Origin of the sequence: Massilia aurea, assembly GCF_040790145.1 — a bacterium.
Taxonomy (GTDB): Bacteria; Pseudomonadota; Gammaproteobacteria; order Burkholderiales; family Burkholderiaceae_D; genus Telluria; species Telluria aurea_C.
Window position 1 is genome coordinate 1 of sequence record NZ_JBFMMP010000018.1, and the last position, 56,957, is coordinate 56,957.

General features: G+C 64.4%; 52 protein-coding genes, 1 other RNA gene and 1 riboswitch (1 of these 54 running past the window's edge). Of the genes, 28 read left to right on the forward strand and 25 right to left on the reverse strand.

What is annotated here, in order from left to right:
- The first annotated feature begins 250 nt into the window (after positions 1–250).
- A complete protein-coding gene (locus AB2N08_RS19555; RefSeq protein WP_367612576.1) occupies positions 251–2,053 on the forward strand; it encodes an acyl-CoA dehydrogenase in 1,803 nt (600 codons plus the stop codon).
- 223 nt (positions 2,054–2,276) lie between these two features.
- Here AB2N08_RS19555 and AB2N08_RS19560 read toward each other — a convergent pair whose 3' ends face one another.
- Positions 2,277–2,690, reverse strand: coding sequence for an NINE protein (locus tag AB2N08_RS19560; protein ID WP_367612577.1), 414 nt, complete (start codon positions 2,688–2,690; stop codon positions 2,277–2,279).
- A 249-nt stretch (positions 2,691–2,939) separates the two neighbouring features.
- Between AB2N08_RS19560 and rpsP the strand changes: the two genes are divergently transcribed.
- From rpsP to AB2N08_RS19605, 9 genes are all read left to right on the forward strand, one after another.
- Complete coding sequence (gene rpsP, locus AB2N08_RS19565; protein WP_258836218.1) at positions 2,940–3,188, forward strand: 30S ribosomal protein S16; 249 nt, start codon at positions 2,940–2,942, stop codon at positions 3,186–3,188.
- 49 nt (positions 3,189–3,237) lie between these two features.
- On the forward strand, positions 3,238–3,780 hold the full coding sequence (gene rimM / locus AB2N08_RS19570; RefSeq protein ID WP_367612578.1) for a ribosome maturation factor RimM: 543 nt from the start codon (positions 3,238–3,240) through the stop codon (positions 3,778–3,780).
- 26 nt (positions 3,781–3,806) lie between these two features.
- Positions 3,807–4,568 carry a tRNA (guanosine(37)-N1)-methyltransferase TrmD gene (gene trmD, locus AB2N08_RS19575; protein ID WP_367612579.1) on the forward strand — a complete coding sequence of 254 codons (762 nt, stop codon included), beginning with the start codon at positions 3,807–3,809 and terminating at the stop codon, positions 4,566–4,568.
- 111 nt (positions 4,569–4,679) lie between these two features.
- A complete protein-coding gene (gene rplS / locus AB2N08_RS19580) occupies positions 4,680–5,072 on the forward strand; it encodes a 50S ribosomal protein L19 (protein WP_367612643.1) in 393 nt (130 codons plus the stop codon).
- 92 nt (positions 5,073–5,164) lie between these two features.
- Positions 5,165–5,830 (forward strand): CoA pyrophosphatase, encoded by a 666-nt coding sequence (locus tag AB2N08_RS19585; RefSeq protein ID WP_367612580.1) that lies wholly within the window; start codon positions 5,165–5,167, stop codon positions 5,828–5,830.
- A 90-nt stretch (positions 5,831–5,920) separates the two neighbouring features.
- Positions 5,921–6,880: a CobD/CbiB family protein gene (locus AB2N08_RS19590; RefSeq protein WP_367612581.1), complete on the forward strand. Its 960-nt coding sequence runs from the start codon at positions 5,921–5,923 to the stop codon at positions 6,878–6,880.
- An 83-nt stretch (positions 6,881–6,963) separates the two neighbouring features.
- Entirely contained in the window at positions 6,964–7,314 is a 351-nt protein-coding gene (locus AB2N08_RS19595; RefSeq protein ID WP_367612582.1) for a DUF3579 domain-containing protein, read from the forward strand.
- 204 nt (positions 7,315–7,518) lie between these two features.
- On the forward strand, positions 7,519–10,314 hold the full coding sequence (locus AB2N08_RS19600; protein ID WP_367612583.1) for a M16 family metallopeptidase: 2,796 nt from the start codon (positions 7,519–7,521) through the stop codon (positions 10,312–10,314).
- A gap of 101 nt (positions 10,315–10,415) precedes the next feature.
- On the forward strand, positions 10,416–11,207 hold the full coding sequence (locus AB2N08_RS19605) for an SDR family oxidoreductase (protein WP_367612584.1): 792 nt from the start codon (positions 10,416–10,418) through the stop codon (positions 11,205–11,207).
- A 25-nt stretch (positions 11,208–11,232) separates the two neighbouring features.
- Here AB2N08_RS19605 and AB2N08_RS19610 read toward each other — a convergent pair whose 3' ends face one another.
- From AB2N08_RS19610 to AB2N08_RS19650, 9 genes are all read right to left on the reverse strand, one after another.
- A complete protein-coding gene (locus AB2N08_RS19610) occupies positions 11,233–12,303 on the reverse strand; it encodes a flavodoxin family protein (protein WP_367612585.1) in 1,071 nt (356 codons plus the stop codon).
- A 96-nt stretch (positions 12,304–12,399) separates the two neighbouring features.
- The gene (locus AB2N08_RS19615; protein WP_367612586.1) at positions 12,400–14,829 is read right to left on the reverse strand and encodes a TonB-dependent siderophore receptor; all 2,430 of its coding nucleotides are present in this window, start codon (positions 14,827–14,829) and stop codon (positions 12,400–12,402) included.
- Between the two features lie 94 nt (positions 14,830–14,923).
- Positions 14,924–15,916 carry a FecR domain-containing protein gene (locus tag AB2N08_RS19620; protein ID WP_367612587.1) on the reverse strand — a complete coding sequence of 331 codons (993 nt, stop codon included), beginning with the start codon at positions 15,914–15,916 and terminating at the stop codon, positions 14,924–14,926.
- Entirely contained in the window at positions 15,895–16,410 is a 516-nt protein-coding gene (locus AB2N08_RS19625; protein WP_367612588.1) for a sigma-70 family RNA polymerase sigma factor, read from the reverse strand. Before AB2N08_RS19625 ends, AB2N08_RS19620 begins: the two co-directional genes overlap by 22 nt.
- Positions 16,411–16,572: 162 nt before the next feature.
- A complete protein-coding gene (locus AB2N08_RS19630; protein ID WP_367612589.1) occupies positions 16,573–17,853 on the reverse strand; it encodes a tetratricopeptide repeat protein in 1,281 nt (426 codons plus the stop codon).
- A gap of 181 nt (positions 17,854–18,034) precedes the next feature.
- On the reverse strand, positions 18,035–19,531 hold the full coding sequence (locus AB2N08_RS19635; protein WP_367612590.1) for a glycoside hydrolase family 3 protein: 1,497 nt from the start codon (positions 19,529–19,531) through the stop codon (positions 18,035–18,037).
- A 17-nt stretch (positions 19,532–19,548) separates the two neighbouring features.
- Positions 19,549–20,571, reverse strand: coding sequence for an SIS domain-containing protein (locus AB2N08_RS19640; protein WP_367612644.1), 1,023 nt, complete (start codon positions 20,569–20,571; stop codon positions 19,549–19,551).
- A gap of 35 nt (positions 20,572–20,606) precedes the next feature.
- Complete coding sequence (nagA, locus tag AB2N08_RS19645; RefSeq protein WP_367612591.1) at positions 20,607–21,704, reverse strand: N-acetylglucosamine-6-phosphate deacetylase; 1,098 nt, start codon at positions 21,702–21,704, stop codon at positions 20,607–20,609.
- Positions 21,701–22,579, reverse strand: coding sequence for a BadF/BadG/BcrA/BcrD ATPase family protein (locus AB2N08_RS19650; RefSeq protein WP_367612592.1), 879 nt, complete (start codon positions 22,577–22,579; stop codon positions 21,701–21,703). Before AB2N08_RS19650 ends, nagA begins: the two co-directional genes overlap by 4 nt.
- 257 nt (positions 22,580–22,836) lie before the next feature.
- Here AB2N08_RS19650 and AB2N08_RS19655 point away from each other — a divergent pair, with 257 nt between their 5' ends.
- Positions 22,837–25,812 (forward strand): hybrid sensor histidine kinase/response regulator, encoded by a 2,976-nt coding sequence (locus AB2N08_RS19655; protein ID WP_367612593.1) that lies wholly within the window; start codon positions 22,837–22,839, stop codon positions 25,810–25,812.
- Here AB2N08_RS19655 and AB2N08_RS19660 read toward each other — a convergent pair.
- A complete protein-coding gene (locus AB2N08_RS19660; RefSeq protein WP_367612594.1) occupies positions 25,809–26,918 on the reverse strand; it encodes a GIN domain-containing protein in 1,110 nt (369 codons plus the stop codon). The genes AB2N08_RS19655 and AB2N08_RS19660 overlap by 4 nt on opposite strands.
- A 184-nt stretch (positions 26,919–27,102) precedes the next feature.
- On the opposite strand from AB2N08_RS19660, the gene AB2N08_RS19665 reads away from it, so the two are divergent.
- From AB2N08_RS19665 to AB2N08_RS19685, 5 genes are read left to right on the forward strand one after another with little or no spacing between them, the layout of a single operon-like run.
- The gene (locus AB2N08_RS19665; protein ID WP_367612595.1) at positions 27,103–27,597 is read left to right on the forward strand and encodes a hypothetical protein; all 495 of its coding nucleotides are present in this window, start codon (positions 27,103–27,105) and stop codon (positions 27,595–27,597) included.
- Positions 27,598–27,603: 6 nt separating this feature from the next.
- Positions 27,604–29,256: an AAA family ATPase gene (locus AB2N08_RS19670; RefSeq protein WP_367612596.1), complete on the forward strand. Its 1,653-nt coding sequence runs from the start codon at positions 27,604–27,606 to the stop codon at positions 29,254–29,256.
- A 1-nt stretch (position 29,257) separates the two neighbouring features.
- Positions 29,258–29,956 (forward strand): general secretion pathway protein GspB, encoded by a 699-nt coding sequence (locus tag AB2N08_RS19675; protein WP_367612597.1) that lies wholly within the window; start codon positions 29,258–29,260, stop codon positions 29,954–29,956.
- Entirely contained in the window at positions 29,943–30,518 is a 576-nt protein-coding gene (gene mobB / locus AB2N08_RS19680) for a molybdopterin-guanine dinucleotide biosynthesis protein B (protein ID WP_367612598.1), read from the forward strand. Before AB2N08_RS19675 ends, mobB begins: the two co-directional genes overlap by 14 nt.
- A gap of 24 nt (positions 30,519–30,542) precedes the next feature.
- A complete protein-coding gene (locus AB2N08_RS19685; RefSeq protein WP_332530710.1) occupies positions 30,543–30,734 on the forward strand; it encodes a YjfB family protein in 192 nt (63 codons plus the stop codon).
- A 112-nt stretch (positions 30,735–30,846) separates the two neighbouring features.
- Here the strand turns inward: AB2N08_RS19685 and AB2N08_RS19690 are convergent, their stop codons facing one another.
- The 3 genes from AB2N08_RS19690 to fumC form a co-directional block, all read right to left on the reverse strand.
- Positions 30,847–31,131, reverse strand: a complete 285-nt coding sequence (locus tag AB2N08_RS19690; protein WP_367612599.1) for a DUF883 family protein — start codon at positions 31,129–31,131, stop codon at positions 30,847–30,849.
- Between the two features lie 132 nt (positions 31,132–31,263).
- A complete protein-coding gene (locus AB2N08_RS19695; protein WP_367612600.1) occupies positions 31,264–31,476 on the reverse strand; it encodes an RNA-binding S4 domain-containing protein in 213 nt (70 codons plus the stop codon).
- An 85-nt stretch (positions 31,477–31,561) separates the two neighbouring features.
- Positions 31,562–32,959 (reverse strand): class II fumarate hydratase, encoded by a 1,398-nt coding sequence (gene fumC / locus AB2N08_RS19700; RefSeq protein ID WP_367612601.1) that lies wholly within the window; start codon positions 32,957–32,959, stop codon positions 31,562–31,564.
- Between the two features lie 124 nt (positions 32,960–33,083).
- Between fumC and AB2N08_RS19705 the strand changes: the two genes are divergently transcribed.
- Positions 33,084–34,166 (forward strand): hypothetical protein, encoded by a 1,083-nt coding sequence (locus AB2N08_RS19705; protein ID WP_367612602.1) that lies wholly within the window; start codon positions 33,084–33,086, stop codon positions 34,164–34,166.
- 347 nt (positions 34,167–34,513) lie between these two features.
- Here the strand turns inward: AB2N08_RS19705 and AB2N08_RS19710 are convergent, their stop codons facing one another.
- On the reverse strand, positions 34,514–34,795 hold the full coding sequence (locus AB2N08_RS19710; RefSeq protein ID WP_367612603.1) for a flagellar protein FliT: 282 nt from the start codon (positions 34,793–34,795) through the stop codon (positions 34,514–34,516).
- A 158-nt stretch (positions 34,796–34,953) separates the two neighbouring features.
- On the opposite strand from AB2N08_RS19710, the gene AB2N08_RS19715 reads away from it, so the two are divergent.
- A complete protein-coding gene (locus AB2N08_RS19715; RefSeq protein WP_367612604.1) occupies positions 34,954–35,571 on the forward strand; it encodes a class I SAM-dependent DNA methyltransferase in 618 nt (205 codons plus the stop codon).
- A gap of 72 nt (positions 35,572–35,643) precedes the next feature.
- Entirely contained in the window at positions 35,644–35,820 is a 177-nt protein-coding gene (locus tag AB2N08_RS19720) for a CsbD family protein (RefSeq protein WP_367612605.1), read from the forward strand.
- A gap of 58 nt (positions 35,821–35,878) precedes the next feature.
- On the opposite strand, the gene AB2N08_RS19725 is transcribed toward AB2N08_RS19720, so the two are convergent.
- Entirely contained in the window at positions 35,879–36,964 is a 1,086-nt protein-coding gene (locus AB2N08_RS19725; protein ID WP_367612606.1) for an AI-2E family transporter, read from the reverse strand.
- 192 nt (positions 36,965–37,156) lie between these two features.
- Between AB2N08_RS19725 and AB2N08_RS19730 the strand changes: the two genes are divergently transcribed.
- Positions 37,157–37,363, forward strand: coding sequence for a CsbD family protein (locus tag AB2N08_RS19730; RefSeq protein WP_367612607.1), 207 nt, complete (start codon positions 37,157–37,159; stop codon positions 37,361–37,363).
- 86 nt (positions 37,364–37,449) lie between these two features.
- Here the strand turns inward: AB2N08_RS19730 and AB2N08_RS19735 are convergent, their stop codons facing one another.
- Both AB2N08_RS19735 and AB2N08_RS19740 read right to left on the reverse strand, forming a co-directional pair.
- A complete protein-coding gene (locus AB2N08_RS19735; protein WP_367612608.1) occupies positions 37,450–39,669 on the reverse strand; it encodes a S9 family peptidase in 2,220 nt (739 codons plus the stop codon).
- Positions 39,670–39,756: 87 nt separating this feature from the next.
- A complete protein-coding gene (locus tag AB2N08_RS19740) occupies positions 39,757–41,154 on the reverse strand; it encodes an MATE family efflux transporter (protein WP_367612609.1) in 1,398 nt (465 codons plus the stop codon).
- 176 nt (positions 41,155–41,330) lie between these two features.
- Between AB2N08_RS19740 and tssF the strand changes: the two genes are divergently transcribed.
- The 3 genes from tssF (at position 41,331) to AB2N08_RS19755 (ending at position 44,862) form a co-directional block, all read left to right on the forward strand.
- The gene (gene tssF, locus AB2N08_RS19745) at positions 41,331–43,163 is read left to right on the forward strand and encodes a type VI secretion system baseplate subunit TssF (RefSeq protein ID WP_367612610.1); all 1,833 of its coding nucleotides are present in this window, start codon (positions 41,331–41,333) and stop codon (positions 43,161–43,163) included.
- The gene (gene tssG / locus AB2N08_RS19750; protein ID WP_367612611.1) at positions 43,141–44,136 is read left to right on the forward strand and encodes a type VI secretion system baseplate subunit TssG; all 996 of its coding nucleotides are present in this window, start codon (positions 43,141–43,143) and stop codon (positions 44,134–44,136) included. Before tssF ends, tssG begins: the two co-directional genes overlap by 23 nt.
- Before the next feature lie 96 nt (positions 44,137–44,232).
- Positions 44,233–44,862: a type 1 glutamine amidotransferase domain-containing protein gene (locus tag AB2N08_RS19755; RefSeq protein ID WP_367612612.1), complete on the forward strand. Its 630-nt coding sequence runs from the start codon at positions 44,233–44,235 to the stop codon at positions 44,860–44,862.
- 15 nt (positions 44,863–44,877) lie between these two features.
- On the opposite strand, the gene AB2N08_RS19760 is transcribed toward AB2N08_RS19755, so the two are convergent.
- From AB2N08_RS19760 to ssrA, 3 genes are all read right to left on the reverse strand, one after another.
- Positions 44,878–45,432: a manganese efflux pump MntP gene (locus AB2N08_RS19760; protein WP_367612613.1), complete on the reverse strand. Its 555-nt coding sequence runs from the start codon at positions 45,430–45,432 to the stop codon at positions 44,878–44,880.
- A gap of 3 nt (positions 45,433–45,435) precedes the next feature.
- A riboswitch (yybP-ykoY riboswitch) is annotated at positions 45,436–45,609 on the reverse strand.
- A 40-nt stretch (positions 45,610–45,649) separates the two neighbouring features.
- Positions 45,650–46,711 (reverse strand): acyltransferase family protein, encoded by a 1,062-nt coding sequence (locus tag AB2N08_RS19765; protein ID WP_367612614.1) that lies wholly within the window; start codon positions 46,709–46,711, stop codon positions 45,650–45,652.
- 599 nt (positions 46,712–47,310) lie between these two features.
- Positions 47,311–47,669, reverse strand: a transfer-messenger RNA (tmRNA) gene (ssrA, locus tag AB2N08_RS19770).
- A 114-nt stretch (positions 47,670–47,783) separates the two neighbouring features.
- Here ssrA and AB2N08_RS19775 point away from each other — a divergent pair.
- Positions 47,784–48,686 (forward strand): class I SAM-dependent methyltransferase, encoded by a 903-nt coding sequence (locus AB2N08_RS19775; RefSeq protein WP_367612615.1) that lies wholly within the window; start codon positions 47,784–47,786, stop codon positions 48,684–48,686.
- Positions 48,687–48,725: 39 nt separating this feature from the next.
- Here AB2N08_RS19775 and AB2N08_RS19780 read toward each other — a convergent pair whose 3' ends face one another.
- The 4 genes from AB2N08_RS19780 to ompA form a co-directional block, all read right to left on the reverse strand.
- Positions 48,726–49,331: a glycine zipper 2TM domain-containing protein gene (locus AB2N08_RS19780; RefSeq protein ID WP_367612616.1), complete on the reverse strand. Its 606-nt coding sequence runs from the start codon at positions 49,329–49,331 to the stop codon at positions 48,726–48,728.
- 203 nt (positions 49,332–49,534) lie between these two features.
- Entirely contained in the window at positions 49,535–50,254 is a 720-nt protein-coding gene (locus tag AB2N08_RS19785) for an HAD family hydrolase (protein ID WP_367612617.1), read from the reverse strand.
- Positions 50,255–50,259: 5 nt separating this feature from the next.
- On the reverse strand, positions 50,260–50,964 hold the full coding sequence (ubiG, locus tag AB2N08_RS19790; protein ID WP_367612618.1) for a bifunctional 2-polyprenyl-6-hydroxyphenol methylase/3-demethylubiquinol 3-O-methyltransferase UbiG: 705 nt from the start codon (positions 50,962–50,964) through the stop codon (positions 50,260–50,262).
- 151 nt (positions 50,965–51,115) lie between these two features.
- Complete coding sequence (gene ompA, locus AB2N08_RS19795; RefSeq protein WP_367612619.1) at positions 51,116–51,820, reverse strand: outer membrane protein OmpA; 705 nt, start codon at positions 51,818–51,820, stop codon at positions 51,116–51,118.
- A 373-nt stretch (positions 51,821–52,193) separates the two neighbouring features.
- Here ompA and gyrA point away from each other — a divergent pair, with 373 nt between their 5' ends.
- From gyrA to pheA, 4 genes are all read left to right on the forward strand, one after another.
- Positions 52,194–54,809 carry a DNA gyrase subunit A gene (gyrA, locus tag AB2N08_RS19800; RefSeq protein ID WP_367612620.1) on the forward strand — a complete coding sequence of 872 codons (2,616 nt, stop codon included), beginning with the start codon at positions 52,194–52,196 and terminating at the stop codon, positions 54,807–54,809.
- 86 nt (positions 54,810–54,895) lie between these two features.
- Positions 54,896–55,447 carry a DUF2059 domain-containing protein gene (locus tag AB2N08_RS19805; RefSeq protein WP_367612621.1) on the forward strand — a complete coding sequence of 184 codons (552 nt, stop codon included), beginning with the start codon at positions 54,896–54,898 and terminating at the stop codon, positions 55,445–55,447.
- Positions 55,448–55,466: 19 nt separating this feature from the next.
- On the forward strand, positions 55,467–56,564 hold the full coding sequence (serC, locus tag AB2N08_RS19810; RefSeq protein WP_367612622.1) for a 3-phosphoserine/phosphohydroxythreonine transaminase: 1,098 nt from the start codon (positions 55,467–55,469) through the stop codon (positions 56,562–56,564).
- Positions 56,565–56,669: 105 nt separating this feature from the next.
- On the forward strand, positions 56,670–56,957 hold the start of the coding sequence (gene pheA / locus AB2N08_RS19815; RefSeq protein WP_367612623.1) for a prephenate dehydratase. 783 nt of this gene lie beyond the right edge of the window; only the first 288 of its 1,071 coding nucleotides appear in the window; the start codon lies at positions 56,670–56,672; its stop codon lies beyond the right edge, outside the window.

The window sequence follows — 56,957 nt, forward strand, 5'->3', positions numbered from 1 at the left end:
CTCGTAAACCAATGCCTGCAACCCCTACTTCCTAAGTCAAGCAAATTATTCCGGACAGCAGTGCGCGCAGGCGGGAACCCAAGTTTTCACGCGTCGCCGCGAAGGCGTGCGCTTGTGGCTGCGCCATGTACTCAGGTCCCGCTTACGCGCGAACGACGTTCATGGTTGCGTAGCTGTCATTGAAGCTATGGGTTCTATCTGCATGGGAACGGCGTTTTTTTTCGCATAAGAATTTATTCAGGAGACAATGGTGAGCTACAACGCCCCGCTGAAAGACATGCAGTTCGTGCTGACCGAACTGGCGAATCTGGCCGAGATCAACGCGCTGCCCGGCTGTGAAGACGCCACGCCGGACACCGTCGAAGCCGTGCTGGAAGAGAACGCGAAGTTCTGCCGCGACGTGATCGCGCCGCTGAACCACGCGGGCGACAAGGATCCGAGCTACTGGAAAGACGGCGCCGTCACCACGACCAAGGGTTTCCGCGAAGCGTTCAAGGCCTACGCCGACGCCGGCTGGCAGGGCGTGCAGCACCCGCAAGACTTCGGCGGGCAGGGCTTGCCCAAGCTCGTGGCCACGCCGTGCATGGAAATGCTGCACGGCGCCAACCTGGCATTCGCCCTGGTAGCACTGCTGTCCGACGGCGCCATCGAGGCCTTGCTCACCGCCGGCTCGGACGCGCAAAAGGCGCGTTTCCTCGAGCCGCTCGTGTCGGGCAAGTGGACCGGCACCATGAACCTGACCGAGCCGCAAGCCGGCTCGGACCTGGCGGCAGTACGCACCCGCGCCGAGCCGCAGGGCGACGGCACCTATAAAATCTTCGGCACCAAGATCTTCATCACGTATGGCGATCACGACATGACCGAGAACATCGTGCACCTGGTGCTGGCCCGCACGCCGGACGCGCCGCCGGGCGTGAAAGGCATCTCGCTGTTCATCGTGCCCAAGTTCATGATCAATGACGATGGAACACTTGGCGCGCGCAATGACGTGGCCTGCGTTTCGATCGAGCACAAGCTGGGCATCAAGGCCAGCCCGACCGCGGTGCTGCAGTTCGGCGACAACGGCGGCGCCATCGGCACGCTGGTCGGCGAAGAAAACCGTGGCCTGGAATACATGTTCATCATGATGAACGCGGCGCGCTTCGGCGTGGGCATGCAGGGCGTCGGCCTGGCCGAGCACGCCTACCAGGGCGCGGTGGCGTTTGCCAAGGACCGCATCCAGTCGCGCGACGTGGCCGGCTCGAGCGGTCCGGTGGCGATCATCCATCACCCGGACGTGCGCCGCATGCTGATGTCGATGCGTTCGCAGACGGAAGCCGCACGCGCGCTGGCGTATGTCGGCGCGGCGCTGTCCGACCTGGCCCATCACCATCCGGATGAAGCGACGCGCACGACGAACCTGGCGGTGTACGAGTACCTGGTGCCGATCATCAAGGGCTGGTCGACCGAGATGAGCGAGCAGGTCGCGCGCGACGGCGTGCAAGTGCACGGCGGCATGGGCTTCATCGAAGAGACAGGCGCAGCGCAACATTACCGCGACGCCAAGATCCTGACCATTTATGAAGGCACGACGGCAATCCAGGCCAATGACCTGGTGGGCCGCAAGACGGTGCGCGATGGCGGCGCCGTGGCCAAGGCGCTGATCGCGCAGATTCGGGATGTCGAACGCCAGTTGGGCGACGTGCAGGGGGCCGCGCAGGGCAGCGATTTCGCGGCGATCGCGCAGCGCCTGCAAGAAGGCAGCGCGGCGCTGGAGCACGTGGTCGAGTATGTGGTGGCCAACGTCAAGACCGACGTGCGGGCAGTGTTTGCCGGCAGCGTTACGTACCTGAAGCTGGCTGGCATCGTGCTGGGCGGCTGGCAGATGGCGCGCGCGGCGCTGGCGGCGCAGAAACGGCTCGATGCAGGGGAGGGTGATGCCGCCTTCTACCGCGCCAAGATCGGCACGGCGCGTTTCTTTGCCGACCACATCCTGTCGCAGGCGCCGGGCTTGCGCACGTCGATCGTCGATGGCGCAGCGGGGGTGCTGGCGCTGGATGTCGAGCAGTTCTGATGTGTGTTGCGGTCTTCATGCGCCGCGTGAACTTAAGTTTCGCCGGCTAGCGGCCTAAAAACCGCTCTTCGAAGAACGTTCGGGCCACGCAAGAGAATGAACATTCTGTGACTTCACTTGGATTCCCGCCTACGCGGGAATGACGTGCATAGTTTGCGTATGAATATTCCGGACAGCAGTGCGCGGAGGCGGGAACCCAAGTCCGCCGGCCAGCCGCGCAGTCTCAACCATACGCGCCGCCCGTATAGAGCACATCGGTCAACCGCGCCATGGTCCCGATCAGCACGATCGCTGCGACCAGCATCGTCACCACCAGCAGCAACACCAGCACCCAGTTCGACTGTGACTGGCGCCCGCTGTGCGGATTGTGTTTCGCATCCCACTTTTCATCGGGCGTGAGGCCAATCACCAGCGCCTCGACAAAGCCGGCAATGAACGACACCAGGAGCGGCAGCATCATATAGAAAGGATGCGGCTTGACTGCATACACCAGGATGCCGGTGATCGGCAGGCTGCACACGTGCATCAGGCCGAGGCGGTCAACCGCGCCCCGCAGGTAAAAGCGGTGCAGTCCCAGTCCGCCGCCCACCAGGGCGAGCAGGGTGGCGACAGTCTTGTTCTTGTGCGCAGCAGCCATGGATGTTGTCAATCGTTCAGGAAAGCCAAAGTATCGTCGAGATTGGCGTGAATGGCACGCTTTCGGCGCTTGACTGCAGATTAGAGGTTGATCGCGAGGATGGCCGGTAGCGGTATGGCGCGAAATCGGCGATAATGGTTGATTCTCCTGGGACTGCGCGCCCTGTTGTCATTAACGCTTGCTGCTGTTCGGTGTCGCGCGCTATAATCGTCGACTTTCTCCGTCCAGAACAACTTTTTCGGAAATATTATGGTCGTTATTCGTTTGGCTCGTGGTGGCGCAAAAAAGCGTCCGTTCTTCAATATCGTTGCAACTGATTCGCGCAATCGTCGCGATGGCCGTTTCATCGAGCGCATTGGTTTCTACAACCCAATGGCGTCCGGCGCTGAAGTCAGCCTGCGTATCGCTGCTGACCGTCTGGCTCACTGGGAAGGCGTTGGCGCGCAACTGTCGCCAACCGTCGCTCGCCTGGTCGCCCAGCAAAAGCCAGCTGCTTAATTCATTTTAAGCAAGGTAGTCAGGTTTGAACGATTCAGCAGCACGCAACGTGGATACGGGGACTTCGGTTCCCGATGATCTGGCCGAAGTGGGGTATGTGTCCGGTGCTTATGGCATTGTCGGTGGCATTCGTGTCACCCCGCACTCCGCTGACGCCGATGCGCTGCTGAACGTGAAAACCTGGTGGGTCAGCAAGCCGACACTGCACGCCGTCACCGTGCGTAGTGCAAAACTGCATGGCGGCGACGTTGTCGCCACGCTGGTCGGCCTGCAAGGCCGCGATGCTGCCGAGGCGCTCAAGGGCGCGACGGTCCAGATCGCACGCAGCGCGTTTCCCGCGCTGGAAGAAGATGAGTATTACTGGTCCGATCTGATCGGGCTTGACGTGGTCAACCTGCAGGGCGAAGCCCTGGGCAAGGTGGCCGACATGATGAGCAACGGCGCGCAATCGATTTTGCGCATCGTGCCAGTGGCCGATCCGTCCGCCGAGGTCGCGGCGCCCGAGCGCCTCGTGCCGTTCGTCGACCAGTTCGTCAAGACTGTCAGCCTCGATCAAAAACTGATTACCCTGGATTGGGGTCTCGATTTTTGAACCCGTCCACGTGGGCTTGAGATCCGATGCAATTTGACGTCGTGAGCTTGTTCCCGGAAATGTTTGCAGCATTGACGCAGTCCGGGGTGACCCGCCGTGCGTTCGAGCAGCAACGCTGGGGCTTGCATCTCTGGAATCCACGCGATTTCACGCAAGACCGTCACCGCACCGTCGACGACCGCCCGTATGGCGGTGGTCCCGGTATGGTGATGATGGCCCGGCCGCTCGAAGCGACCATCAATGCCGCGAAGCAGCGTCAGGCCGACCTCGGTCTGCCGGCGCCGCGCGTGGTGTTCATGTCGCCGCAAGGCAAGCCCTTGAGCCATGCCCGCGCGATGGCACTGAAGGACGAGCCTGGTCTCGTCATCCTGTGCGGTCGCTACGAGGCGGTGGATCAGCGTTTGCTCGACCGCTGCGTTGATGAGGAAATTTCTCTCGGCGACTTCGTGCTGTCGGGCGGCGAATTGCCGGCGATGGCCTTGATGGACGCCGTGGTACGCCTGATTCCCGGCGTGCTCGGCGACGATGCCTCGGCCGTCGAAGACAGTTTCGTCAACGGCCTGCTCGACTCGCCGCACTATACGCGGCCTGACGTGTACGAAGACGTACCGGTGCCGCCAGTCCTGATGGGCGGTAACCACGCCGAAATCGTCAAGTGGCGCCGCCAGCGCATGCTGGAAGCGACCGCGGCGAAGCGGCCCGATCTGCTGGATGTGGCGCGCGCCGCTGGCCAGCTGACCAAGAAGGACGAACAGTTTCTGGCAGGGTTGGTCAAACCTGCAAAGTAAAAGAATATGCGTTGCAAGACGCATGCAAAAGCGGGCACGTTGCCCGTTGTTCAACCCCATCCTCTACTGGGCGAAGGTAGCGCCGGCAAGATGGTTTATGGAGTCATAAAAATGAATCTGATTCAACAACTCGAGCAAGAAGAAATTGCGCGCCTCGGCCGCAAGATCCCTGATTTCGCACCTGGCGATACCGTTATCGTCAGCGTCAACGTCGTCGAAGGCAACCGCAAGCGCGCCCAGGCATACGAAGGCGTCGTGATTTCGCGTCGTAACCGTGGCCTGAACTCGAACTTCATCGTTCGCAAGATCTCGTCCGGCGAAGGCGTCGAGCGTACGTTCCAACTCTACTCGCCGCTGATCGCTTCGATCGAAGTCAAGCGTCGTGGCGATGTGCGTCGTGCGAAGCTGTACTACCTGCGTGAGCGTTCGGGCAAATCGGCGCGTATCAAAGAAAAACTGCCACAGCGTCGCGTCAAAGCAGCGCCAGCAGCTGCAGCTGAGTAATAGCTCTCGTGCGCAAGCACTTTTGCTAATAAAAAGGCATCCGCGAGGATGCCTTTTTTAATATTGGCAGCGTTTATTGAAAGAACGTTATTTTGGCCAAACTCGTGATCGACCCCACCCAGTTGCCCGTGATGAGCCTGGCCGGCGAAGCCGCCGTCGCGCCCGCGCGCCTGAGCCCGGCCGCGCTGCGCGCGCGCTTTGCACAAACGCTGGCATGGGAGCCAGAAATCTCGAGCGACACCGACAGCCGCCTGGCCGCGCCGTTTCGCCGCGCCGCCGTGCTGATTCCGCTGGTCGAGCGCCCGGAAGGCGTGACGGTCTTGCTCACGCGCCGCACCGACCATCTCACCAGCCATGCCGGCCAGGTGAGCTTTCCCGGTGGCCGCTCCGAAGAATTCGATTCGTCGCCCATTGAAACGGCGCTGCGTGAGACCGAAGAAGAAATCGGCCTGTCGCGTCACCGCATCGAGATCATCGGCGTGCTGCCCGACTACGCCACCGTCAGCGCCTACCGCGTCACGCCGGTCGTGGCCCTGGTCGCGCCGCCGTTCACCTTGCGAATCGATCCGGGCGAAGTGGCCGAAGCGTTCGAGGTGCCGCTGGCCTGGCTGATGAATGGCCAGCATCACCAGCGGCGCGCAATCGATCTGCCGCACGGCGGCAGCCGGTCGTTTTACACGATGCCCTACGAGGGATATTTCGTGTGGGGCGCGACGGCCGCCATGCTGCGCAACCTCTTTCATTTCCTGCGGGCGTAAAACTTTCTTACAGGCCGAATTTGATTCTGGCGTACTTCTCCGCTATCGTAACGGGGCAGTCGTGTTGCCATAACAAAAAAGGGTTCCTGAATGACATTCTTTTCCATCCTCTGCGCGCTGCTCATCGAGCAACTGAAACCGCTGCGCGCGGACAACCAGGTGTACGGCGCCATCAAGGCGCTGGCGATTCGCATCGAAACCTGGTTCAACGCCGGCGAGCAGACCAATGGCCGCATGGGGTGGTTCCTGATGATGGGCGCACTGATGCTGCCCACCTGGCTCGTCTACTGGGTGTTCATGCATTACAACCTGGTGTTCCTGGCCTTCGCCTGGAATGTGCTGATCGTCTACCTGACGATGGGCTTTCGCCATTACAGCCATTTCTTTACCTCGATCCAGTTCGCGCTCAATGCCGGCGATGAACCTCGGGCGCGCGCACTGCTGGCCGAATGGACCCGCCTCGACACGGTTGGCATGGACAGCACCGAGATCACCCGCATCGCCGTCGAAAAAGCCCTGATCACCACGCACCGCAATGTGTTCGGCGTGTTCTTCTGGTTCCTGATGCCGCTGGGGCCGGCCGGCGCCGTGATGTACCGTGTATCTGAATACCTGTCGCGCGCGTGGAACGAGCCCGACCACATGCGCAACGAAGCGTTCGGCCAGTTCGCGGCCAGGGCCTTCTACTGGATCGACTGGATGCCGGTGCGCCTGACGGCGGTGGCGTTCGCGGTGGTCGGCAACTTCGAAGACGCCGTGTATGCGTGGCGCAATTTTGCCAACCGCTGGGTCGATGAAGCACGTGGCATCATTCTGTCGGCCGGCGGCGGCGCGATGGGTGTGCGCCTTGGCACGCCAAACGAAAATGCGCCACAATTGTTGCCGGCGGACGCTGCCCTGGTTGACCTGAGCGACAGCGAAACGGATATCCTGCCGGGCGAAGAACCGACGATCCGCGCACTGCAAAGCACGGTGGGCCTGGTGTGGCGTGCGGTGATCCTGTGGATGATCCTGCTGCTGTTGACCTCCAGCGTGGCGTGGCTGCGCTAGGGTGAAGCAGGGGCGCCGCCCGCGTCCTCGTCCTCAGGTCTTCTATAAGATATAATAGTGGCTTCACTTAGCCCCTCAGGACTATGACCGATCTAGCGCAGACCAAGGACGAGGAACTCTCCGGAGAATTTTTTGTCCTGGGCATCACGAACAACGGCAGACAATTTCGCCCGAGCGACTGGGCGGAGCGGCTGTGCGGCGTCCTGGCGGCGTATTGTCCCGGCACCGGCGGCCCCAATGCCCACCTGAAGTATTCGCCTTACGTCTATCCGACCCTCGTCAACGGCATCAAGGCCGTCGTGGTCAACCGCAAGCTGCAACAGATCGAACCGCTGGCCTATCATTTCGTGCGCAGTTTTGCCACCGACAACGATATGCAGATCGTCGAAGCGTGCTTCGTGCCGCTGCCTGGCGAGAAGAAGCCAGGCGCCTGAGCCTGGCCCAAGCAATTCCCTGGATGTACACCGCCGGATTTACACGGCCGGATTGATGCCGGCACTGCCTGCGCCAGTCGCTCTGGCACGTGTGCGCCGCGTCCTGTCAATCGGTCGTTCAGAGGGGCATGACGGGCCGGGCCGTCTGCTACCATTCCGGGCACAGGCAGGGCGGTTGGCGTCCTGCTCCTATAACGAGACTCCATGAATTCCAAGAACACACTGCGCGGCGTATCCGCGCACGTCGCCGCGCTTTGCCTGGCGCTGATCGCCATTGCACCAGCCGGCGCACAAGCTGCTGCCGCCGCCGCCTCGGCTGCCAGCACCCCCGGCGCGGCGCTGCCCAAGGGCGTGACCCTCGGCCCGTCGGTCGAAGGCATCACCGAATACCGCCTGGCCAATGGCCTCAAAGTCTTGCTGTTTCCGGATGCCTCGCGCCCGACCGTGACGGTCAACATGACTTACCTGGTCGGCTCGCGCCATGAGAACTACGGTGAAACGGGCATGGCGCACCTGCTCGAGCACCTGCTGTTCAAGGGTTCGCCGAAGAACCGCGACATCACCAAACAGTTCTCCGAACGGGGCATGCAGTTCAACGGCACCACGTCGCTCGACCGTACCAATTACTACGAAGTGTTCCAGGCCTCGAAAGCCAACCTCGACTGGGCACTGCAGATGGAAGCCGACCGCATGGTCAATTCGTTCGTCTCGGCCACCGACCTGGCGTCCGAGATGACCGTCGTGCGCAACGAGTTCGAAAGCGGCGAGAACCAGCCGGGCAATGTGCTGTTCAAACGCATGCAGAGCGTTGCCTACGATTGGCACAGTTATGGCCGCTCGACGATCGGCAACCGCAGCGACATCGAGAACGTGCGCATCAAGAACCTGCAAGACTTTTATCGGACCTATTATCAGCCGGATAACGCCGTGCTGCTGGTGGCCGGCCAGTTCGAGCCGACCGCCACGCTGGCCAACATCCAGCGCCTGTTCGGCACCATCCCCAAACCCAAGCGCACCTTGCCCGTGTTCTGGACCGAAGAGCCCACCCAGGACGGCGAGCGCAGCTTCGCTGTGCGGCGCCAGGGCGATGTGCAGTTCGTTGCCGTCGGCTACAAGATCCCATCCGACCTGCATCCGGATGCCGAAGCGCTGGGCTTCGCGTCGCAGATCATGGGCGATGCGCCCAACGGCCGCCTGCACAAGCTGCTGGTCGAAACCGGCAAGGCCAGCCAGGTGTTCAGCTTCGGCCAGACCGGTTTTGCGCCGGGCCTGCAATTCTTCGGCGCCGTCGTCAAGCTGGGCGAACCGATCGAGCCGGTGCGCGAGGCGCTGACCCAGGCGGTCGAGGAACTCGCCGGCAAGCCGCCGACGGGCGAGGAGCTCGAGCGCGTGCGACTGTCGTGGCTGAACTCTGTCGAGCGCAGCCTGAACGATCCGCAGCAGGTCGGGGTGGCGCTGTCCGAGCCGGTCGCCCTGGGTGACTGGCGCATGTATTTCGCCAGCCGCGAACGTGTGCGCGCCATGACGGCCGAGCAGATCGCGGCCAGCGTGGGCCGCTATTACCTGCGCACCAACCGCGTGACCGGCACCTTCATTCCCGAAGAGTCGTCGAAGCGCGCGGTGCTGCCAGTTGCGCCTGCGGTGGCGGATGTGCTCAAGGACTTCAAGCCGGCGGCATCGACCTTGGTCTCCGAGAACTTCGAGCCGACCCAGCAGAACATCATGAAGCGCACCATCCTGAGCACGGAAGGTGGCGTGAAACTGGCCCTGCTGCCGAAAAAGAATCGGGGCGAGACGGTGACTGTCGCGCTGAGCCTGCATGCCGGCGACGAAAAAAGCTTGTTCGACAAGGCTGCGGTATACGGCCTGACGATGCCGATGCTCACGCGCGGCACGACCCGCTACAGCCGCGCCGAATTGTCCGATGCGTTCGAGCGGCTCAAGATTGTCGGCGACCCGCTCGGCTTCCAGACCACGCGGGCCAATCTGCCGGAAGCGCTGAAGCTGATGGCCCATATCCTGAAAGAGCAGTCGTTCCCGCAGACCGAATTCGAACAGATGCGCCAGCAGGTACTGGTAGGCATGGAAGCGGGCCGCAACGAGCCGCAGAGCGTGGCGAGCACTGCGCTGGCCCACCACTTCAACCAATACCCGCGCGGTGACGTGCGCTATGCCGGCACGCTCGACGAAAGCCTTGCCGACATCAAGCGCATGAGCGTGGACGACATCAAGGCCTTCCACCATGACTTCTTCGGCGCCAGCCCGGCCGAGATGGCGATCGTGGGCGACTTCGATGCCAAGGCAATCGCGCCGCTGGTGAACGAGTTGTTCGGCAACTGGCGTGCCCCACGACCGTTCGCCCCGGTGCTGGACAAACACGCCGAGGTGGCGCCGATCGCCAAGGTGCTGGACACACCGGACAAGGAAAACGGCTTTTATACGGCGCGCCTGAACCTCGACCTGAACGTCGACGACGCCGATTATCCTGCGCTGATGCTGGCCAACTACATCTTTGGCGACGGCGGCCTGAAGTCGCGCCTGATGGACCGCATCCGCCAGAAGGATGGCTTGTCGTATGGCGGCGGATCGGGCATCTCGCCCGGCACGCTCGACCGCGCCGGCAACTTCTCGATCAGCGCCATCGCCGCGCCGCAAAACCTGGCCAGGCTGGACGCGGCCGTGCGCGCCGAGCTGGCGCGCGCGCTCAAGGACGGCTTCACGGCCCAGGAACTGGCCGGCGCGCGCTCGGGCCTCATGCAGCAGCGCCTGCAGACGCGCACGAACGACGCCGCGCTGGCGTCCGGCTGGACCTCGTACCTGTACCGCGACAAGACCTTCCTGTGGTCGCTGGAATTCGAGCGCAAGCTGAACGCGGTGACCTTGCCCCAGCTGAACGCCGCGTTCCGCAAGGCGATCGATCCGGCAAAAATGTCAGTGGTGATGGCTGGCGACCAATCCAAAGTCGGTGAGCCGGTCAAACCAGCAGTTGCTATGCCGTAACTACAACAGATGACTGACGTAAACGCCTCGAACTGTGACGCAGGGGGAAGCATGCGTTAAAATGTTTCCCTTCGGAATCAAAGTTTCATCCAGGGAGCATCATGAAGGGCATCAGCAAATCGCCGCCGGCAGGCGGCATGTCGTTCACCGGCAAGGTCGTCCTGGTCACCGGCGCCGCCAGCGGCATCGGTCGCGCCATCGCCCTGGCGTTCGGCCGTGCCGGCGCCAGCGTGGTCGTGGCCGACATCTCGATCGAGGGCGGTCACGCCACGGCGGGGATGATTGTGGAAAATGGCGGCAAGGCGCTGTTCGTGCAGAGTAATGTCACGCGCGCGCTTGAAGTCGAGGCGCTGGTGGAAAAAACCATCAATTACTACGGGCGCCTCGATATCGCAGTCAATAATGCCGCCGTGGAGGAAGAACACCAGCCGCTGGCCGACGCCGGTGACGAACAGTTCGACCGCATCATGAACGTCAACGTCAAGGGTGTCTGGCTGTGCATGAAATACCAGCTGCGCCAGATGCTCAAGCAGGGCGGCGGGGCGATCGTCAACATGGCGGGCGTCTCCGGCCTGGTCGGCAGCCCGAACCATGCGATCTACAGCGCCAGCAAACATGCCGTGGTCGGCCTGACCAAGAGCGCTGCCGCCGAGTATGCGCGCGACGGCGTGCGTGTCAATGTGCTGTGCCCGGCCGCCGTAAAAACGCCGATGCTGGCGCGCGCGATCGAGCGCGATCCCGCCATCGAGAAAAAGCTCAAGGCCGCCCATCCGATGGGGCGTTTCGCCGAAGCCGGCGAAGTCGCGCAAGCGGCGCTGTGGCTGTGCTCGGACATGGCCTCGTACGTGAACGGCCACGAGATGGTCATCGACGGCGGCTATACCGCTGTGTAAGCGCTGACGACGCCGCTGCCCGGGATCACTTGGGCCGCGGCTGCTGCAAATTCTGGCTGGCCACGGCCACGCGGCCAGCGCGCACCTCGCCCACGGCGATGGCCACCGCGCGCGCGACATTCCGCACTTCTTCCTGCACCGCCACATCGGCGTCGAACGTCGCGTGGCTGTCGGCATATGATTCGTAGTAGCCGATAAAACGGTTGAGCTGGCCGAAGCTGCCCGAGCTGATCAAGCCCATCCATTCCAGCCAGTCCGACAGCGAACGGCGCACGCCTTCGATGCCGGCCACGTCGCCATGCACCACGAGGCCGAACGCGCGTCCTGCCAGGTGCTTCGGATAGTCCCAGCCGTCGCGCTCGATTTGCTTGGCGAGTTCGGCTGTCTTGCCCTGTGTGGACGACGGATCGGGATTGCCCCCGTCGGCGCAGACCAGGCGGTCGATCATCTGCTTGAGCACGCCCGGCGTCTGGTACCAATAGACCGGCGTGATGATGATCACGCCATGCGCCGATACCCAGCGTTCGTAGATCTCGTTCATCCAGTCGTTGACCTGGCGCTCGGCATGGTTCGGGTAGCAGCTGCAGGGCCAGTGGCATAGCGGCATGGCAGTCGACACGCAGCCCTTGCATGGGTGGATATGGCGGTCGTAGTCGGAGTTGATGAGGCTGAGGTCGAGGATGTCGGCCTCGATGCCGTCGGCTTCGATGATCTCGCGCGCCATCTCGGCCATGCGCCAGCTTTTCGAGATTTCGCCGGGGCAGGTGCCGTCGTTGCGGGCCGACGCGTTGATGACCAGGATGCGGCTTCTGGTGTCGGGATTCTTCTGGTGCTGTTCGGCGTCCAGCAGGCGGTCGCGCGCGGCTTTCCAGTCGATTGACAGGTCGTAGTCGGGATCGGCAAAGCCGGGCCCGGCCTTGACGGTACGCGGCGCCTTGCGGCCATCCTGGTAGGCATCCCAGGCGACCGCCTCGATGGCGGCCAGTTCGTTTTCAAGCGCGTCGTAGCCGGGATCCTGGAAGGTGCGACGAAATTGCAGGTGGAATTCGTTGCGCCCCAGTTTGGCGGGCGCTTGCCCCTTGCGTACCGTCGTCATGCTTCCTCCAGAGTAGATGGAGGAATTATCCAGAAGGCAGAGCAGGGGCAATGTACGGGAGCGCACGCAGCGTAGGTAAAACCGCCCGCCCCCCGGTCAGAACACGTGTTTCAGGTTGGCCGAGAACCTGCGCGGCTCGCCATACGGCGAGTAATTCACGGCGTACAGGCTGCGGTAGTGCCGATCGGCCAGATTGCTCACGGCCAGTTGCAGATGCGTGTTCGGCGTGAACTGGTACCTGGCATGCACACCCAGCAGTAGCAGGCTGCCCTGGCGGATCGTCCAGGCGGCGGCGCCCGAACCGCCACTGCGCGCGATCTTGCTGGTCCCGGCCAGATTGCCCCCGAATGCCCACGCGGTGTCGGGCAATTTGACATTGGCGGCCAGGCGCACGCTGTGGCGCGGCTGCTCGGGTGCGAAGCGCTGGCCTTGCTGGGGGCCGGCCTTGTATTCGGCGTGCATATACGTATAGCCGGCGGCGAGGTTCACATTCTGTCCCACCTGGCCATTGGCGCCCAGGTCGACACCCTGGCTGACCACTTCGCCGGCGGCGTTGTAGCAAATGCCTCCGCAGGCGTTGCCCGGGTCATTCAGGATCGAATCGTCGCGCACCGCCAGGTTCGATTGTTCGAGCCGGTACACGGCAGCCGAGACGTTCAGGCGTTTGTCGAGCAGTTCGCCCTTGATGCCGGCCTCGACGTTCGCGCCCACGACCGGATCGAGGAAGCTGCCATCCACGCTGCGGTTGGTTTGCGGGTTGAAAATATCCGAATAGCTGACGTAGGCGGAATATTGCTTGTCGAGGTCGTAGACCAGACCGGCATACGGTGTCAGCTCCCCGGATTCCTTCGGTGCGACCCGGCCGGTAATGTCGTTCCTGGATTTGTAATTGCTGATCCGGACGCCCGTGATCAGCTTGAGGGAGTCGGCCAGGTTCCAGCGCGCCACGCCATACAGGCCCAGATTGGTCACGGTCGACGCCGAGCGCGACGGCGCCGCGCCGTTGGCCACCGGGCCCAGCGAGGTCGGGTCGAAGTCGAACACATTGATGGGAATCGTTGCAGTGGTCACGCCCGTGCCCGTGCTTTCATCCCGGGTGGACGATCCATTCAGCCCCAGCGCCAGCTCATGCGTGCGGCCGATCAGGGAGAACGGGCCCGAGGCATAGGCATCGAGCGTGTCGGCGATCAGGGTCGACGGGCTGCTTCGGATGCGGCTGGCGACCGACAAGCCGTTGCCGGTGACCGGATTCAGGTTGCCCGAAAGCGCGTTGAAATTGCTGATGTCGTTGCGCGTCTTTTGACGCGAATAGCTGGCCTTGAGTTTCCATTTGCCGGCCAGCCGCTGCTCCAGGCCAAGCGTATAGAAGGTGTAATCGCGCACCAGCAGATAATTGGCATCGCCCCAGAACGAATCGCGCGGCAGGCCGGCATCGGCCCCGCCCACGGCAAACGGCACGCCGTAGTGATTCAGGCCCTCGTCTTGCTGGTACTGCACGCTGGCGCTGAGTGTGGTGTCCGGGCTCAGGTCGCCTTCGACGATGGCATAGACGGCGCTGCGGTCGCGGTAGACGTAGTCGGTGAACGCATCGCTGTTGTCGCTCAGCGCGACCACGCGCGCCCGGATGCGGTTCGACGCCACCAGCGGCGCCGAAATATCGCCAACGACGCGCCGCGCATTCCATGACCCGAGCTGCACTTCGGCCTGGGCCTGGAAGCTGTCGGTCGGGCGCTTGCGCACCGAATTGACGGTGCCGCCGGGGGTGCCGGCGCCGGTCATCAGGCCGGCCGCGCCCTGCAGCACCTCGATCCGGTCGACGAAGGCATTGTCGAACTTCGGCGCGCGGTTGCCGCTGTTGATGCCGGCCGGCGTGGTCATGCCATCGACCTGGGCTTGCAGGTTGAAGCCACGGCTGAAATACGTGCCGCCGGCGCTGCCCTGTTCCTGCGAAAAGATCCCGCTGACCGACTTCAGGGCGTCATCGAGCGAGGTCAAGCCGGCATCGTCCAGTTGCTGGCGCGTGATGGTGGTGATGGTCTGCGGCGTCTCGCGCGCAGAGAGGTTGAGCTTGGTGGCGGTGCTGGACGACCTGGCCCGGTAGCTCCCGGTGCCTTCGCTGGTGCCATCGCGCATGGCATCGGCGGTGATGGTCACTGCTGGCACGGCCGTACCCACGGCAGGCGCTGCGCTGGTACTGGACCGGGTGTCCGTGCTGGCGGCAACGCTGCGCAGCACGAACAAGCCATCGCCCTGGGCGACGGCTTCGAGCCCAGCGCCCACCAGTAGCTGGTTCAATGCGATGGCAACGGGGAATTGACCGCTCAAGCCGCCGGTACGCTTGCCTTCGACCAGTTGCGGCAAGTAGGAAACGGTGACCCTCGCTTCGGCTGCGAAGCGCGACAAGGCCGGCTGCAAGGGGCCGGCCGCAATCTCATAGTGCTGCGACTGGGCGCTTGCCTGCGCCATGGGGAGCGCGGCGCAGGCGAGGATCAGGCAGGTCTGTAACGGGGAAAGACGGTAAAACATGATGGGATTCCTGTTCGATGACGATGTGGTTGGTGTTCTTCACATGCAATGACACGTCAACCGAAAAAAGCGGCCACTTTTTTTAAAAAAATGCTCAAGCCGGCACGATGGTCGCCCAGTAACGCGTGCGGTACACGACGCGCACCGGCAGCGTATGGGCCAGCGCGCGCAGGACGCGGTCGGTATCGTCGAGCTGGAAGGTGCCGGAAATGCGCAGGCCGGCCACGGCCGGATCGCATTCCAGCCAGCCGCGCCGGTACCGTGAGAGCTCGGCCGAGAAATCGGCCAGCCGCCCGTTGTCGGCCACCAGGATGCCGTCCACCCACGCGGCGCCGTAGGCAGCCAGGGCCTGCATTTCGGCCAGCCCATCAGCGGAAAAGCGCATCTGGTGCTCTGCTGTCAGGATGCGCTTGTGCTGCGCATCATTGCGCGCCTGTGCTTCGACAGCGCCTTCCAGAACAGCGACATCGCTCCATGCCGCGATGCGCTTGACGGTGAAGCGCGTGCCGATCGCACGGATGAATCCGTCCGCAGTCTCGACCCGGAATGGCCGCGCCGCCGCACGGGTATCGGGCGCCGTGGCAATCAGCACTTCACCTTCGTGCAGGATCAGCAGTCGCTCCACATGGTTATAGTCGACATCGAACGCCGTGTTCGTATTCATGTGCACGCGGGTGCCGTCGGCCAATTGCACGCTGCGCCTTTCGGCGGTCGACGTGCGATGCGCGGCGCGCCACGCGGCAACGGGCAGTTGCTGGTACGCCAGCATCGATGCCGGGGCCAGCGTCAGCAGCAGGAAGATTTTCTTGACGGTCTCACGGCGCGGGCGTGCCGGCGGTCGGCCCAGCGTCGCGTTGCCAAGCTCGGCGGGAATGATGCCGAATGTCTTGTCGAGTTGCTGGGCGCGTTGCCACGCCAGCTCATGCTGCGCATGACTGGCGCGCCACCGCAGGCAGGCCTGCCGCTCGTTGTCATCGGGTTGCGCCGACGGATGCATCCGCATCATCCAGTGCGCCGCTTCGCGCGCGACGCGTGGATCGAGGGGCGCATCCCCGGCGGTTCGAACTAGCTGTGCGCGAGCAGGCATCGTTCGTAGGCCAGCGCCATGTAGCGGCGCACGCTGCGCGGTGGAATCGCCAGGTGGCGCGCAATCTCGTCGTACGTCATGCCGTCCAGTTGCGCGGCCAGGAATACGGCGCGTACCTTGTGCGGCAGGGCGTCGAGCAGGGTGTCGATCTGGTTCAGGGTCTCGAGAATGATCAGTTGCTGCTCGGGCGCCGGTGCGACCGCTTCTGGCATCAGCCGCAGTGCGTCTGCCCAGGCCTGTTCGAGCGACTGGCGCCGATAGTGATTGCTCAGCACCCGCGTGGCGACCGTCGTCAGATACGCGCGCGGTTCGCGCAGGTCCAGATCGGCATTACGGCTTTTTTCGCAGGCGGCGAGGATGCGGATGAACGTGTCCTGTGCCAGGTCGGCAGCGTTGGCCGCGCATCCCAGCTTCTTGCGCAGCCAGCCTTGCAGCCAGTTGTTGTGGTCGCGGTAAAGTCGGTCAACCGGATCGTAGGGGGCTGCTGTGGGCAAGATAGGGTTTGGCCAGGATGCGCGACGCATCGTCGTCTTTGATGAGAATGATTCTCATTATTGCATCTAGTTCGTGTCAGCGTCAATGCACGAGCGCCATGAAAAAAGCGGGCCGGGCACAGGGCCCGGCCCGCTTTCACGGGTCCAGCACGCGCAGCAGTCTTACTTCTGCTGGGCCAGCAGCACCAGCCAGTACTTGGCCAGGTCGCCGGCACCGCCGCCGCCCTTGACCGTCTGGAAGGTCGCGATGGCGTCGGCTTTCTTGCCAGCGCGCACTTGCGCCATGCCGAGGCGCAGCTTGGCTTCTTCAGCGTTCTTCAGGCCGCCCTTGGCGATGCCTTGCTGGATGAAGCCCACGCCCTTGTCGCCCTGGTCCATGGTGGCATAGGCCCAACCCAGGTTGACCAGGCCGGCGCCGGTCTTGGCCTTGGCCGCGCCCGCTTCGCCGGCGGCGATGTTCTTGGCATCGTCCGCCGCGCCCTTGTTGGCCTTGTCGCGCAGCGAAGCATGGGTCTTGGCGTTTGCGCCTTTGCCCAGCACGCCTGCGGCGTAGCCGGCTTCGATGGCTTTTTTCGCTTCGGTCGGGAAACCGTCACGCAGCGACAGCTCGGCCAGGTCGACGTACTCTTCTGCCGCCATCTGCTTGACGGCAGCCGCTTCCAGGCGATACACGTTGATCATATTGGTCTGCGCGTCGAAGCCCGACTTGCGCGCCACGCCACGGTTGAGCAGGTCGGTCCAGAAGTCGTCGCTCGGATAGTGGGCGACCAGCTTCTCGAGTGCGGTCAGGTAACCGGCGTCGTCCTTGACCTTGTTGGCCGACGAGGCCAGCAGGCGCAGGTCTTCTTCGCTCGGCTTCTGGCCGGCTTTCTCGGTTGCCTCGATGGCTGGCAGCAGCGCCGCCTTGGCATTGGCGTAATCGCCGCCCAGGTAGTAGGCGCGGGTCAGTGGCGCGGCGACTTTTTCAGGCGTCGTGCTTTCTTTCTGGTAGCGCTTGAACCACTCGATCGCCTTCGGATAATCCTTGGCGTTGTAGTGCATATTGGCCAGGGCCTGGATGAAATCGGCCTGCTCGTTCGGCGCCAGGCGGCCCGAGCCGATGACGGCTTCCAGTGCCGGCATGGCGATGGCATTGTTGTTGGTCGCCGAACCCAGCGACAGCTTCATGCGGTTGACGACGTAGTCTTCATAGGGCGTGCGGTTCGGGAACGCTTCGGCCTGGGTCACGCGGCTCTGGATTTCGGCGTAATTCTTGGCATCCATCAGCGGCTTGATCTGCGCCGGGTCGAGCAGCTTGAACAGCTCTGGGCGGACGCTGTCTTTTGGTGCTTCAGCGGCGGCGGCAGGCTTGTCCTGGGCGTTGACGGCAGGAATCACGGCAGCGGAGCTCAGGCCGACGGCGGCCAGCATCAGGCAGAGGCGGGCGAGACGGAATTGGGACATTGGTTATCCTTCTATCTAGACAAAAATTATGCGGGTGCGTTTTCATCACAGCAGTATGGTGAAAATGCCAAGCTCGGACAAAAAAGCATTGTCCCATAAATCAAGCGTTTTCTGGCTCGGCAATTGTGCCGCAGCCGGGGCTGGCATGCCCGCGTCGTTACATCGCGTTACCTTGCGCCGCTCACGCAGCGTCGAAACCCGGCACCGGGCATACCCCGGGTGCATCGATCTCGCCGGCCAGCCAGGCCACCGCCGCGGCCAGCGCCGGCGGCGCAAAGCCATAGGTGAGCAGGGCCGGGCCGGGGAAGTCGAGCGCCTGGTACGGGTTCCACAGCGCCAGGTGCAGGTCGGGCCGCCAGGTGGCGCAGGCGTGCGGGCCGTAGCGGCGGCGCGCGGTCGAGGCCAGGATGATCAAGCGGCCGTCATCCGGCAGCGCGGCCCAGTCGAAGGTCTCGCTGTCGGCAAACGTCACCAGGTCGACGTCGTACAGCATCGACAACGCCGCCGCGATACTGGCGGCCGGCACGCCGGCCTCCGATACGCCGTCGCTGACCACGTCGGCGCGTGCCACCAGCCGCACACGCGCGCCGCGCGGTGGCCGCGTCGGCGAGCGCAGTGCCGTGAGACCCGCGCGCCAGGCGCGATGCATCAAGGCGCGGTCATCCTGTTCGACGGCGTAGGCGACCGGGCCGGCCGGATGCGCATCGGCCAGCCTGCCCAGGCGCGCCAGGCGCGCTTGAACATCGGCCAGCGGCAGCACGCCGTCGCGGATCGCCGCAGCGATCGCCTGCACCGTCTCGATCTGCGTGGCGCGCGAGCCGATCGCCATGACCATGTCGGCGCCGGCCACCAGCGCATTGACGGCGGCCTGGCCGACGCCGTAGCGGTGCGCGATCGCGTGCATGTCCATGCCGTCGGTGATGATCACGCCGTCGTAGTTGAACTCGTCGCGCAGGACGCCGGTGAGGATCGCGTGCGACATCGTGGCCGGGTTGACCGGGTCCAGCGCCGGGTACACGATGTGGGCCGTCATCATCGCGGGGGCCGCAGGTGAATGCTGCGCCGCGATACGAAATGGCGCGAACTCGAAGCGTTCGAGGTCGGCGCGCGATTTGTCGACATAGGGCAGGTCGCGGTGCGAGTCGACGTGGGTGTCGCCGTGGCCGGGGAAGTGCTTGACGCAGCAGGCCACGCCTTCGCGCTCGCTGCCTTCCATCCAGGCCAGCGCAATGCGCGTGGCCTGTTCGGGATCGGCGCCGAACGAGCGCTCGGCGATCACCGGGTTGTGCGGGTTGTTGTTCAGGTCGAGCACCGGCGCGAAGTTCCAGTTGAAACCCAGCGCACGCACCGCGCGCGCTACCGCCGCGCCGACCTCGCGCGCCAGGTCCGGATCGTTGGCCGCGCCCAGCGCCATCGCGCTGGGCGGCGCCGGCACCCAGGTCGAGCGAACGACGGCGCCGCCTTCCTGGTCGAGCGCGATCAGCGCCTGCGGCCCGATCGCGTCACGCAGCGCGCCAGTCATGCGCGTCAGTTGCGCGGCGTCGACCATATTCTGGCGAAACAGGCAGGCGCCGCGGATGCGGTAGGTGCGCAGGAAGGCGTCGGTGTCGGCATCGATGTCGGTGCCGAACAGGCGCACCATGACCAGTTGGCCGGCGAGGTCGAGGTAGTCGTTCATCGGTTTGATTCCGCGTTCTAGTTCGTCTTGGTGACTTTGCTCAGGTGGCGCGGCTGGTCGGCATTCATGCCGCGCGCGGCCGACAGCGTCGCGGCCATCGTGTAGAAGGCCTGCACGGCCACGATCGGGTCGAGGTCGGGAATGGCGGCGGTGGGCAGCGTCAGATCCCGGCTGGCGATGTCGCTCGGCGCCGCGAGCAGCACGCGCGCGCCGCGCCCGCGCATCTCGTCGGCCAGCGCCACCAGGCTGGCCTGGGTCGGGCCGCGCGTTGCGTAGATCAGGAGCGGATAGCCTTCTTCGATCAGCGCCATCGGGCCATGCTTGATCTCGGCGCCCGAAAACGCTTCGGCCTGCAGTGCCGAGGTTTCCTTGAACTTCAGTGACGATTCGAGCGCCAGCGGGAAGCTGATGCCGCGCCCGACCACCATGATATTGCGCGCCGGCGCCAGCACCTCGATGGCGGCCGACCAATCGCCGTCCTGGCCAAAGCTGCGCGCGGCACGCAGCGCATCGGGCAGGGCGGCAATGCCGTCCTTGAGTTCTGGATCATCCTGCCAGTGCGCCACCAGGCGCGCGCCGGCAACCAGGCTGGCGATGAAGCTCTTGGTGGCGGCCACGCTGTGCTCCTTGCCTGCGTGGAGCGGCATGGTCCATTCGGCGGCATCGGCCAGTGGCGACGTTGCGTCGTTCACCAGCGCCACCGTGACGGCGCCGCCGGCGCGGAAGTACCGCATCGGCTCGACCACGTCCGGGCTCTGGCCCGATTGCGAAATGGCGATGGCCAGCGTGTCGCGCGCGATGATCGGCGACTTGTACAGCGTGATGAGCGACATTGGCAGCGACGTCACCAGGCGCCCCATGCGCGCCATGATCAGGTAGGCCAGGTAGCCGGATGCGTGATCGGAGCTGCCGCGCGCCACCGTCACAGCGCTGTGCAGCTGCGTGGCGCGCAGCTGTTCGCCCAGCGCGGCGTAACGGTCGATGTCTTGCGTCAGCGCGTGGGCGATGCAGTCGCCGGACGACAGCGCCTCTTGCAGCATCAGCGATTCGTGAGCAGCAGTAACGGGAATGGAAGTCACAGGCATTCTCCTTCGATATGGACGGCTTTGATGGTGAGGGCGCGGTCCAGGACCACGAAGTCGGCGTGACAGCCCGGGGCCAGGCGGCCGCGCCGGGTCTCGCCAAGGTAGTCGGCGGCGTGGGTCGAGACGCGCTGGCTGGCTTCTTCGATCGACAGCCCCATGCCCACCAGATTGCGCAGCGCGCCGTCCATCGTCAGCGTGCTGCCGGCCAGCGTGCCGTCGGCCAGGCGCACGCCGCCCATGCATTTGTGGACCACCTGGCGGCCCAGCATGTATTCGCCGTCGGGCATGCCGGCGGCGGCGGTCGAATCGGTCACGCAGAACAGCTTGGGGATGCAGCGCAGGGCGGTACGGATGGCGCCCGGATGCACGTGCAGCAGGTCGGGAATGATCTCGGCGTATTCGGCGTGGGCCAGCGCCGCGCCGACCATGCCGGGATCGCGGTGGTGCAGGCCGGGCATGGCGTTGAACAGGTGCGTGAAGCCGGTCGCGCCGTGTTCGAGGGCCGCCACGCCCACGTCGTAGTCGCCATTCGTGTGGCCGATCTGGACCCTGATGCCGGCCTTGGTCAACTGCCGCACGAGGGCCATGTGGCCGTCGATCTCGGGCGCCACGGTGATCAGCTTCAACGGCGCCAGCGCATTGAAGCGCATGACTTCGTCGAGGTGCGCTTCGCGCGCGAACGGCGGCTGGGCGCCGAGTTTGCCGGCGTTGATGTACGGGCCTTCCAGGTGCACGCCGAGAATGCGCGCCTCGCCCTTGCCGCGCGACTTGCTGGCCGCGCCGATGGCGGCCAGGGCCCGGTCGATGTCTTCCACCGGCGCCGTCATGGTCGTGGCCAGCAGGCTGGTGGTGCCGTGCTTCGCGTGCAGCGCCGCGATCACGTGCGGGGCGTCGCCGCCTTCCATCATGTCGCGCCCGGCGCCGCCGTGCACGTGCACGTCGATGAAGCCGGGGATGATGTAGACGTCGTCGTTATTGGCCGGATTGGCGCGGCTGCCGTCGATGCTGTCGATGCGCGCGCCGTAGCGCAGCGCGCCGCGCACCCAGCCGGCCGGCGTGAGGATGTTGCCTTTGATCTGGTTTGTCATGCGTGGGCGTCCTTCAGGTGCAGTTCGATCATGCGCAGCGCGCCGGCAGCGGAGTCGCCATGCGCCGGGCTGCAGCGCGCCAGCGTGTCGGCCGGCAGGTACACGCGCAGCGCTTCGCCCAGGCCGCCGCACAGTGATAGCGGCAGGCTGCCGGTGGGGTCGAGGGCGCGCGCGATACTGGCCGCTTCCAGGCCGGCCCGGGTAAGGATGTCCGTCGCCACGGGATCGCTGAAGCCATGCGCCACGACGAAGCGCGCCAGGCCGGCGTAGTCGGTCTGCGTCGCGTGGCCGAGCCAGACCTGGATCGGGTCGCGCGCGCCGCCGCAGGCGGCAATCACATCGGCGGCAAAGGCGCCGCCCCCGGCGCGGCCGTCCAGCACCTGCTCGATGTGGCCAATGGCGCGCAAGCCCATCCAGGCGCCGCCCGCCTCGTCGCCGGCCGGGAAGCCCCAGCCGCCGACTTCGACCCGTGTACCATCTGGCCGCAACGCTTCGCCCACGCTGCCGGTGCCGATGGCGACGATGGCCCCGGGCCGGCCGCCATGGGCGCCCATCAGGGTCGTGAAGCCGTCGGTGTCGAGCACGATGGCGCCGAAGCCCGGATCGGCGGCGCGGAAGGCGGCCGCCCATTCCTTGTTATGCACCCCGGCCATGCCCAGGCCGATCGCGCAGGCGCGCATGGGGACGGTGTCGATACCGAGCGCGGCGAAGGCCTGGCCGGTGGCGGCAAGGACGGCAGTCCAGGCCTTGTCGATGCCGTGGCGCAGGCCGGAGGCGCCGCTGCTGCCCGTGGCCAGTTCGGCGCCGTCGCGGCCGGCCAGGCGCACGCGGGTGTTGGTGCCGCCGCCGTCAACGCCAATGAGATAGTCGATCATGGTTGCAATGGGTGCCGAAAAAGGGTCATCGAACTATAGGCAGGCAGTGAAGTGATGTCAACAGGTATTTAACTGGTATTGTTGATGGCACGGGTGACTGGGTGAACTCTCATAGGTGCTGGTCCCAAGGCACATCATCGTGCGCGAATTGGTATGGCAATTGGTATTCATATCGGCCCGGGCTCGAGGACGAGGACGCCCCTGGTGGTCCGGCAAAGTGGTATCGTTCGGGGAATATCCTCAGTGAATACCGACACATGCCCGACATCTTGCCCTCCGATCCCCCGCATCCGAACCTGGCGTTCGCCAACGGCGGTGGCGAGATGGGTGCGCTTCTGCGCGCCATCGACTGGGCGAATCACCCGCTTGGCCAGCTCGAGACCTGGCCGCAATCGCTGCGCACGGCGGTGAGCCTGATGCTCGGCGCGCGCCAGCCGATGTACGTGGCCTGGGGAGCGGCGCTGCATCTGCTCTACAACGATGCCTATCGCGTCCTGCTCGGGGCGCGCGGCGACTACCCCGAGTGCACGTTCGGCCAGCCGTTCGCCGAGGTCTGGGCCGACATCTGGGACGAGGTCGGCCCGATGCTGGTATCGACCCTGCAGGGCGAACCGGTGCATGCCGAAGACCATGGTTTCCTGGTCCAGCGCAACGGCTATCCGGAGCAGATCTACGTCACCTTCTCGACCATCGCACTGCGCGACGAGGCGGGCGTGGTCGCCGGCGTGTGCTGCGTGTGCGCCGAAACCACGGCCCAGGTGCTGGCCGGGCAGGAGCGCGACCATGCGCTGCACGCACTGGCCACCAGCAACGAGAAGCTGCGCATCGCGGCCGACGCCGGCGAATTCGGCCTGTTCGATCATTCGCTGACCCAGTGCGACATCGCCTGGAACGAGCGCGCGCGCACGCACTTCGGCGTGCCGCCCGACGGGCCGGTCACGCACGCGCTGATCGACGCCGCGTTTCATCCCCATGATCGCGAACGCGTCGTGGCCAAGGTCGTGGCGCTGCTGGCCGAGCCTGGAGATGGCCGCTACCGCGACGAATACCGCACCGTCAGCGCCATCGATGGGCATGAACGCTGGATCGCGGCCAGCGGGCGCCTGTTGCGCGACGCTGCGGGCGCGCCCGAACGCCTGGTCGGGACCACGCTCGACATCACCAGCCGCAAGCTGTTCGAGGCAAGCGTGCGCGCGGCCGCGAGCGAAGCGGTGGCGGCGGCCGAGGCGAACGCCAAGTTCCGCACCTTCTTCGAGCAGGGCACGCACTTCGGCACCCTGATGACGCCGGACGGCACGCTGATCGAAGCGAACCAGGTGGCGCTTGACGCCGGCGGTTACGCGCGCGGCGACGTGCTGGGGCTTGCCTTCGCTGCGTGCGGCTGGTGGAGCGGCTCGCCCAAGGTGGCGGCCGAGATCGCGGCCTGCATCGTGCTGGCGGCGCGCGGCGAGCGTGTACGGTGCGAGTTGCCGTATTTCGTGGCCGGCGGCGGCGAGCGCTTCATCGATCTGGTCATGGCGCCGGTGACCGGCGACGACGGCGCGGTGCTGTTCGTGGCCGCCACCGGCAGCGACATCACCGAGCGGCGCCAGGTCGAAGAGCGCCTGCGCATGCTCGACGCGATCGGCGAAGCCACGCGTGTCGCGCACGATCCGAAGACGATCATGGGCGAGGCCACGCGACTGCTGGGCCAATACCTCGGCGTCACGCGCGTGGCCTATGCCGACCTGGAGCCCGACAACGACCGCTTCACGATCCGCCACGACTGGGTCACGCCGGGTGCGGTCAGCACCGTGGGGGTTTATTCGCTCGACCTGTTCGGCTCACGCGCGCGCGCCGACATGCGCGAAGGCCGCACGCTGCTGATCCACGACGTCGAGCGCGAGCTGACCGAAGAAGACGGCGCCGTCATGTTCGCGCAGATCGACGTCAAGGCCATCGTCTGCTGCCCGCTGGTCAAGGGCGGCAAGCTGGTGGCGATGATGGCGGTGCACCAGCGCACGCCGCGCAGCTGGACGGCGGGCGAGGTGGCGCTGGTCGAAGCGGTGGTCGAGCGCTGCTGGGCCCACATCGAGCGGGTGCGCGCCAGCGAAGCGCTGCACGAGGCCGACCGCCGCAAGTCCGAATTTCTGGCCACGCTGGCGCACGAGCTGCGCAATCCGCTGGCGCCGATCCGCAACGGCCTGGAAATCATGCGCATGGGTGCCGACAAGCCGGGCAGCGCATCCATGCTGGGCAGCGTGCGCGCGATGATGGAGCGCCAGGTCGGCCACATGGTCCACCTGATCAACGACCTGCTCGATATCGCGCGCGTCTCGAGCGGCAAGCTGGTGCTGCAAATGCGCCCGGTCGACCTGCGCGACGTGATTGCGACGGCGGTCGAGACCAGCAAGCCGCTGATCGACGCCGCCGGGCACACCCTGACTGTCGACCTGCCGCCAACTACCGTGCCGGTCGACGTCGACCCGGTGCGCATCAGCCAGGTGGTGAGCAACCTGCTGTCGAATGCGGCCAAGTACACGCCGCAGGGCGGGCGCGTCAATGTCGCCGCGCATGTCGAGGGCGACGAAGTGGTGGTGACGGTGCGCGATAACGGCGTGGGCATCGCGGCCGACATGCTGGCCGCCGTGTTCGAGATGTTCACCCAGGTGGCGCGCAGCATCGAGCGCGCCAACGGCGGGCTGGGGATCGGTCTGTCGCTCGTGCGGCGCCTGGTCGAACTGCATGGCGGCATGGTCAGCGCGAAGAGCGCCGGCGTGGGCCTGGGCAGCTGTTTCGCCGTGCGCCTGCCATTGAAGGTGGCGCCAGTTGTCGACGCGCCGCTGACGGTGGTGGCGCCGGTGGACGCCAGGCCGCAGGTGGGGAGAGCGCTGCGGGTGCTGGTCGCCGACGACAACGTCGACGCGGCCGCCACGCTGGCGGCGCTGCTGGACATCGCCGGCCACACGACGCGCGTCGTGCACGACGGCGCGGCGGCGGTGGACGCCGCTGCAACATTCCGGCCCGAACTCGTGTTCCTCGATATCGGCATGCCGTTCATGGACGGCTACGAGGCGGCGCGCCGCCTGCGCCGGATGCCGGCGCTCGACGGTGCCATGCTGGTGGCGCTGACCGGCTGGGGCACCGAAGAAGACCGCGCCCGTTCGCGCGCGGCCGGCTTTGACCGGCATTTGCTCAAGCCGGCCTTGCCGGACGACGTCGAGGCGGTGCTGGCCGAAGCGGCAGGCGCCTAATCCGGCACCTGGCTGCTGCCGCGCCGGTCCACGACCAGCAAGTCACTGCGGCTTCGGTTTGCGCTGTCCTGACCCGTAACGTGCACCGTCGCCGTGCCCGGGCCGGTGACGGCGATGTCGGCGCGTCCGGCCTGCAGGCGCCGTCCATCGAGCGTGCCCGAGCCGCTCAGGCGCGCACGCACCGTGGTGACCTGGCCGCGCAGTTCGGCGTTGCCCGGGCCGCTCGACGTGAACAGCAGGTGCGTGCCGGCCAGCGTGGCCTGCAGGTCGCCGGAGCCGCGCAGGTCGGCGTCGAGCGTGTCCGACACGCGCCGCAATGCCACGTCCCCCGGGCCGCGCAGCACGACGCCCGCGCGCGCCACCTGCAAGCCGGCGCCATCGAGGTCACCGCTGCCGTTCACCTGCGCCATGAAGTCAGTGACCGCACCGCGCAACACCGCATTACCGGGGCCGCTCAGGCGCAGATCGAGGCGGGCGAGGGCAAGGCGATGCGCCGCCAGGTCGCCCGAGCCGTCGATGCGGGCCTGCAGTTCGCCGTCGATGTCGGCCAGTTCGACGTCGCCGGGACCGGCCATCGTCAGCTCGACCTGGCGCGCGCGCAGTCGCTCGAGATGCGCGTCGCCGCTGCCGGTGACGCGCAGCGCCAGTGCGCGCACCTGGCCCGCCACCCGCAGGTCGCCAGGACCGTCGTTGGTCAGGGCAATGCGCTCGCCGGCCACCTGATCGAGCGTGACGTCGCCGCTGCCGGACATGCGCAGGCGCGCCAGTTGCGGCGCGCTCACGCTGAGCGTGACATGCCGGCGCGGCGGCGTGTAGCCGAAAGTCCAGGTCGTGCGCCCGCCCGGCCGCACGACCAGCGTGTCGCCGCGCACGAAGGTCTCGACCTGCTCCAGCTGATCGCGCTCGCCGTGGACGGTCACGCCATGTGCGCCCCGGGCCTGCACGGTGAGGTCGAACGGGCCGCTGACGTCGATCGCGCTGAACGCGCCGACCGCGCGCTGCTCGTCGACACGCGGGCCGGACGCCGCAGCGCGGGTGCTGTCGATCGACAGCAGGCCGGCGCCGATGGCGGTGGCGATCAGGGTGGTTTTCAGGACGGTGTGCATGGTGGTGTGGGCCCGTGGAAGGTGGAACGTGAAGATTAGGCCAACATCGCGCGGGTCGCACCGGCCAGCCGACGGAGTGGCGATTCGGCGGCGTCAATGGCGCCAGGGCGCGACGAAGCGCCGGGCCGCCGGGTGGCCGCGCCACGGGGTGGCATAATGGGCGCCCGTGAAGGAGAGTTGCGCAATGATCCGCCCCGCCGTTGTCCGCCGTACCACCTGGTCCTTGCCACTGCTGGCAGGGATCGTGCTGGCCTGCGCCGCGGCCGGGGCAGGCGCGGCGCCATCGACCTTTGGGCCGGTGATCGGCAGCGCCTTGCTGTGCCGCAGCCAGCTCGATAACGCCTATTTTCACGCCTACCTGACCGAATTTTTCGGCCCGGCCTACAAGCGCGAGGGCGGCGCTTACTGGTTTCGCACCGAGGCGTCGCTGTGGGGCGCGAATGTCGAGGAGGTGATGGTCAGCGACGACACCAGCGCCGTGGTGTTCGTGGCCGCCATCCTGGAAGCCAAGCCCGACGAACTTGAAAAGTCGGTGCGCGCCGCCGCCGGCACGCCGTTTCGCGCGGTGGACGGCTCGCGCTACCCCTTGCGCAAGTCGATCCCGGGCAGCACGATCGCGTACGCGAACGACAAAAGCAAAATATACTGCGCCAGGTTCAAGCCGCAGAGCGTCCGTTAGCCACCCATGTACAACCACTATTTCCAGCTTACGCACACGCCATTTTCGATCGCCCCCGATCCCCGCTACCTGTTCATGAGCGAACGGCACCGCGAAGCGCTGGCGCACCTGTTGTACGGGATCGGCAGTGGCGGCGGCTTCGTGCTGCTCACCGGCGAGATCGGCGCCGGCAAGACCACCGTCTGCCGCTGCTTCATCGAGCAGGTGCCCGAGAACTGCCGCCTGGCCTACATCTTCAATCCGCGCCTGACGGCGCAGGAGCTGCTGCAGACGGTGTGCGACGAACTGCATATCGAGGTGGCGCCTGCTGCGAGTGGCGCGGGCGTGAAGGGCTACGTCGATGCGATCAACCGCTATCTGCTGGTCTCGCACGCGCAGGGGCTGAACAACGTGCTCGTGATCGACGAGGCGCAGAACCTGTCGAGCGACGTGCTCGAACAACTGCGCCTGCTGACCAATCTCGAAACCAGCGAGCGCAAGCTGCTGCAGATCATCCTGATCGGCCAACCCGAACTGCGCACGATGCTGGCGCGGCCCGAACTCGAACAACTGGCCCAGCGCGTCATTGCACGCTACCACCTGGGACCACTGCAAGAAGCCGAAACCGGCGCCTACATCGCGCACCGGTTGGCCGTGGCAGGGGCAGTGGGCGCGCCGTTCCCGCCGGCGCTCACACCGCTGGTGCACCGCCTGGCGCATGGCGTGCCGCGCCGGATCAACCTGCTATGCGACCGCGCGCTGCTCGGGGCCTACGTGGAGAACAGTCCGCAGGTCACGCGCGGCATCCTGCGCAAGGCGGCTGATGAAGTGTTTGCCGACGATCCTGCCGCGCGCCGTGCACTTCAACGTCCACTGCGGCGCTGGCCGCTGCTGGCCGGCGGCGCGCTGGCCTGCTTGGCGCTGGGCGCGGCCGCGTGGCACATGCTGCCGCAGCATACGGTGGCGCCGGCGCCGGCGCCGGCGCCGGCGGCCAAGGCTGCGCCGGTCAAGCCGGCGCTCGTCACGCCCAAGCCTGTCGCCATACCTGTGGCCACACCGGACGCGCCGCCGCCGACGGTCAAGAGTGAGAACGCCGCGCTGGGCGCACTGGCGGCGCTGTGGGGCCCGGCGTTCGCCAACCTGGCCGGCGCCGATGCGAAGGCCACGTGCGATGCCGCACTGCGCGCCAACCTGCGCTGCCACGCGGGCCGGGGCGGCCTGTACGAACTGCGCCTGCTCGACCGGCCAGCGGTGGTTACGCTGCACGACGGCCCGCGCACCGGCTATGCGGTGCTGGTGGCGATGGACGAGCGCAGCGTCACGCTGGACGTCGAGGGCCGGCGCGAGCGCGTCGACATCGCCGCCTTCGTTGCGCGCTTCGGCGGCGAATTCACCACCTTCTGGCGCATGCCCGCGGCGTTTCGCGATCTCGTCGCCGAGGGCGACCGGGGGCCGGACGTCGACTGGATCGCCCAGCGCCTGGCGGGCCTGAACAGCGCCACGGCGCCGGCCCTCGACGCGCCGCTCGATGCGCGCACCAGGGAATGGCTGCGCGCCTTCCAGGCCGCGCAAGACCTGAAGGCCGATGGCGTGGCCGGGCCGCGCACGTATATGCGTCTGAACCAGCTGTCGAACGTGGCCGAGCCGCGCTTGCTCGCCGCCGGCGGGACGGGAATCTGATATGTCGTACATCCTCGAAGCACTCAAGAAGGCCCAAGCCGAACGCCAGCTGGGCAACGCCCCGACCATCCACGCGCCGGCGCCATCGTACGCCGCGCCGCGTGCAGGGCAGGGCGCGCAGCGGCGCTACCTGGCGCTTGGCCTGGGTGTCGTCGCGATCGGCGCGGCGGTGGCGCTGCTGTGGCCACGGTTCGCGGGCGAGCCGCCGGTGCGGCTGGCAGCCGTGACGCCGCCGCCGGCTGCGCCGGTGGTGGCGCCTGAACCGGTGACGGTTCCCGCACCGGCCACCGCGCAGGTTGTGCAACCTGCACCAGCGCCAGCGCCTGCTCCTGCGCCGGTGGTCGAAACGCCCCCGGTGCGCGCGAAGCCGGCGCCGGCACCGGTGGTTGCGAAAGCGCCGCCAGCGCCGCCGCGTGAGGTGGCGCCCGCGCCCGCACCTGCCCCCGTGGCCGCCCAACCCTCGGGCGACGAACAGCTGCGCAGCCTCCAGCAGTTGCCCGAATCCCTCCAGCGCGAGATCCCGAAAGTGGCGTTTGGCGGCTATATCTATTCGCCCACGCCCGGCGAGAGCCTGCTGCTGGTCGACAAGATGCTGCGCCGGGAAGGCGAGGAAGTCGCGCCCGGGCTGGTGCTCGAGCGCCTCACACCCAGGGCGGCCGTGATGAATTACCGTGGAACCCGCTACCGTGCTTCGTACTGACTCGCCGAATGGCGCCGCGCCCGGGCCCGTCCTGGCGGTGGTCGGCTGGTCGGGCAGCGGCAAGACGACGCTGCTCGAACACCTCGTCGCCGGCCTGTCCGGCGCCGGCTTGCGCGTCAATATCGTCAAGCACAGTCACCACGACATCGAGCTCGAGCCGCCGCGCAAGGACAGTGCGCGCCTGCGCCTGGCCGGCGCGGCCGAAGTGATGATCGCGTCACCGTACCGGATCGCCATCATGCGCGAACTGCGCGCCGCGCCGGAGCCGTCGCTGGCCGAGTTGCTGGCGCGCTTGTCGCCGGCCGACCTGACGCTGGTCGAGGGCTATAAATGGGAAGCGCTGCCCAAGCTGGAAGTACACCGCCCGGCGCTCGACAAGCCGGCCTTGTACCTCGACGACGCGACGATCGTCGCGGTGGTCTCGGATGTGGCGCGCCCGGCGGCGCTGCGCGCCGGCGTGGCCTGGCTCGACCTGAATGACGTCGAGGCGGTGCTGGAATGGGTAGGCAATTGGTTAGCCGCCAACCCTCAAGTTCTGGTCGGCGATGTCGTTAAGGACTAACGAGTCTTTTTCTTGGAGAAGTATATGGACGTCACGAATATTGCCAAATTGTCGACCAGCATGGCCGAAACTGGTATCCGTCAAGAAGTTGGCATGACGATGCTCAAGCGCGCCATGGACATCGAAGCGTCGTCGGCAGCCCAGATGATCGCCTCGCTCCCGCAGCCACAAAACTTGCCGGCGCACCTGGGCAACTCGATCAACACGAAGGCGTAAGAGACAGACAGGCAGCGTGTGAACCAAAACGCGCGAGGCAGATCGAAGTTCTGACGAAACTTCGTTTTGCTGCTGAAAACCCGGCCGCGAAGCCGGGTTTTTGCGTTCTGGCTTAGTGAAATGCGCGCAGGATCCGCGATACGCCCGAGCGGTCTGCGTACTGCTCGTTGGCCGCGCGGGTGGCGGCCATCATGCGCTCGAGTTGGGCATCCTCGAAACGCAGCAACTCTTCGTTGGCTGCTTCGAGTGCCAGCGACAGCTTGGATCGCGCGTTCTGGTACAGCGCGCTGGAGTAATGATCCGTGTTCTTGAGCAGCTCTTCCGCGTTTTCGATCACAAGACGCAAATCGCCGATCAATTGCTCTTGCGACTGTGTGCGGGTTTCCGGGGTTTCCATCGCTTTCACCTATAAGCCGTTAAGTAACGTCTTAAAATATAAACAAGGAAGCCCCGTTCTGTTTGTTAAGCCGCAAACATAAGAAGCTGTTCTTTCTGTCTATTTTTCTTTAGAGCCTAGCGGGACAGGTTCTTAATGAACCGTAATTTCAACGTCGCCCAGCGTGACTACCTGGCCGGTACGGATCTTGGCCGTCTTGCGCAATTCCTGCTTGCCGTCGACCGACACCACGCCGCTGGCGACGAGGTTCTTGCCGGCGCCGCCGCTGTCGACCAGACCGGCCAGCTTGAGCAGCTGGTTGACTTCGACGAATTCTGACGTCAACTCAAATTCAATTTTTTGCATTCTTTCCTCGGGTAAATAGGCGGCTTTTATTCATGAGGCCGCTCGATGGGCAGACGCCGTGAGGCGCCGCCCGGCTACTGCATGTTTAGTCGACCGGATCGGGCCGTGTCATGTCGATCGGCACGATCCACTGGTCAAACTGCTGATCGTCGACGAAGCCGCTTTGCAGGGCTGCCTGGCGCAAGGTCAGGCCTTCCTTGGAGGCGGTCTTGGCGATCTGCGCGGCGCGATCATACCCGATGTGCGGCGCCAGTGCCGTCACCAGCATCAGCGATTTCTCCATCAGCTCGCCGATCCGGACGAGGTTGGGCTCGATGCCCTGGGCGCAATGCGTGTCGAACGAGCGCATGCCGTCGGCCAGCAGGCGCGCGCTTTGCAAGAAGTTGTGGGCGATCATCGGCTTGAACACATTGAGCTCGAAATTGCCCTGCGAACCGCCTACCGTGATCGCGACATCGTTGCCGAACACCTGGCAGCACAGCATCGTCAATGCTTCGCACTGGGTTGGATTGACCTTGCCCGGCATGATCGAGCTGCCCGGCTCGTTCTCGGGAATCGTGATTTCGCCCAGGCCCGAGCGCGGACCGGATGCCATCCAGCGGATATCGTTGGCGATTTTCATGAGCGCCGTGGCCAGCAGCTTGAACGCGCCGTGCGCCGAGACCATGGCGTCGTGACCGGCCAGCGCCATGAATTTGTTTGGCGCCGATTTGAACGACAGCCCGGTGCGCGAGCCGAGCTCGGCCGCGATGCGCGGCGCGAAATCGGGGTGCGCATTCAGGCCGGTGCCCACGGCGGTGCCGCCGGCCGCCAGTTGCAGCAAGCCCGACAAGGTGGATTTAAGCGCGCTTTCGGCGAACTCGAGCTGGGCGACGTAGCCGGAAAATTCCTGGCCGAGCGTCAGCGGCGTGGCATCCTGCAAGTGGGTGCGGCCGATCTTGACGATCGGTTCGAAGTCGCGCGACTTGCGCAGCAGCGTGCCACGTAATTGCGCGAGTGCCGGCAGCACATCCTTGGCCAGCGCCCAGGCGGCGGCCACGTGCATGGCGGTGGGGAAGATGTCGTTCGACGACTGACCCATGTTCACATGGTCGTTCGGGTGCAGCAGGCGCGCTTCACCGCGCTCGCCACCGAGCAATTCGGAGCCGCGGTTGGCCAGCACCTCGTTCATGTTCATATTGCTTTGCGTGCCAGAGCCGGTCTGCCAAACGGCCAGCGGAAATTCGCCGGGGTGGCGCCCGTCAAGCACTTCGTCGGCGGCGCGGATGATGGCGTCGGCCTTGTCGGCCGGCAGCTTGCCGAGCGAGCGGTTGACCGCCGCAGCGGCGCGCTTGACCTGGGCGAGGGCGGCGACGAGTTCCGGCGCCATGCGTTCGGTGGAGATGTGGAAGTGGTGCAGCGAGCGCTGGGTCTGCGCACCCCACAGATGATCCTGTGGCACTTCGATCGGACCAAAGCTGTCTTTCTCAATCCTGTTTTCCATAGACATGTCCTGTTATGCAAGAGGCTGGGATTAAAGAGTTTATCCCAATGTCCGTTAACTACGCTTGGGCTTCACTCTTGTTACTTTTATGGCCAGCCGCCTCCCTCTATTGATCACTTGCGCCTTGCTCAGCTACGGAGCCGGCGCGGCCGAACTTGGCGAACCGCGCATCAGTTCGTACATTGGCCAGCCGCTGGCGCTGGAACTCGAATTGACAGCGCTGGCGTCGCCCGCGACACCGATGCAGGCACGCCTGGCGCGCCCGGACGTGTACCGGGGCGCCAACATCGGCATGCCGCCCGTGTTGTCGACCCTGGCCATGAGTGTGAGTGAGCGCGATGGCCGTCAGTTCCTGCGCGTGACGTCAGCAAAGCCGGTTGAATCAAGCCGTCTGCACTTGTATCTGGAGCTGGCCGATGGCGGCGGGCGCGACGTACGCCTGGTGACGCTGTTGCTTGCGCCGAATCCGAATCCGACGCCGCCGCCGCCGGTTCCACTGCCCGCACCGGTGCCGGCGATGGCGCCAGTGGAACCAATGATGCCGGTTGCGCCGCCCAAGCCGGAAGCCGTGGTCAAGCCTGCGCGACCGAAGCCGCCGCGCCCGGTCGCGCCTGCAAAGCCGGTCGTCGTGGCCAGGGCGGAACCCACGCTTGAACCGGCCGTGGTCGCGCCGACGCCATCGCCGAAGCCGCTGCCATTGCCGGTACCGTCACCCGCGCCGGCGGCAACCTGCGCGCCGTCGTCCGCCGTCGACGGTTCCACTGTGTGCGCCGCGCTTGACGTCAAGAATGCCCAGCTGCGCGAGCAGATCGGCACGCTGGAAGACAAGGTGCGGGTGCTGCAAGTGGCGCTGGGCGCCAGCCCGTCCGCCGTCGTCCAGGACAAGGCGGTGGCGCCATCGAAACCACGTCCGTCCCGCAAGCGTCCGGCGCCGGAACCGGAGGCGTCCACGCCGTGGGGCTGGATCGTTGGCGCGGTGGTCGTTGTGCTGGCCCTGGTCGGCGGTGCGCTGTTGGTCCTGCGTCGTCGCAAGCGGGCGGCGCCGATGATCCAGCCGATGCCGCGCGTCTCGCTCATGGCCCGCCTGCGCCAGCGTCTTGCCCGCAAGAAGAAGACGCCCGCGCCGGTCGAGCCACAGCTGGACGAGCCGAAGCTGGACGAGCAGAAGTTGGATGAGCAATCCAATGAAATGTCTACACAACTTTGATTGTGGGTTATAATGGTGATGTGATCGATGAGGTCACAGACAGCACAGGGTCTGGCGCAGTCACCAACGATAGGTGGCGCGGCAAGCAGACGACCGTTGAGGAAACGCCTGTGTCTGGAAGCAGTCTGCTTGCCTACAGTGGCAACGGACGCCGGCAGCAACCGGCACGAGGCGACGCCAGCAGATAGCTGGGGTTCGTCCTCTCACCGAATTCGCCATCGAGCCTCCCGCTCGGTGGCCGCCAAAGCGCCCGATGGGCGCTTTTTTGTTGCCTGTCCCTCGCCCAGCAAGATGTCGGGACGAAAAAAAAGCACCCGCAGGTGCTTGATCGATGTGGCGATGTGGTCTCAGTGTGCGTGCAGGGCGCGGTCGACTTGTGCATTCCATGGCTCGGTCACGTCGCGAATGGCGCGATCGTTGGCCATCAGTTGCTTGAGCAGTTCAATCTTGCTCAGGCGCTTGGCGCCCGTCAGGGCAGGCATGCCGGCCGCTGCAGGAGCAGCCTGGACCTTGGCTTCCATATTCAGGTGTGCAAACTCGTTCCAGTCGCCGGCCTTGGCAGCTTGCGCCATCTGACCGGTCAGGCCAGCCAAGTTTTCGTATACCGCGAGGACGTCGTTTGCGTTCATGTTGCCACCAAAGCATTAATTTTCAGGCCGGATTTCCGGTTGTCTGAATCGTTTACGGCTGAGCTTGCGGGAACTTTAGGGTTGTCTGAAAATATTTTCAAAATATTTTGAGCAGGTGCTGGCCCCGCAGGCGCCAGTGGCGCTGGCATACTATGCGCATGAACCATGACGACATCGCCCGCCACACGCTCCAACACTACAACGACCACGCCGAGGATTTCTTTACCGGTACGATCGACCATGACGTAAGTCAAAACATCGATGCCTTGCTGGGCGCGATCACGACACCGGCGCCACACACGATCCTCGACCTGGGCTGCGGCCCCGGACGCGACCTGAAAACCTTCAGCGATCTCGGCCATCGCGCCATCGGTGTGGACGGCAGCGAGCGCTTTGTCGCCATGGCACGCCAATACAGCGGCTGCGCAGTGTGGCAGCAGGATTTCCTGCACCTCGATTTGCCGCCGGCGCTGTTCGACGGGATTTTTGCCAATGCAGTCCTGTTCCACGTGCCCAGCGCTGCGTTGCCACAGACCCTGACGCAGTTGTTCCTTGCGCTCAAGCCGGGCGGAGTGCTGTTCAGCTCCAATCCCCGCGGCGACAACACCGAAGGCTGGAACGGCGCGCGCTATGGCAGCTACCATGATTACGACAGCTGGGAGCGATTCATGCTGGCGGCCGGCTTCGCGGCGCTACATCACTATTATCGGCCACCGGGTTTGCCTCGCGCGCAACAACCGTGGTTGGCAAGCGTGTGGCGCAAGCCCATTTGTTAAACGCCGTACAGAACTGGCCGGAACTTACTCTTAGTGTTGAGACTCATCCACGTCACAGGCAAGGAGATTGCAATGAACAAGGATCAAGTCAAGGGCAAAACCAAAGAAGTCGCCGGTAAGGTGCAGCAAAAAGTCGGTGAAGCCGTTGGCAGCAGCCAGCAGCAAGGCGAGGGTCTGTCAAAGCAGGCCGAAGGCAAGGCGCAAAAAAAGGTTGGCAACGTCAAGGAAATTGCAAAAGGCAATCGCTGATTTTTTTTCAGCACGCAGAACAAAGCCGCGCATTGCGCGGCTTTGTTGTTTTCAGGGCTTAGCCGATCCCTTTCGCGGGTCGGTCTCCCAATATATCCTCGATATACAGCATCTTGACCAGCACCGACAGCACGGCTGCCAGCGGCGTGGCCAGCGCAACGCCGGCAAAGCCGAACAGCGTGCCGAAGATCAGCTGCATCACGATCACGAGCGCCGGCGGCAATTCGATGGCTTTCGCCTCGATCATCGGCTGCAGCACATAACCTTCCAGCATATTGATCGCAGCGAACAGCAGCAGGGCGTACAGGGCAAGGTCGGGACTGATCGACAGCGCCAGCAATACTGCCGGGATACCTGCCATGATCGGGCCCAGGTACGGGATGAAGTCGAGCAGGCCGGCAATCACGCCCAGGATCAGCGCCAGCGGCACGCCGAGCATGCTCAGGCCGATCGCGGTGGTGACACCGACGATCAGCATCGACACCGCCTTGCCCAGCAGCCAGCTTGACAGGTTGTCGCCCATCTCTTGCATCACTTCACGTGCGCGGCCCCGCTTTTGCTGGGGCACCAGGCGGATGAAGCCGCCCGTGTACACGCCAGGTGACGCGGCAAAATAAATGCCGACGAAAATGATGATGACGATATTGCCCAGCGCACCGATTACGCCGCTGAAGAACAGCCCGGCATTCGGAACGATCGAACCCATCTGCTTGACCATGTCTTCCGGCGGCGGCAGCTCGGCCACCACGCGCTTGAGCAGCGGATGCTGGGCTACTTCACCCTGCAGCCGCTCGACCGCTGCGGGGATTTCCTTGGCCAGTTGACTCGACTGCTCGGAGATCTGCGGCGCCATGGCCCAGCCGCCCAGGCCGAAGACGGCAGTGAGCAGCAGCACGACGATGACGAGGGCGATATTGCGTTTGATGCCGGTGCGCTGGTGCAGCAGCGCGCTCAGTTTGTACAGCAGGATCGAGAACAGGATGCAGGCGAAGATCAGCAGCAGGGCGTCGGCGGCCAGCACGACGGCGGCGAGGCCCAGGATGAACAGCACGCCGATGCCGTTGACGAGCGTGACGCGGCGGGCGAGCTTGCGCTGTGTGAGGGGAGCTTCTGACGCCGTGGGGTCGTCAGAAGCAGGCAGCATGTTGTTATTCATCTTGGTGCCTCGATAGCGGGTTGAAAGGTGTTAATAAAACAATAGCATTCTGAGGGGCAAGATGGCGCGCAATTCGGCGTGTGCCCGTTGTGTGCGTGCGCTAACAGAAGAGCAGGACACATTCCGTTAATCTGTACTCATCGCATCGCCAACCGGCCATGTCACTCACAGGAGAACACCATGAACAAAGACCAAGTCGAAGGCAAACTGAAAGAAGTTGGCGGCAAAATCCAGGAAGGCGCTGGCAAACTGGTGGACAGCAAGGAACAGCAGGCCAAAGGCCTGGCAAACCAGGCTGAAGGCAAGATCCAGCACGCCGCCGGCGACGTGCGCGAAGCCGTCGAAGACGCAGCTGACGACGCAAACCGTCCGCGTCCACGTCCTTAAATTGGACTGGCAGTTCCCAGCAACTGCCGCATAAAAAAAAGCCGCATCGTTTCCGATGCGGCTTTTTTTCGTCTGGCGCGATTGCCTTATTTGGCAGGCGTCTCGCCCAGATGACGCTTGAAATACGACTCGATCAAGCCATACACGTGGCGCTGGTTGGTGCGGCCCGACATGCCGTGCTTGGCGCCCGGGTACGTCATCAGGTCGAACTGCACGTTGCGCTTGACCAGCTCGTCGATCAGCAGCGTGGTGTTCGAGAACAGCACATTGTCGTCGGCCATGCCGTGCACCAGCAGCAGCGGCGACTTCATGCCGTCCAGGTGTGCGAATACACCGCTGCGCTTGTACGCTTCCGGATCGCCTTTTGGCGTCGCGCCCACGAACTGTTCGGTGTAATGGGTGTCATACAACGACCAGTCGGTCACTGGCGCCACCGACACGCCCATGGCGATCTTGTCCGATGCCGCAGATAACAAGCGCAGCGTCATGAATCCGCCATAGCTCCAGCCGAACACGCCGATGCGCTTCGGATCGACAAAGCTCTGCTTGGCCAGCCAGTCGATGCCCGTCACCTGGTCTTCGACTTCATGCTTGCCCAGGTTGTTGTACAGCACGTCGGTGAACGCGCGTTCACGGCGGCCCGAGCCACGGTTATCCAAGCGGAACACCACGAAGCCCTGCTGTGCCATGTACTGGTCAAAGTAATTGCCCCAAGCGCGGGTCACGCGCTGCGAGTGCGGGCCGCCATAGGTAAACAAGAACACCGGATAGCGTTTGCTGGCATCGAAATTGGCCGGCTTGATGATCGAATAGTGCAGCGTCTGGCCGTCATTGGCCTTCATGGTGCCGTATTCGGTCGCCAGGTGGTCGGCCATGTGGCGCGTGTATGGGTGGTTCGCGTTCAGTTCATTCTTTTCGATCCACTCGACCATCGCGCCATCGGCGCGGCGGATCGACACTTGCGGCGGGGTGCGCGGGTTCGAATAGGTGTCGACGAACAATTTGCCATTGCTGGCGAAGGCGGCGTCGTGCCAGCCATCGCCCTGCGTGATGCGGGCCGGTTTGTCGGCGCTGCTGCCGTCGAGCGCCAGCGCATAGGTCTGCTTGTCGATCACGGCGTCGCGGTTCGACGACACGTACACCTTGCCGGCGCCTTCATCGACGGCCAGCACATCGTCCACGCCCCACGTGCCGCGCGAAATCGGATGCAGCAGCTTGCCATCCAGGTCGTACAGATACAGATGGTTATAGCCGCTGCGCTCGGACGCCCAGATGAATGCCTTGCGGTTCTTCAGGAAACGCAGGTCGTTGTGGATGCTGACCCAGGTCTTGGAATTTTCCGAGAACAGTGGGCGCTGGGCCAGTGAGCCGACGTCGACGGCTACCAGGTCCAGGCGCTTCTGGTCGCGCGTCTGGCGCTGGTACACAAGCGTCCTGGCATCGGCGCTGAAATCAGCGCGCACCAGGTAGATGTCCTTGTCGGTGCCCAGGTCGATCTTGCGCGACACGCCCGTGGCCGGGTCGACCAGCAACAGGTCGATCAGCACGTTCGGATCGCCCGCGGCCGGGTAGTGCTGGTCGATCACTTCGGTGCGGTCGGCGAAGATCTCGAAGCGGCGCACGACCGGCACCGGCGCTTCATCGTAGCGGCGGTAGGCGATGGCCGAATCGTCCGGCGCCCAGTAGTAGCCGGTGGTCTGGCTCATTTCTTCCTGCGCGATGAACTCGGCCACGCCGTTGTGCACGGTGCCCTTGCCATCGGTCGTCAACTGGCGCTCGGCGCCGGTCTTCAGGTCGATCACGACCAGGTTCTGCTTGCGCACGAACGACACATAACGGCCGCGCGGCGAGATCTTCGGATCGGTCACGCTGCCCGAAGCGACCTTGCGTGCGTTCTCTGGCTTGGCGGCATCGACGAGATACAGGTCGCCACCGACCGGCACCAGCAACTGCTTGCCGTCCGGCGACCAGAAATAGTTCAGGATGCCCGACAGGCCGGCGGTGCGGGCGCGTTCGCGGCGTGCTTTTTCCTCGAGCGAGAGTTCCTCGTTCGGCACCAGTTGCTTGGAATCGACCAGGCGCTGCGTGGCCTTGCTTTTGGTGTTGTATTCCCACAGGTCGAGACGGTACTGGTCGTCGGCGCGCGGGCGCAGGAAGGTCACGCGTTCGCCGTCGGGCGAGACGCGCAGGTTGCGCACGCTGGCGCCGGCCAGCGACGCTTCGCCGTAGATGCGATCAAGGGTCAGACGTTCAGCCATGGCGGGGACGGCCGTGAGAGCGGCCAGGAGAAAGAGGAGAGGGCGCATAGTTTCTCTGATGGATGTTTAATGTACAGCAACCGCGAGACGATACCAGAGTCAGCCTGCCTGCGCTGTAATTACATGTCATAAAATCTAGTGCGCCAATGTGGCCGAACCCTCGCGAATGCGCTGGCGCGCCAGCTTCTCGAACTGCCAGGTCAGCAGCACAGCCGCGACCGTCAATGCGAACACGAGGCCGATCCAGAACCCGGTGGCCTCCATCGGTGCGGCCGGCGTCCACGGGAACCACTGCGGCGCCAGGCCCAGCACGCAGCCGAGCGGCAGCGACAAGCCCCAGAACGAGACCAGCTGGATCACCATCGGCGGGCGCGTGACCTGGTAGCCGCGAATGGCCGAAGCGGTCGCGACCTGGGTGGCGTCCGACAACTGGAACAGCGCCGCGAACAGCAGCAGGTGTGCCGTGACGTGCTGCACGGCCGGATCCGATGTGTAGGCCGCCGCGATTTCCCAGCGGAAGATGGCGATGAACAGCGCCGCCAGCGCGCCAAAGGCCAGCGACACGCCCACGCCCACCCAGCCGACGAAGCGGGCTCGCACCGGATCGCCTTCGCCCATCGCCTGGCCGACGCGGGTGAGCATGCCGATGGCGAAACTGAGCGGCAGCATGAACACGAGCGAGGCGAAATTGAGCGCGATCTGGTGCGACGACACTTGCACCACGCCATAGCGCGCCACTAGCAGGCTGATCAGGCCAAAGGCGCTGACCTCGGCAAAATAGGTCACGCCGATCGGCAGGCCCAGGCGCAGCATGCTGCCGATGGCCCTGGCGTCCGGGCGGTCGAAGCGATCGAACGGATAGGTCATGCGGTAGGCCGGCGAGCGCCGCACCCACCACAGCATGGCGCCCAGCATCAGCCACATGCCGCTGGCGGTGGCGATCGCGCAGCCGACCGCGCCCAGGCGCGGAAAGCCCAGTTCGCCAAAGACCAGCAGCCAGCTCACCAGCGTGTTGTACAGCAGGCCAATGATCGCAATCCACATGATCGGCTTGGTCTGGTTGATGCTGGTGGTGTAGCCATACAGCGCGCGGTACACGCCAAAGGCCGGCAAGCCGACACTGATTACGTGCACGACCAGCGAAGCGCGCGCGGCCACGTGAGCGTCGAGCCCGACATGGTCGAACAGCAGCGTGCACAGGTTGGCAAACAGCAGCGCGACGGTGCCGACCAGCGCCCCTTTCCACATCGCCTGGCGTACCGAATGGGGCACCTGGTCGTGCCGCGCGGCGCCGATCTCGTGCGCGACAACGGTGTTAATCGCCATCATCGTGCCCATCACGGTCACCAGCACGATCGACCACACGGCGGTGCCCAGCGACACGGCCGCCAGTTCTTCGGCGCTGACGTGGCCGGTCATGGCGACATCGACCACGCCCATCCCTACCGTCGCCAGCTGGCCGACCAACACCGGCCAGGACAGGCGCCACAGGGTGAGAATTTCGGTGCGGATGGGTGTGGCGGACGTGGTCATGGTGCAGTCGCTTGAACAGGAGAACCCGGGATTTTACTGACTTATGGGCAAGCCCGGTGACGCAGGGATGTTTACGCGCTACAACGTTAAATGTATCCGCGCGTAAATATTGTGCCTACGCAACGCCGATAGCGGCGATCTGACCGACCGTAGCGTGTCAGCTTGAGGAGAGACCGATGGAAGAGCTATTGCCGTACTACGAGCGCGAGCTGGTCTACCTGAACACGGTCGGCCGTGAGCTTGCCCACCAATATCCGCGCCTGGCCGCCGAGCTTGGCCTGGGGCCGGAAGGCAGCGAAGATCCGCACATCCGGCGCCTGATCCAGGCCTGCGCGCTGCTCAATGCGCGCACCGCCAAAAAGCTCGACGACGATTATCCGGAGTTCACCGAAGCATTGCTTGGCAGCCTGTATCCGCATTTTTTGCACGGCATCCCGAGCTGCTCGATCGTGCGCATCGACGGCAACGATCCGCAAGCGCGCTCGGCCCGTATCGAACACGTGCACGTCGTGCCGCGCGGGACCGAGATGACGTCGCTGGCCGCGCGCGGCGCGCCATGCCGCTTCCGCACGACGGCCGACCTGGCGCTGGCGCCGGTGACGGTGGCGCGCGCCTGGTTCTCGCCCGTGGTACACGTGCCCCCGCGGATCCGGCTACCGGCCCGGGCCAGCGCGCGCATCAGCATCAGTTTTGACAGCGCCATGCCGTGCCGGCTCTTGCCCAAGCTCGGCTTGCCGCGTCTGCGGCTGCATGTCGATGGCGACGCGCTGCTGACGGCCGCGCTCATCGACAGCCTGTGCCTGCACACGCTCGAGACGTGGGTCGAGACGGAAGGGCAGGAGCGCTGGCGCCGGCTGGACCGCCCGGCCTTGTCGCTTGGCGGCCTCGAGGCTGACGAAGCACTGGTGCCGGAGCAGGCGCAGGCCCACCCTGCCTACCGATTGCTGACCGAATACTTTGCTTTCCCGGACAAATTCCACTTCCTGGATGTCGACCTGGCGGCGCTGGCGCCGATGTTTCCGGCCGGCGCGCGCCGCTTCACGCTGCACATGGTGCTGGCCGACCTGCACGCCGAGTCGGGACCGGCGCGCATCTTGCGGGGATTGTCGAACGCGCATCTGGTGACGGGCTGCACGCCGGTCGTGAACCTGTTCCGGCAAGCGGCCGCGCCGGTGCGCATCACGCACCGTTCAGCCATGTACGACGTGGTGCCGAACCGGCACGAAGAGGACGCCGAGGTCTACAGCATCGATGCGGTGCAGGTGCTCACCACGCGCGACGGCAAGACGGCCGGCGTTGCCTACCGCCCCTATTACGGGCTGCGCCATGGTGAAGGTGGTGAAGCGCACCGCTACTGGTTCGTCCGCCGCGACGACGGGGGCGACCGCCGGCACCGCGTGAAGATCGCGTTCTCCGACGACGACCTGGCGCTGGCCGAGCTCGACGCGGCCGTCGCCTCGATCGACCTGACCTGCAGCAATGGCCTGGCGGCCTGCGCGCTGGGCGTGGGCGCGCCGGGCGGCGACATGGCCAGCGAGACGGCGACAGGCGGCTTGTCCATCCGCCTGTTGCGCAAGCCATCGGCGCCACTGAATTTCGGCAGCCGCGACGGCAACGGCTGGCGCCTCGTCACGCAGCTGGCGCTCAATCACCGCTCGCTGGCCGAGCTCGATACCTTCCGCGAAACACTGTCGCTGTACGACGTGGCGAGGTCAGGCAGTTCGCAGTGCCAGATCGCCGGCCTGGCCGCGCTGACAGCACGCCCGGCCACGGCCTGGCTGCGCAACCGGCATGGCGCGACGCTCGTGCACGGCACCGAAGTGCGGCTGACGGTGGATGAAGAAGCGTTTGCCGGCAGCAGCCTGTTCGTGTTCGGGCAGGTGGTCAGCCGCTTTCTCGGGTTGTATGTCCACCTGAACAGTTTCACGCGGCTCGTGCTGGTCTCTGCCCAGAGCGAGAAGGAGCTGCTGCGCTGCGAGCCGCGCAATGGCAGCCTGGCGCTCGTTTGAGCGTGCAGGCATGATCGCCGACCTGGTTGCGCGGCCGCAGCGCTATGAATTCTTCCAGGCGGTGCGCCTGCTGCTGCGCTGGCTCGGCCGGCAAGGGATCGGCCCGGAGCAGGCGCTCGGTGGCCTGATCCGCTTTCGCAATAGCGTCCAGCTCGGCTTTCCGCCCAGCGAGATCGAAGCCATTGACCTGATCACCGACGGCATTTTGTCGATCAACGTCACGCCTTCGATGATGGGTCTGCTTGGCGTGATGGGCACCTTGCCACTGCACTACACAGAACGCTTCGCCGCGTGGGAATCGCGTGCCCGCGACGACGGGCCGCGCGCCTTTCTCGACCTGTTTTCCAGCCGCCAGGTGGCGCTGTTTTATCGCGCCTGGTGCAAGTACCGCGTGCGACATCCGCTCGCTGCGGGCGTTGACCGGTTTCAGCCGCTGCTGCTGGCGCTGGCGGGCGTGGCGCCCAGTCACGACACGCCTGGCGCCGAGGCCATCGCCCTGGCGCGCTTTGCCGCGCCGCTGCGCAGCCGTGTGGTCAGCGCAGACCTGGTCGCCGGCGTGCTCGGCGCCTGGTTTGGCGTGGCGGTGCGCGTCGAGCAATTCACCGGCCGCTGGGATGTGCTCGAGCCGGGCCAGCGCACCCAGCTGGCGCAGGGCAACTGCGTGCTTGGCGCGGGCGCCACGGCGGGTGGGCGCATGTTGCGGCCCGAGCTCGGCATCCGTATCCGGCTGGGGCCGGTGAGTGCTGTTGAATTCGAACATTTCCTGCCGGGGCAGGACGGCAGCCGCGCGTTGGCCGCCTTGCTGGCCCGCTTCGCCATCGACGTGCCCTATCGCGAGTTACAGGTGGTATTGCGGCGCGAGGCGATCGTCGGCGTCAGCCTCGGCGGCGCGGCGCGGCTGGGCCTGGATGGTTTTCTCTGCACGCGGCTTGCCGCACGCGACCGCGACGACATGTGCTACCTGCTTGACTGACAGGGGCGACTCGTGGCGGCTCGCGCGCGCCGCAGAATGCCCGGGCGGCCTACAATCGATGTCAACGAATTAACGAACCATCGACCAGGAGGCACCATGCAACAAGCAGAAAACATGCAGCCGGCGGATCATCTCGAACCATCAGCAAACCAATCGCTCGACGGCCGGCGCGTCGCCGTCCTCATGACCGACGGCGTCGAACAAGTCGAATACACCGAGCCGCGCCGCTTTCTTGAAGAGCAGGGCGTGACGGTCGTGCTGGTCTCGCCAAAGAAAGTGGGCGAACAGATCCAGGGCTTCAATCATCTTGAACCTGGCGACAAGTATGCGGTCGAACTGAACGTGGAAGACGCCAACGCGGACGACTTCGATCTGCTGCTGCTGCCGGGCGGCGTGGCCAATCCCGATAACCTGCGTTCGAGCCCGGAAGCAATTGCCTTCATCAAGGCGTTCGGCGACGGCGACAAGGCAATTGCCGCCATCTGCCACGGCGCGTGGCCGCTGATCGACGCCGGCATCGCCGAATCGAAGCACGTCACCAGCTGGCCTACGCTGCAGATCGATCTGGTCAACGCCGGCGCCGAATGGACCGACGACGAGGTGGTGGTCGACGGCAAGCTCATCACGAGCCGCAAGCCCGATGATATTCCGGCGTTCAACGAAGCCATCATGAAGCAATTGATGGTGCTGCAAGAGGCGGGCACCGATCCGGGGCCGACCTCGTAACCGTTCAGGGATGCGTCACTGCAAGTGTTCCCACAGCGTGACGCAACCGACCGCGATCAACACCAGGCCGCCGAAGATCTCGGCGCGCTTGCCGGCCAGGGCGCCAATGCGGCGGCCCACCAGCATTCCCAGCGTCACCATCGTCAGGGTCGCCAGGCCGATGGCCAGCGCCGGCCACACGATACCGGCGTCGGTGAACGCCAGGCTCACGCCCACCACCATCGCGTCGATGCTGGTGGCAAAGCCCGTCAATGCCAGCAGCCATAGTGGCCGCTTCGAGTCTTCGGCGGCCTCCGGCGCGCTGCAGCCTTCGTGGATCATGCGCACGCCCAGTCCGGTAAGCAGGATGAACGCGATCCAGTGATCCCAGCTCTCGACATAGGCGGCGGCAATGCTGCCCAGCGCCCAGCCGACCAGTGGCGTGGTGCCCTCGATCACGCCGAACAGCACGCCCACCTTGAGTGCATCCTTGAACCGTACGTGATGGCGGCGCGCGCCCATGGCAATGGCGACGGCAAAGGCGTCGGTGGACATGGCGAGGGCGAGGATGAGGATGGCGACGAGAGACATGACAGCTTTCCGATCGGGCACGACAACGGGCATGTCGCGCGGCCCGATCGTCGCGCAAACATGCCAATGGTCTTGCCAACCAGAAGGCTTGCGCACCATGACGTTGAGCGTCAAGTATGTTGATGCGACAAACTTCCGAAAGAGGAAGCAGGCTACTCCCCAAGGGCGGCGCTATGGTAACTCAGCAGTAGCGGATCGGCAAGGCGCGTTGCCGGCGTCAGGCGAGGGCAGTGCGGAGTCGCGCCGGGCGTGCCAGGCTGCGGCCGATCGGCAGTTCGACGCAGTAGTGGAACAGCGCCCCGGCGATGATGCTGGCGATCCAGGCGAACACGGCGCCTGCAGTTTGCACCAGCACGTCCTGCGGCGCGAAGCGAGTGAATGCCGCGTTGATGACAAGGCATACGGGAAAGTGGACCAAAAATACCGAGAACGAGATTTTTCCGGCGAAGCTGGCCACGCGCCATAGCCCGGATGGGTGCGATGCTGTACGCATGCGACCGTACGCAACAAGCTCGCACGCGACCAGCAGCGCGAGGGCAATACGGCTGCGGAAGTCGAGGGTCAGGGCGAACAGCGCCGGCACGGTCATCATGGTCAGCAGGATAGCGACCGAGTGGAGCCGACGCGCCGGGTCGCTTGCCCACCAGGCCAGCGCGCCCAGGCCATAGCTGCCGAGGAAGTAGGGGGCCCAGATATCCCAGTCGGCGTCGAGGTTGAAGTAGAGCAGTGAAGCGCCGACGGCTGTTGCCGTCATGGCGGGGATCAGGTACGGCGACACGTGCTTGCCCGATGCGCGGCTGCAGGCCCAGAGCAGGATGCTGAACAGCGCATACAGCTGGAAGTCGATGGCGACGTACCAGGCGCCGGCAGACAGCGCTTCGTAGGCGAGCACATCCTGCAGCAGGAAGGCATGCGCGATCAATTGCCCGCCGCTTGGTGGCGCTGAGATGGCATCGTGGGTCATCCAGATACTTGCCAACCATGAGGCGGCGACGGCCACCAGCATCGCGATGAAGAACGGGGGCGCCAGCTTGGTATAGCGGCGCAGGATGGTGGTCAGTGGATTGGCGGGACCGGACAAGCCTCGCGGTGACAATGACTTTGCGGCCAGAAAACCGCCGATGACCAGGAAAACCTGGACGGCGATGCGGGCGTCCTGTGCCAGCCAATCGATCAGCGCTGGCAAGATCTGGCGGGTGTGGTCAGCCATGGGGCCGTAGAACGCCAGGTGGTGCAGGACGATCAACTGGGCTGATATGGCTTTCAACAGGTTGATCATGCCGAATTCTGCCGGCCGTGCTGGCATTAATACGGGGTTCGCTCCGGCTTCAGCCTTCATTTGTATCCTGGGATGTTCGTATCTGGTCCGGGCGCGGCGGCTGCTGGATTGCTGCCGCTGGGCGGACGGGCGCTATCATAGCTGAGGTTGCCCGATGGACATGAACTTGTTTCAGGTGTGTATAACGCGGAATTTCATTTTTGAATGGCCGGTAAAAGCCGGTGTCAGGTCTGTCATTTGGACACGAGCTCTGCATTAACCTGAATGTTTAATTCGGGGAAACGCCCTGGAACTTGATGGTTTGCCCTTGGCGATGCTTGACTAAGGTTGAGCTTGTGTCTGAATGTCAGACCTGACCCCTGCTTGCTGCTTGAAGTTCGGGCAGGCGAGCGGAGGCGGACTGCAAGAAATCGCTTGCGCGATTTCCCTCTAGTTGGACGAATCGGAGAGCCTTGCGCTTGCAAGCGCAAGGCGGATTTCCGGCGGGGAGCGGTGCTCCCCGAATTCCCGGAAATCCCCCGCGTCCCGCGGGTTCGATCCCCGCCGCCCGTTAGCGCAGGCGAAAAAAAACCGTCCACAGGACGGTTTTTTTGGAATACTGGTGGAGGCGGCGGGAATCGAACCCGCGTCCGCAAGCACTCTACAGACAGTTCTACATACTTAGCACTATCATTTAATTTAGCCCGTACAGCGCGGATGTGCACGCTTTGGACAGGCGAGTTACCTTAAATTTCGGAAACAACCAAGTAACCCGGCTGAGTCCTAGCCTCTGTAAATGACTCTACTAGTCTTGCGACTCACCCCAGAGGCGAGGTGTTGTAGAGCTAGCAGCAATTAAGCTGCTTGTGCGTACGAGTTATCGTTTGCAGTTATTGATTTCTGGATGTATTTACGAGGTAACCAGTCCTCGGTATGCCCTGCGCTGCTTTGCAACCCACGTCGAAACCAGGTCGCCCCCAGTGTCGAGAAGCTTCATTGTACTCGATGGGCCAGCGATGTACAGCCGTTTTCCTTGGTTGCGCCTTAAAGTAGTCAACAATGAAAAACCTACAATGCATATCAGAATTGCAATATGCTGGTGGCGTCCATATTGCAACTGACAAGGTCTGTCATGACATGCATCGTTTGCGGCGATATCCAAATTGCAGGACTGGCAGGATGGCATGCAATGTGCCGCGCCTGCCGCTATGAAAGCGCTGCTTTGACGCCGGCGATCAACGCGCCCAGTGCGGTAGCAATGGATGAGGCGCAGCGCGAGGCGGCCCTCAAGGCGTTGCGAATCGAAAATTTCAACACCATCGTCGGGTATGCCAAGCAGTACGTGTCAGTCAGCAAGCCGCGGCTGCTGGATGTGGGTAGCGCGCATGGCTGGTTCCTCGAAGCAGCGCTGGGCCAATTCGATGTGCTCGGCGTCGAGCCCGATGCGGCGGTCGGCGAGCGGGCGGCGGCGCGTGGCTTGCCGGTGCGCTCAGGGTACTTTCCCGATGTGGTGGACCACGACGAACGCTTCGATGCCATTGTCTTCAACGATGTCATCGAGCATATTCCCGATATCCATAGCGCACTGGCTGCCTGCCACGCGCACTTGAACGACGACGGCATCCTGATCCTGAACCTGCCTAATAGCGGTGGGTTTTTCTACCGGCTGTCCAAAGTGTTGGCACGGATCGGCTGGCACGGGCCGTTCGAGCGCATGTGGCAAAAGGATATGCCATCGCCCCATGTTCATTATTTCGACCCGCGCAACCTGCGCGAGCTGGTGCTCAAGCAAGGGTTCACGATGGTGCAGACGGCTGAACTGCCTGCTCTGCGCGCCCAGGGATTGATGGAGCGCCTGCGCTACGTGGGCAATCCTTCGACGCTCTCGCTGTACCTGCAATACACCGTCATCCGCTGCGCCATTCCCATCCTGAGCCTGTTCCCAAGCGACATCATCGTCAGCATCTTCAAGAAAAAGAAAAAAGCCGCAAGCTGATCAGCTTGCGGCCAAGGGGAAGTGCTCGACGACCAACGCTTAACGGTTGCGATTAGCAATTTCGTTGCCGATCATGCCGCCGCCGATCACGCCGGCCACGGTGGCCAGTTTCTTGCCGTTGCCGCCGCCGATCTGGTTACCGATCAGGCCGCCGATGACGGCGCCGGTACCGATGCCGACATAGTTCGGCTGGGCCGGTGCCGGTTCCGAATAGCGCGGCTGCTCATAGCGCACTTGTTTCGGCGCTGCGTGCACCACACGGGTTTTCTCGACCACGCGCACCACCGGCTTTTCCTTGACGATCACGGTCGGCTGCTGCTGGACCACCGGCTGGGCATATGCCAGCTGATTAGCAGGCACCATCGCCGGCACCATGGCAGGGACCAGTTGCTGCTGGTTCGCCGAAACCGGCATCAGCTGGCCGTTCTGCACCATATAGCCGTTCGGCACTTGCAGGCCAGGCTGCTGCATGCCGGGTTGCTGCAGGCTGTAAGGCGACGTCGCTGCCAGAGGCATTGGCTCGGGGGCGCTCTTCGACGTTGGCAGCAGACCAGTGATCGCTGCGGCACCGGTCAGGCTGACAATGATGACCGACGCTGCTGCGGCTGCCATCATTGGGTGAATGCGGTTGGTAGTGGTTTCCATGATCTGCTCCAGTGAGTTATTGCTTGTTCGTATGGATGTAGATTAATGGCGAGGCCGCTTCCAAGCTAGACGCATCCCTGTATCAATCGTAAAGAGATGTAAGCCAGCCCTTGTGACTTGTTGGCTTGGATAAACAAAAATGGCGCCCGGAACAGGGCGCCATCGTGGCAATCCGCGCGGGCAGGGCGCCCGGGCCAGGTCGATCAGGCCGCCTGATCGGCCCGCGACATGCCGGCAGCTACGTCGCGCAGTGCAGCCAGCAATTGATCCGGCGTATCGAACAGGTAGTCAGCGCCCCAGGTCGACGGCGCAATGGCGCCGCAATAACCCCAGGCGCAAGCCACCGTGACCATGCCGGCGGCCTTGCCAGCCTCGATATCGCGCAGGTCGTCGCCGACATACCAGCACTGTTCTGGTGCAAGGTTCAGCCGGCGGGCGCCTTCGAGCAGCGGGGCGGGGTGCGGTTTGGCGAACCCGGTGGTGTCGCCCGAGATAATGCAGCCGGCATGCGCGAGAGCGATTTGCGGTACCAGCGGGTCGGTGAAGCGCGACGGTTTGTTGGTGACGATGCCCCACGTCATGCCCGCGTCTTCGATGCCGGCGAGCAGTTCATTGATACCGTCAAACAGCGTCGTATGGTTTGCCATGGCCGACTGATAGCGGTCGAACCACGCCAGGCGCAGTTCTTCGTAGCCGTCATCACCCGGCGCCAGGCCGAAGGCGGCGCCGATCATGCCGCGCGCGCCGGCGGAGGCTGTAGGGCGCAGCACTTCGTACGGCGTCTCGTCCAGGCCGCGCTCGGTGCGCAGCCAGTTGACGGCCGCAGCCAGGTCGGGCGCGGTGTCGGCCAGCGTGCCATCGAGGTCGAACAGGACGGCGCGCGGCGCCGGAATCGAAACGGGAGTCAACGCAAATGAGGTCATCTGGATCACAGAGGTTTGGTGCACGCCACCATGTAGTTCACACTGGTGTCGCTGTTGAGCGAGTAGATCTTGGTCAGCGGATTGTAGGTCAGGCCCTTCAAGCCATCGACCTGCAACCCGGCCTGGCGCACGAATTGCGACAGCTCCGCCGGCGTGATGAATTTGCCGTAGTCGTGCGTGCCGCGCGGCAGCATGCGCAGGATGTATTCAGCGCCGATCACGGCGAACAGGTACGACTTCGGATTGCGGTTCAGCGTGGAGAAGAACAGATGGCCGCCCGGTTTCACCAGGGCCGCCGCGGCGCGCACGATCGAGGCCGGATCGGGCACGTGTTCCAGCATTTCCATGCAGGTCACCACGTCGAACTGGCCGGCTTCTTCGAGCGCCATGTCTTCTGCCGCGATGTGCTTGTAGCGTACCTCGACGCCTGATTCCAGGCTGTGCAGGTCGGCCACTTTCAGCGCCTTTTGCGACAGGTCGATGCCGGTCACCTTGGCGCCTTTTTTCGCCATCGCTTCGGACAGCACGCCGCCGCCGCAGCCGATGTCGATCACGTTTTTGCCGGCGAGCGGCGCGCGCGCGTTGATCCACTCCAGGCGCAGGGGATTGATTTCGTGCAGCGGCCGGAATTCCGAGGTTGGATCCCACCAGCGGTGGGCCAGTTCGCTGAACTTCTGAATTTCTGATGGGTCTGAATTTGTCGTCGTCATAGCTCGGAATAATAACCGACCTTCCCCCGATTCGGGGGAAGGTCGTCCCCGCGAAGGCGGGGACCCAAGTTCTGCGGGAATAGTCGACACCCAAACGACGTCGTCCCCGCGAAGGCGGGGACGACGTGCTTACTGCAACTACCTTACTGAATTACTTGGCAGCGCTACGGGTGCCAACCACTTCGATTTCCACGCGGCGGTTCTGTGCGCGGCCTTCGGCGGTGGCGTTGTCCGCTTTAGGCTGGGTCTCGCCCTTGCCTTCGGTGTAGACGCGGGTTTCTTCGATGCCCTTTTCTTTCAGGTAAGCCTTGACAGCTTCTGCGCGGCGGATCGACAGTTTCTGGTTATAGGCATCGGTACCGATCGAGTCGGTGTGACCGACGGCGATGATGACTTCCAGGTTCATGTCGCCCAGCTTGCCGCTCAGTTCGTCCAGCGATGCCTTGCCGGCTGGCTTCAGGATCGCTTTGTCGAAGTCGAAGAAGGCGTCGGCCGAATAGCTGACTTTTTCCGAGGTTGGCACTGGTGCGGCTTCAGGCACTGGCGCCGGTGCTGGTGCAGGGGCGGCTGGCGCTGGTGGTGCGACGCACTTGCCGTTTTCAAGTTTCTCTGGCTCGACGCACAGCGGCGCGTCGCAACCTGGCACCGCGTCAGCCGGGGTCCAGTAGCCGGTACGCCAGCACAGACCGAAAGGATTGCGTGCGATCACGCCGCGGCTGTCCTGCACATAAGCACTGTAAGGGGTGCGCGCTTGCAGGTCGGTGGTCAGCGGCGCGTAAGGTGGAGCGCTTTGGGCAGAGGCGACGCCCGCGATAGCGGCCGTTGCTGCGAACAGAACAGTGATCAGTTTTTTCATATTCTTTTCCTTTCGGTAAATTCCGTGTCGATTCAGACAGTCTCCATGTGGTCATAAGAATAACATGGCGGCTGCTCTGTCCGTTTCGTATTGTGAAACAAGCAATTGACTTCCTGGCCATTCTGCCACATGCACCAAAATCGCACGACTGCACCCAAATCAAACACGGAGCATTTATCGCTTGACGTTGTTTAAGCGCAACATTCGCACAAGCGCGCGTCGTTGGTGACGACAATACTGGAACTTTTGGGGTCGTCGGCCCGATTTTCCCCATCAAAAAGGCCTGGCCCGGAATTGAGCATCTGGCATGTCTCGCGTGGTAGAATCGCCCGTTGCAACTTATAACCATCGCCTGAAAGCAGTCGACCCGCCAATGGATCAATTCGCAAAAGAAACAGTCCCGATTTCCCTCGAAGAAGAGATGCGCAAGAGCTATCTCGATTACGCGATGAGCGTGATCGTGGGCCGCGCACTGCCGGATGTCCGCGACGGCCTGAAGCCGGTGCACCGGCGCGTGCTGTACGCGATGCACGAAATGAACAACGTGTGGAACCGGCCTTACCTGAAGTGCGCGCGCGTCGTCGGCGACACGATGGGCAAGTTCCACCCGCACGGCGACTCGTCGATCTACGACACGCTCGTGCGCATGGCGCAAGACTTTTCGCTGCGCTACACGCTGGTCGATGGCCAGGGCAACTTCGGTTCCATCGACGGCGACAGCGCCGCGGCGATGCGCTACACCGAGTGCCGCTTGGACAAAATTGCCGGCGAGATCCTGGCCGACATCGACAAGGACACCGTCGACTTCCAGCCGAACTATGACGGCAAGGAAAAAGAGCCGACCGTCCTGCCAACCCGCATCCCGAACTTGCTGATCAATGGTTCGTCGGGCATTGCAGTGGGCATGGCCACCAATATCCCGCCGCACAACCTGTCCGAAGTGATTGCCGGCGCGATGCACGTGCTGCACAACCCAGATTGCACCATTGACGAGCTCATCGAGCTGATCCCGGCGCCGGACTTCCCGACCGCCGGCATCATCTATGGCGTCTCGGGCGTGCGCGACGGTTACCGCACCGGCCGTGGCCGCGTGGTGATGCGCGCCAAGACCCACTTCGAAGAAGTCGGCCGCGACGGCGCCCGCACGGCGATCATCATCGACGAGCTGCCGTACCAGGTAAACAAGAAGTCGCTGCTCGAGCGCATCGCCGAAAACGTGCGCGACAAGAAGCTCGAAGGCATTTCCGACATCCGCGACGAGTCCGACAAGTCGGGCATGCGCGTGGTCATCGAACTCAAGCGTGGCGAAGTACCTGAAGTGGTGCTGAACAACCTGTACAAGCAGACGCAGTTGCAAGACACGTTCGGCATGAACATGGTCGCGCTGGTCAATGGCCAGCCGAAGCTGCTGAACCTCAAGCAGATGCTCGAGTGCTTCCTGTCGCACCGCCGCGAAGTCGTCACGCGCCGCACCGTGTTCGAACTGCGCAAGGCGCGCGACCGCGGCCACATGCTCGAAGGCCTGGCCGTCGCGCTGGCCAATATCGACGACTTCATCGCGATCATCAAGGCGGCGCCATCGCCGCCGGTCGCGAAGGTCGAGCTGATGCAGCAAGCCTGGGATTCGTCCCTGGTGCGCGAAATGCTCAATCGCACCGAGACCGGCGCGGCCGGCGGCATCGAAGCCTTCCGCCCCGAGCACCTGCCGAAACACTACGGCATGCAGCAAGATGGCCTGTACAAGCTGTCGGACGAACAGGCGCAAGAGATCCTGCAGATGCGCCTGCAACGCCTGACGGGCCTCGAGCAAGACAAGATCGTCAACGAGTACAAGGAAGTGATGTCGCACATCGCCGACCTGCTCGACATCCTGGCCAAGCCGGAACGCGTGACCACGATCATCGTCGACGAAATGACGGCGATCAAATCAGAGTACGCCGACAATGGCAAGGATGCGCGCCGTTCGGCCATCGAACACAATGCCAGCGACCTCGAAACCGAAGACCTGATCACGCCGCAAGACATGGTCGTGACGCTGTCGCACTCGGGCTACATGAAGTCGCAGCCGGTGTCCGAATACCGCGCGCAAAAGCGCGGCGGCCGTGGCAAGCAGGCGATGGCGACGAAAGAAGACGACTGGATCGACCAGCTCTTCATCGCCAACACGCACGATTACATCCTGTGCTTCAGTAACCGTGGCCGCATGTACTGGCTCAAGGTCTGGGAAGTGCCGCAAGGCTCGCGCAACTCGCGTGGCAAGCCGATCGTCAACATGTTCCCGCTGCAAGACAACGAAAAGATCACCGTCGTGCTGCCGCTGCAGGGCGAGAACCGCACCTTCCCCGAAGACCACTATGTCTTCATGTCCACCTCGCTGGGCACCGTCAAGAAGACGCCGCTGCGTGACTTCTCCAATCCACGCAAGGCCGGCATCATCGCGGTCGACCTGGACGAAGGCGACGTGCTCGTTGGCGCGGCGCTCACCGACGGCAAGCACGACGTGATGCTGTTCTCCGACGCCGGCAAGGCCGTGCGCTTCGACGAGAACGACGTGCGTCCGATGGGCCGTACGGCGCGCGGCGTGCGCGGCATGAACCTCGAGGAAGGCCAGGAAGTCATCGCGCTGCTGGTGGCCGAGAACGAGCAGCAGACCGTGCTTACCGCCACCGAGAACGGCTTCGGCAAGCGTACCCCGATCACGGAGTACACGCGCCATGGCCGCGGCACGAAGGGCATGATCGCGATCCAGACCTCCGAGCGTAACGGCAAGGTGGTGGCCGCGACCCTGGTCGAGCCAAGCGACGAGATCATGCTGATCACGACCGGCGGCGTGCTCATTCGCACCCGTGTGGCCGAGATCCGCGAGATGGGCCGTGCGACCCAGGGCGTGACCCTGATCGCGGTGGAAGACGGCACCAAGCTGTCCGGCCTGCAGCGCATCGTCGAGACCGACCTCGAAGAAGTCGAGCTCGAGCCGGCGCCCGAGTAATTCTGGCGCCAGGGTGGGAACGCGCATGCGTTCCCACCCGTTGTTGACACCGATTCGATGGGCTTTGCGACCCGCATGGAGACCCAATGAAACACATCCTCTTCGCCGTCATCGTCGCGTGTTCGGCCCTGCCGGCACGGGCCCAGGCGCCCTTACCAGTCACTGCGATCAGCCCTCAGGCCGATGCCGCCGTCAAGGAACTGCTCGATGCGATGGACGTGCGCACAATGATGACCGCATCGTTTGCCGAGATGGAGAAAACGATGCCGGCCGTGATGCGCGCCCAAGCCCTGGCAGAAGTAAACGCCGACCCGGGCGCAAGCGAGGAAAGCCGCGCCGATGCGCTGGCCCGGATCGACCGGTTCGTGCCGCATGCGGCCGAGGCGGTCAGCCGGCTGATGCGCGATCCGGCGCTGATCGACCAGATGGTTGCCGAGATCGGGCCGCTGTATGCCCGACACTATACGGTGGCCGAACTGCAGCAGCTCACTGCGTTCTATCGCACGCCGCTGGGCCGCAAGATGCTGGCCCTGAGCCCGCGCCTCGGCGCCGAGAGCATGGCAATCGGCCAGAGAGTGGTCGCGCCGCGCCTGAGCGCCTTGCTGACGGAAGTGATGCAAAGCGCACAGGTCAAGTAAATATCGTCGAAAGGACCGCATGACCCAGATCTTCAATTTCTCGGCCGGCCCCGCCGTGCTGCCGAAAGACGTGCTGCAACAGGCCGCGAGCGAAATGCTCGACTGGCACGGCAGCGGCATGTCGGTGATGGAGATGAGCCACCGTGGTCCCGAATTCAGTAGCATCCACCGCCAGGCGCTCGATGACCTGCGCGAACTGCTCCACGTCCCGGCCAACTATAAAATCCTGTTCCAGCAGGGCGGGGGGCTCGGGCAGAACGCCATCGTGCCGCTGAACCTGGCCGGGCGCCGGCCAGAGCCGGTGATCGACTTCATCCACACCGGTTCATGGTCGGGCAAGTCGATCAAGGAAGCGGCGCGCTATGCACGCGTGAACGTCGCGGCGTCGAGCGAGGCGGAGCACTTCGCGCGCGTGCCGGCGCGCGACACGTGGCGCCTCACGCCAAATGCCTCCTACCTGCATATCTGCACCAACGAGACCATCGACGGCGTCGAGTATCCCGACGCGCCCGAGATCGATCCCGCATTGTTCCCCGACTTGCCGATCGTGGCCGACATGTCGTCGCACATCCTGTCGCGCGAGATCGACGTGTCGAAGTACGGCGTGATTTTCGCCGGCGCGCAAAAGAACATCGGCCCGGCGGGCCTGACGCTCGTGATCGTGCGGGAAGATCTGCTCGATTTCGCCTCGCCCCAGTGCCCGTCGGTCTTTCACTGGAAGACCTGCGCCGAACACGACTCGCTGTACAACACGCCGCCGACCTATTCGATCTATATCGCGGGCCTGGTGTTCGCGTGGCTGAAACGGCGCGGCGGCGTGGCGGCGATGGAAGCGCTCAATATCGAGAAAGCGCGCTTGCTGTACGCCGCGCTCGATGCCGACGATTTCTACGCCAACCGCGTGGATCCCGCCTACCGCTCGCGCATGAACATCCCGTTCTATCTGCGCGACGAATCACTGAACGACCAATTCCTGGCCGGCGCGAAGGCGCGCGGGCTGCTGCAACTGAAGGGCCACAAGTCCGTCGGCGGCATGCGGGCATCCATTTATAACGCGATGCCGATCGAGGGCGTACAAGCCCTCGTCGATTATTTGAACGAGTTTGCAAGACGGTGAACCATGTCGCCGGCATGGAACGTCGGGTTGGCGGGTCCCCCGCCGACGCGTTCGACGCACGGTTGAATCCACACCACGCAAACCATATCGACCTACTGCATAACGATGACAGACAAACTCACCCCCCTGCGCGAACGCATCGATGCGATCGACGCACAGATCCTCAAGCTATTGAGTGAGCGCGGCCAGATCGCGCAAGCGGTCGGCCACGTCAAGGCCGAGACCAACGCCCCGGTATTTCGCCCCGAGCGCGAAGCGCAGGTGCTGCGCGGCGTGGCCGAGCGCAATCCCGGTCCGCTCAAGGACGGCGACGTCCAGACCATCTTCCGCGAAATCATGTCGTCCTGCCGCGCGCTCGAAAAGCGCGTCACGGTCGCTTTCCTCGGCCCCACC

Coding starts and splice junctions, on each gene's coding strand:
- AB2N08_RS19560 (WP_367612577.1), bottom strand. CDS start 2,690: ATGGCTGCTGCGCACAAGAACAAGACTGTCGCCACCCTGCTCGCCCTG.
- rpsP (WP_258836218.1), top strand. CDS start 2,940: ATGGTCGTTATTCGTTTGGCTCGTGGTGGCGCAAAAAAGCGTCCGTTC.
- trmD (WP_367612579.1), top strand. CDS start 3,807: ATGCAATTTGACGTCGTGAGCTTGTTCCCGGAAATGTTTGCAGCATTG.
- rplS (WP_367612643.1), top strand. CDS start 4,680: ATGAATCTGATTCAACAACTCGAGCAAGAAGAAATTGCGCGCCTCGGC.
- AB2N08_RS19590 (WP_367612581.1), top strand. CDS start 5,921: ATGACATTCTTTTCCATCCTCTGCGCGCTGCTCATCGAGCAACTGAAA.
- AB2N08_RS19595 (WP_367612582.1), top strand. CDS start 6,964: ATGACCGATCTAGCGCAGACCAAGGACGAGGAACTCTCCGGAGAATTT.
- AB2N08_RS19600 (WP_367612583.1), top strand. CDS start 7,519: ATGAATTCCAAGAACACACTGCGCGGCGTATCCGCGCACGTCGCCGCG.
- AB2N08_RS19605 (WP_367612584.1), top strand. CDS start 10,416: ATGAAGGGCATCAGCAAATCGCCGCCGGCAGGCGGCATGTCGTTCACC.
- AB2N08_RS19610 (WP_367612585.1), bottom strand. CDS start 12,303: ATGACGACGGTACGCAAGGGGCAAGCGCCCGCCAAACTGGGGCGCAAC.
- AB2N08_RS19615 (WP_367612586.1), bottom strand. CDS start 14,829: ATGTTTTACCGTCTTTCCCCGTTACAGACCTGCCTGATCCTCGCCTGC.
- AB2N08_RS19620 (WP_367612587.1), bottom strand. CDS start 15,916: ATGCCTGCTCGCGCACAGCTAGTTCGAACCGCCGGGGATGCGCCCCTC.
- AB2N08_RS19630 (WP_367612589.1), bottom strand. CDS start 17,853: ATGTCCCAATTCCGTCTCGCCCGCCTCTGCCTGATGCTGGCCGCCGTC.
- AB2N08_RS19635 (WP_367612590.1), bottom strand. CDS start 19,531: ATGAACGACTACCTCGACCTCGCCGGCCAACTGGTCATGGTGCGCCTG.
- AB2N08_RS19640 (WP_367612644.1), bottom strand. CDS start 20,571: ATGCTGCAAGAGGCGCTGTCGTCCGGCGACTGCATCGCCCACGCGCTG.
- nagA (WP_367612591.1), bottom strand. CDS start 21,704: ATGACAAACCAGATCAAAGGCAACATCCTCACGCCGGCCGGCTGGGTG.
- AB2N08_RS19650 (WP_367612592.1), bottom strand. CDS start 22,579: ATGATCGACTATCTCATTGGCGTTGACGGCGGCGGCACCAACACCCGC.
- AB2N08_RS19655 (WP_367612593.1), top strand. CDS start 22,837: ATGCCCGACATCTTGCCCTCCGATCCCCCGCATCCGAACCTGGCGTTC.
- AB2N08_RS19660 (WP_367612594.1), bottom strand. CDS start 26,918: ATGCACACCGTCCTGAAAACCACCCTGATCGCCACCGCCATCGGCGCC.
- AB2N08_RS19665 (WP_367612595.1), top strand. CDS start 27,103: ATGATCCGCCCCGCCGTTGTCCGCCGTACCACCTGGTCCTTGCCACTG.
- AB2N08_RS19670 (WP_367612596.1), top strand. CDS start 27,604: ATGTACAACCACTATTTCCAGCTTACGCACACGCCATTTTCGATCGCC.
- AB2N08_RS19675 (WP_367612597.1), top strand. CDS start 29,258: ATGTCGTACATCCTCGAAGCACTCAAGAAGGCCCAAGCCGAACGCCAG.
- AB2N08_RS19685 (WP_332530710.1), top strand. CDS start 30,543: ATGGACGTCACGAATATTGCCAAATTGTCGACCAGCATGGCCGAAACT.
- AB2N08_RS19690 (WP_367612599.1), bottom strand. CDS start 31,131: ATGGAAACCCCGGAAACCCGCACACAGTCGCAAGAGCAATTGATCGGC.
- AB2N08_RS19695 (WP_367612600.1), bottom strand. CDS start 31,476: ATGCAAAAAATTGAATTTGAGTTGACGTCAGAATTCGTCGAAGTCAAC.
- fumC (WP_367612601.1), bottom strand. CDS start 32,959: ATGGAAAACAGGATTGAGAAAGACAGCTTTGGTCCGATCGAAGTGCCA.
- AB2N08_RS19710 (WP_367612603.1), bottom strand. CDS start 34,795: ATGAACGCAAACGACGTCCTCGCGGTATACGAAAACTTGGCTGGCCTG.
- AB2N08_RS19715 (WP_367612604.1), top strand. CDS start 34,954: ATGAACCATGACGACATCGCCCGCCACACGCTCCAACACTACAACGAC.
- AB2N08_RS19720 (WP_367612605.1), top strand. CDS start 35,644: ATGAACAAGGATCAAGTCAAGGGCAAAACCAAAGAAGTCGCCGGTAAG.
- AB2N08_RS19725 (WP_367612606.1), bottom strand. CDS start 36,964: ATGCTGCCTGCTTCTGACGACCCCACGGCGTCAGAAGCTCCCCTCACA.
- AB2N08_RS19730 (WP_367612607.1), top strand. CDS start 37,157: ATGAACAAAGACCAAGTCGAAGGCAAACTGAAAGAAGTTGGCGGCAAA.
- AB2N08_RS19735 (WP_367612608.1), bottom strand. CDS start 39,669: ATGCGCCCTCTCCTCTTTCTCCTGGCCGCTCTCACGGCCGTCCCCGCC.
- AB2N08_RS19740 (WP_367612609.1), bottom strand. CDS start 41,154: ATGACCACGTCCGCCACACCCATCCGCACCGAAATTCTCACCCTGTGG.
- tssF (WP_367612610.1), top strand. CDS start 41,331: ATGGAAGAGCTATTGCCGTACTACGAGCGCGAGCTGGTCTACCTGAAC.
- tssG (WP_367612611.1), top strand. CDS start 43,141: ATGGCAGCCTGGCGCTCGTTTGAGCGTGCAGGCATGATCGCCGACCTG.
- AB2N08_RS19755 (WP_367612612.1), top strand. CDS start 44,233: ATGCAACAAGCAGAAAACATGCAGCCGGCGGATCATCTCGAACCATCA.
- AB2N08_RS19760 (WP_367612613.1), bottom strand. CDS start 45,432: ATGTCTCTCGTCGCCATCCTCATCCTCGCCCTCGCCATGTCCACCGAC.
- AB2N08_RS19765 (WP_367612614.1), bottom strand. CDS start 46,711: ATGATCAACCTGTTGAAAGCCATATCAGCCCAGTTGATCGTCCTGCAC.
- AB2N08_RS19775 (WP_367612615.1), top strand. CDS start 47,784: ATGCTGGTGGCGTCCATATTGCAACTGACAAGGTCTGTCATGACATGC.
- AB2N08_RS19780 (WP_367612616.1), bottom strand. CDS start 49,331: ATGGAAACCACTACCAACCGCATTCACCCAATGATGGCAGCCGCAGCA.
- AB2N08_RS19785 (WP_367612617.1), bottom strand. CDS start 50,254: ATGACCTCATTTGCGTTGACTCCCGTTTCGATTCCGGCGCCGCGCGCC.
- ubiG (WP_367612618.1), bottom strand. CDS start 50,964: ATGACGACGACAAATTCAGACCCATCAGAAATTCAGAAGTTCAGCGAA.
- ompA (WP_367612619.1), bottom strand. CDS start 51,820: ATGAAAAAACTGATCACTGTTCTGTTCGCAGCAACGGCCGCTATCGCG.
- gyrA (WP_367612620.1), top strand. CDS start 52,194: ATGGATCAATTCGCAAAAGAAACAGTCCCGATTTCCCTCGAAGAAGAG.
- AB2N08_RS19805 (WP_367612621.1), top strand. CDS start 54,896: ATGAAACACATCCTCTTCGCCGTCATCGTCGCGTGTTCGGCCCTGCCG.
- serC (WP_367612622.1), top strand. CDS start 55,467: ATGACCCAGATCTTCAATTTCTCGGCCGGCCCCGCCGTGCTGCCGAAA.